Source organism: Zhongshania aquimaris, from assembly GCF_019312595.1.
Lineage (GTDB): Bacteria > Pseudomonadota > Gammaproteobacteria > Pseudomonadales > Spongiibacteraceae > Spongiibacter > Spongiibacter aquimaris.
The window spans coordinates 230,560-288,230 of record NZ_JAHWDQ010000004.1 but is presented as its reverse complement, the minus strand read 5'-3'; the positions used below and the strand labels follow the sequence as shown (position 1 = coordinate 288,230).

General features: G+C 47.5%; 47 protein-coding genes (2 of these 47 only partly in view). 27 read left to right on the top strand and 20 right to left on the bottom strand.

The window, feature by feature from the left end:
* The 5 genes in view from edd to glk are tightly spaced (at most 52 nt apart) and all read left to right on the top strand, a layout consistent with a single transcriptional unit that may run on beyond the window.
* A protein-coding gene (edd, locus tag KXJ70_RS15690; protein ID WP_219044476.1) for a phosphogluconate dehydratase crosses the window boundary here: on the top strand, nucleotides 1-774 show its final stretch. 1,053 nt of this gene lie to the left of the window's left edge; the window shows 774 of its 1,827 coding nt (coding positions 1,054-1,827); its start codon lies off the left edge, out of view; its stop codon occupies nucleotides 772-774.
* 3 nt (nucleotides 775-777) lie between these two features.
* Complete coding sequence (locus KXJ70_RS15685; protein ID WP_219044475.1) at nucleotides 778-1,440, top strand: bifunctional 4-hydroxy-2-oxoglutarate aldolase/2-dehydro-3-deoxy-phosphogluconate aldolase; 663 nt, start codon at nucleotides 778-780, stop codon at nucleotides 1,438-1,440.
* On the top strand, nucleotides 1,437-2,894 hold the full coding sequence (gene zwf / locus KXJ70_RS15680; protein ID WP_219044474.1) for a glucose-6-phosphate dehydrogenase: 1,458 nt from the start codon (nucleotides 1,437-1,439) through the stop codon (nucleotides 2,892-2,894). Before KXJ70_RS15685 ends, zwf begins: the two co-directional genes overlap by 4 nt.
* Nucleotides 2,887-3,585 (top strand): 6-phosphogluconolactonase, encoded by a 699-nt coding sequence (gene pgl / locus KXJ70_RS15675; RefSeq protein ID WP_219044473.1) that lies wholly within the window; start codon nucleotides 2,887-2,889, stop codon nucleotides 3,583-3,585. The genes zwf and pgl overlap by 8 nt, the downstream gene beginning before the upstream one ends.
* Before the next feature lie 52 nt (nucleotides 3,586-3,637).
* On the top strand, nucleotides 3,638-4,603 hold the full coding sequence (gene glk, locus KXJ70_RS15670; protein ID WP_219044472.1) for a glucokinase: 966 nt from the start codon (nucleotides 3,638-3,640) through the stop codon (nucleotides 4,601-4,603).
* An 888-nt stretch (nucleotides 4,604-5,491) separates the two neighbouring features.
* On the opposite strand, the gene KXJ70_RS15665 is transcribed toward glk, so the two are convergent.
* On the bottom strand, nucleotides 5,492-6,109 hold the full coding sequence (locus KXJ70_RS15665; protein ID WP_219044471.1) for a TetR/AcrR family transcriptional regulator: 618 nt from the start codon (nucleotides 6,107-6,109) through the stop codon (nucleotides 5,492-5,494).
* A 118-nt stretch (nucleotides 6,110-6,227) separates the two neighbouring features.
* Between KXJ70_RS15665 and KXJ70_RS15660 the strand changes: the two genes are divergently transcribed.
* The 5 genes from KXJ70_RS15660 to KXJ70_RS15640 all read left to right on the top strand — a co-directional run bounded on the left by KXJ70_RS15660 (nucleotide 6,228) and on the right by KXJ70_RS15640 (nucleotide 14,460).
* On the top strand, nucleotides 6,228-8,558 hold the full coding sequence (locus KXJ70_RS15660) for a TonB-dependent receptor (protein ID WP_219044470.1): 2,331 nt from the start codon (nucleotides 6,228-6,230) through the stop codon (nucleotides 8,556-8,558).
* A gap of 10 nt (nucleotides 8,559-8,568) precedes the next feature.
* Nucleotides 8,569-10,446, top strand: a complete 1,878-nt coding sequence (locus tag KXJ70_RS15655; RefSeq protein ID WP_219044469.1) for an alpha/beta hydrolase — start codon at nucleotides 8,569-8,571, stop codon at nucleotides 10,444-10,446.
* Between the two features lie 148 nt (nucleotides 10,447-10,594).
* Nucleotides 10,595-11,761: an alpha-hydroxy acid oxidase gene (locus KXJ70_RS15650; protein WP_219044468.1), complete on the top strand. Its 1,167-nt coding sequence runs from the start codon at nucleotides 10,595-10,597 to the stop codon at nucleotides 11,759-11,761.
* A 270-nt stretch (nucleotides 11,762-12,031) separates the two neighbouring features.
* Nucleotides 12,032-14,173, top strand: coding sequence for a TonB-dependent receptor (locus KXJ70_RS15645; RefSeq protein WP_219044467.1), 2,142 nt, complete (start codon nucleotides 12,032-12,034; stop codon nucleotides 14,171-14,173).
* A 26-nt stretch (nucleotides 14,174-14,199) separates the two neighbouring features.
* Entirely contained in the window at nucleotides 14,200-14,460 is a 261-nt protein-coding gene (locus KXJ70_RS15640; protein ID WP_219044466.1) for a hypothetical protein, read from the top strand.
* A gap of 114 nt (nucleotides 14,461-14,574) precedes the next feature.
* Here KXJ70_RS15640 and KXJ70_RS15635 read toward each other — a convergent pair whose 3' ends face one another.
* Nucleotides 14,575-15,063, bottom strand: coding sequence for an Lrp/AsnC family transcriptional regulator (locus KXJ70_RS15635; RefSeq protein ID WP_219044465.1), 489 nt, complete (start codon nucleotides 15,061-15,063; stop codon nucleotides 14,575-14,577).
* A gap of 194 nt (nucleotides 15,064-15,257) precedes the next feature.
* Between KXJ70_RS15635 and KXJ70_RS15630 the strand changes: the two genes are divergently transcribed.
* The 6 genes from KXJ70_RS15630 (at nucleotide 15,258) to KXJ70_RS15605 (ending at nucleotide 21,491) form a co-directional block, all read left to right on the top strand.
* Nucleotides 15,258-16,490: a thiamine pyrophosphate-dependent enzyme gene (locus KXJ70_RS15630; protein ID WP_369409801.1), complete on the top strand. Its 1,233-nt coding sequence runs from the start codon at nucleotides 15,258-15,260 to the stop codon at nucleotides 16,488-16,490.
* A 1-nt stretch (nucleotide 16,491) separates the two neighbouring features.
* Complete coding sequence (locus KXJ70_RS15625; protein ID WP_219044463.1) at nucleotides 16,492-17,508, top strand: alpha-ketoacid dehydrogenase subunit beta; 1,017 nt, start codon at nucleotides 16,492-16,494, stop codon at nucleotides 17,506-17,508.
* Nucleotides 17,508-18,785 carry a dihydrolipoamide acetyltransferase family protein gene (locus tag KXJ70_RS15620; protein ID WP_219044462.1) on the top strand — a complete coding sequence of 426 codons (1,278 nt, stop codon included), beginning with the start codon at nucleotides 17,508-17,510 and terminating at the stop codon, nucleotides 18,783-18,785. Before KXJ70_RS15625 ends, KXJ70_RS15620 begins: the two co-directional genes overlap by 1 nt.
* Nucleotides 18,782-20,191, top strand: coding sequence for a dihydrolipoyl dehydrogenase (lpdA, locus tag KXJ70_RS15615; RefSeq protein WP_219044461.1), 1,410 nt, complete (start codon nucleotides 18,782-18,784; stop codon nucleotides 20,189-20,191). Before KXJ70_RS15620 ends, lpdA begins: the two co-directional genes overlap by 4 nt.
* The gene (locus KXJ70_RS15610) at nucleotides 20,148-20,990 is read left to right on the top strand and encodes a lipoate--protein ligase family protein (RefSeq protein WP_219044530.1); all 843 of its coding nucleotides are present in this window, start codon (nucleotides 20,148-20,150) and stop codon (nucleotides 20,988-20,990) included. The genes lpdA and KXJ70_RS15610 overlap by 44 nt, the downstream gene beginning before the upstream one ends.
* Nucleotides 20,991-21,056: 66 nt before the next feature.
* Nucleotides 21,057-21,491, top strand: coding sequence for a hypothetical protein (locus tag KXJ70_RS15605; RefSeq protein WP_219044460.1), 435 nt, complete (start codon nucleotides 21,057-21,059; stop codon nucleotides 21,489-21,491).
* Nucleotides 21,492-21,561: 70 nt separating this feature from the next.
* On the opposite strand, the gene KXJ70_RS15600 is transcribed toward KXJ70_RS15605, so the two are convergent.
* Entirely contained in the window at nucleotides 21,562-22,494 is a 933-nt protein-coding gene (locus tag KXJ70_RS15600; RefSeq protein WP_219044459.1) for an SDR family oxidoreductase, read from the bottom strand.
* A gap of 123 nt (nucleotides 22,495-22,617) precedes the next feature.
* Nucleotides 22,618-23,319: a FadR/GntR family transcriptional regulator gene (locus KXJ70_RS15595; RefSeq protein ID WP_219044458.1), complete on the bottom strand. Its 702-nt coding sequence runs from the start codon at nucleotides 23,317-23,319 to the stop codon at nucleotides 22,618-22,620.
* 316 nt (nucleotides 23,320-23,635) lie between these two features.
* On the opposite strand from KXJ70_RS15595, the gene bla reads away from it, so the two are divergent.
* From bla to KXJ70_RS15580, 3 genes are read left to right on the top strand one after another with little or no spacing between them, the layout of a single operon-like run.
* A complete protein-coding gene (bla, locus tag KXJ70_RS15590) occupies nucleotides 23,636-24,586 on the top strand; it encodes a subclass B3 metallo-beta-lactamase (RefSeq protein WP_219044457.1) in 951 nt (316 codons plus the stop codon).
* A 10-nt stretch (nucleotides 24,587-24,596) separates the two neighbouring features.
* On the top strand, nucleotides 24,597-25,994 hold the full coding sequence (locus tag KXJ70_RS15585; protein WP_219044456.1) for an FAD-binding oxidoreductase: 1,398 nt from the start codon (nucleotides 24,597-24,599) through the stop codon (nucleotides 25,992-25,994).
* A 33-nt stretch (nucleotides 25,995-26,027) separates the two neighbouring features.
* Complete coding sequence (locus KXJ70_RS15580; RefSeq protein ID WP_219044455.1) at nucleotides 26,028-26,939, top strand: bile acid:sodium symporter family protein; 912 nt, start codon at nucleotides 26,028-26,030, stop codon at nucleotides 26,937-26,939.
* Between the two features lie 138 nt (nucleotides 26,940-27,077).
* Here the strand turns inward: KXJ70_RS15580 and KXJ70_RS15575 are convergent, their stop codons facing one another.
* The 11 genes from KXJ70_RS15575 to KXJ70_RS15525 form a co-directional block, all read right to left on the bottom strand.
* The gene (locus KXJ70_RS15575) at nucleotides 27,078-28,451 is read right to left on the bottom strand and encodes an NAD(P)(+) transhydrogenase (Re/Si-specific) subunit beta (protein ID WP_219044454.1); all 1,374 of its coding nucleotides are present in this window, start codon (nucleotides 28,449-28,451) and stop codon (nucleotides 27,078-27,080) included.
* Nucleotides 28,451-28,738 (bottom strand): NAD(P) transhydrogenase subunit alpha part 2, encoded by a 288-nt coding sequence (locus tag KXJ70_RS15570; protein ID WP_219044453.1) that lies wholly within the window; start codon nucleotides 28,736-28,738, stop codon nucleotides 28,451-28,453. Before KXJ70_RS15570 ends, KXJ70_RS15575 begins: the two co-directional genes overlap by 1 nt.
* Nucleotides 28,739-28,747: 9 nt before the next feature.
* Nucleotides 28,748-29,881 (bottom strand): NAD(P) transhydrogenase subunit alpha, encoded by a 1,134-nt coding sequence (locus KXJ70_RS15565; protein WP_219044452.1) that lies wholly within the window; start codon nucleotides 29,879-29,881, stop codon nucleotides 28,748-28,750.
* A 271-nt stretch (nucleotides 29,882-30,152) separates the two neighbouring features.
* A complete protein-coding gene (locus KXJ70_RS15560; RefSeq protein ID WP_219044451.1) occupies nucleotides 30,153-31,409 on the bottom strand; it encodes an MFS transporter in 1,257 nt (418 codons plus the stop codon).
* 258 nt (nucleotides 31,410-31,667) lie between these two features.
* Nucleotides 31,668-32,639 (bottom strand): alpha/beta hydrolase, encoded by a 972-nt coding sequence (locus tag KXJ70_RS15555; protein ID WP_219044450.1) that lies wholly within the window; start codon nucleotides 32,637-32,639, stop codon nucleotides 31,668-31,670.
* Nucleotides 32,640-32,674: 35 nt separating this feature from the next.
* Nucleotides 32,675-33,664 carry an SDR family oxidoreductase gene (locus tag KXJ70_RS15550; RefSeq protein ID WP_219044449.1) on the bottom strand — a complete coding sequence of 330 codons (990 nt, stop codon included), beginning with the start codon at nucleotides 33,662-33,664 and terminating at the stop codon, nucleotides 32,675-32,677.
* Nucleotides 33,665-33,684: 20 nt separating this feature from the next.
* On the bottom strand, nucleotides 33,685-34,131 hold the full coding sequence (locus KXJ70_RS15545) for a nuclear transport factor 2 family protein (protein WP_219044448.1): 447 nt from the start codon (nucleotides 34,129-34,131) through the stop codon (nucleotides 33,685-33,687).
* A gap of 48 nt (nucleotides 34,132-34,179) precedes the next feature.
* A complete protein-coding gene (locus tag KXJ70_RS15540; protein WP_219044447.1) occupies nucleotides 34,180-36,309 on the bottom strand; it encodes an NAD(P)/FAD-dependent oxidoreductase in 2,130 nt (709 codons plus the stop codon).
* A 16-nt stretch (nucleotides 36,310-36,325) separates the two neighbouring features.
* Nucleotides 36,326-37,084, bottom strand: coding sequence for an SDR family NAD(P)-dependent oxidoreductase (locus tag KXJ70_RS15535; RefSeq protein WP_219044446.1), 759 nt, complete (start codon nucleotides 37,082-37,084; stop codon nucleotides 36,326-36,328).
* 14 nt (nucleotides 37,085-37,098) lie between these two features.
* Nucleotides 37,099-37,842: an SDR family NAD(P)-dependent oxidoreductase gene (locus KXJ70_RS15530; protein WP_219044445.1), complete on the bottom strand. Its 744-nt coding sequence runs from the start codon at nucleotides 37,840-37,842 to the stop codon at nucleotides 37,099-37,101.
* Nucleotides 37,843-37,888: 46 nt separating this feature from the next.
* Nucleotides 37,889-39,427 carry an AMP-binding protein gene (locus KXJ70_RS15525; RefSeq protein ID WP_219044444.1) on the bottom strand — a complete coding sequence of 513 codons (1,539 nt, stop codon included), beginning with the start codon at nucleotides 39,425-39,427 and terminating at the stop codon, nucleotides 37,889-37,891.
* A gap of 381 nt (nucleotides 39,428-39,808) precedes the next feature.
* Between KXJ70_RS15525 and KXJ70_RS15520 the strand changes: the two genes are divergently transcribed.
* From KXJ70_RS15520 to KXJ70_RS15500, 5 genes are all read left to right on the top strand, one after another.
* Nucleotides 39,809-40,600 carry an SDR family oxidoreductase gene (locus KXJ70_RS15520; protein WP_219044443.1) on the top strand — a complete coding sequence of 264 codons (792 nt, stop codon included), beginning with the start codon at nucleotides 39,809-39,811 and terminating at the stop codon, nucleotides 40,598-40,600.
* 79 nt (nucleotides 40,601-40,679) lie between these two features.
* Nucleotides 40,680-42,401, top strand: a complete 1,722-nt coding sequence (locus tag KXJ70_RS15515; RefSeq protein WP_219044442.1) for a thiamine pyrophosphate-binding protein — start codon at nucleotides 40,680-40,682, stop codon at nucleotides 42,399-42,401.
* A gap of 69 nt (nucleotides 42,402-42,470) precedes the next feature.
* Entirely contained in the window at nucleotides 42,471-43,496 is a 1,026-nt protein-coding gene (locus KXJ70_RS15510) for a zinc-dependent alcohol dehydrogenase (RefSeq protein ID WP_219044441.1), read from the top strand.
* A gap of 37 nt (nucleotides 43,497-43,533) precedes the next feature.
* Complete coding sequence (locus KXJ70_RS15505; protein ID WP_219044440.1) at nucleotides 43,534-44,631, top strand: hypothetical protein; 1,098 nt, start codon at nucleotides 43,534-43,536, stop codon at nucleotides 44,629-44,631.
* 11 nt (nucleotides 44,632-44,642) lie between these two features.
* Entirely contained in the window at nucleotides 44,643-46,343 is a 1,701-nt protein-coding gene (locus KXJ70_RS15500) for an FAD-binding protein (protein WP_219044439.1), read from the top strand.
* 169 nt (nucleotides 46,344-46,512) lie between these two features.
* Here the strand turns inward: KXJ70_RS15500 and KXJ70_RS15495 are convergent, their stop codons facing one another.
* Nucleotides 46,513-47,700: a sulfotransferase family protein gene (locus tag KXJ70_RS15495; protein ID WP_219044438.1), complete on the bottom strand. Its 1,188-nt coding sequence runs from the start codon at nucleotides 47,698-47,700 to the stop codon at nucleotides 46,513-46,515.
* Between the two features lie 247 nt (nucleotides 47,701-47,947).
* Between KXJ70_RS15495 and KXJ70_RS15490 the strand changes: the two genes are divergently transcribed.
* The 3 genes from KXJ70_RS15490 (at nucleotide 47,948) to KXJ70_RS15480 (ending at nucleotide 53,281) form a co-directional block, all read left to right on the top strand.
* Nucleotides 47,948-50,239, top strand: coding sequence for a TonB-dependent receptor (locus tag KXJ70_RS15490; RefSeq protein WP_219044437.1), 2,292 nt, complete (start codon nucleotides 47,948-47,950; stop codon nucleotides 50,237-50,239).
* 119 nt (nucleotides 50,240-50,358) lie between these two features.
* Nucleotides 50,359-51,765, top strand: coding sequence for an aldehyde dehydrogenase family protein (locus KXJ70_RS15485; protein WP_219044436.1), 1,407 nt, complete (start codon nucleotides 50,359-50,361; stop codon nucleotides 51,763-51,765).
* Between the two features lie 49 nt (nucleotides 51,766-51,814).
* Nucleotides 51,815-53,281 (top strand): flavin-containing monooxygenase, encoded by a 1,467-nt coding sequence (locus KXJ70_RS15480; RefSeq protein WP_219044435.1) that lies wholly within the window; start codon nucleotides 51,815-51,817, stop codon nucleotides 53,279-53,281.
* Nucleotides 53,282-53,484: 203 nt separating this feature from the next.
* On the opposite strand, the gene KXJ70_RS19605 is transcribed toward KXJ70_RS15480, so the two are convergent.
* The 4 genes in view from KXJ70_RS19605 to KXJ70_RS15460 are tightly spaced (at most 51 nt apart) and all read right to left on the bottom strand, a layout consistent with a single transcriptional unit that may run on beyond the window.
* The gene (locus KXJ70_RS19605; RefSeq protein ID WP_219044434.1) at nucleotides 53,485-54,402 is read right to left on the bottom strand and encodes an Lrp/AsnC family transcriptional regulator; all 918 of its coding nucleotides are present in this window, start codon (nucleotides 54,400-54,402) and stop codon (nucleotides 53,485-53,487) included.
* Nucleotides 54,403-54,440: 38 nt separating this feature from the next.
* Nucleotides 54,441-56,657, bottom strand: coding sequence for a TonB-dependent receptor (locus tag KXJ70_RS15470; RefSeq protein WP_219044433.1), 2,217 nt, complete (start codon nucleotides 56,655-56,657; stop codon nucleotides 54,441-54,443).
* Between the two features lie 51 nt (nucleotides 56,658-56,708).
* Nucleotides 56,709-57,209 (bottom strand): nuclear transport factor 2 family protein, encoded by a 501-nt coding sequence (locus KXJ70_RS15465; RefSeq protein WP_219044432.1) that lies wholly within the window; start codon nucleotides 57,207-57,209, stop codon nucleotides 56,709-56,711.
* 25 nt (nucleotides 57,210-57,234) lie between these two features.
* On the bottom strand, nucleotides 57,235-57,671 hold the 3' portion of the coding sequence (locus tag KXJ70_RS15460; protein ID WP_219044431.1) for an SDR family NAD(P)-dependent oxidoreductase. Its footprint extends 331 nt past the window's final position; 437 of the gene's 768 nt are visible here — the last part of the coding sequence; its start codon lies beyond the right edge, outside the window — the gene reads right to left on this strand; the stop codon is at nucleotides 57,235-57,237.

The window sequence follows — 57,671 nt, the reverse complement described above, 5'->3', positions numbered from 1 at the left end:
GCGGCGGGTGGCACGGGTTATTTGTTTTCTACACTGCTAAAAGCCGGATTGATGCATGGTGATGCTGAAGTTATGTGGGGCAAATCGTTTGCTGATTTTACCCTTGAGCCAAAGCTAATCGACGATCAACTCGAGTGGCAGCCTTGCGTTGAGGAAAGCCTGGATACGCAAGTATTGGCGAGTATTCAAACTCCCTTCGACAATGAAGGTGGCTTGCGTTTGCTTAAAGGCAATCTCGGCCGCGGCGTGATTAAAGTATCTGCCGTCGATGCCGCTCATCGCATCGTTGAAGCGCCTGCGGTGGTTGTTGCGAGCCAGCACACTCTTCAGGCTCGCTTCGACGCGGGCGATCTCAATCGGGATTGCGTGGTAGTGGTTCGCTTCCAGGGGCCGGCGGCCAACGGCATGCCGGAACTGCACAAGCTGACTCCCATTCTTGGGGCGTTGCAGGATAAAGGGTATCGCGTTGCCCTGGTTACTGATGGGCGTATGTCGGGCGCGTCTGGCAAAGTGCCGGCGGCGATTCATATCTCACCGGAAGCGTCTACGGGCGGCATGCTGGCCTATGTGCAAGACGGAGACATTATTCGTCTTGACGCGACAACGGGCACACTGGAATGCCTGGTTGATCCCGACGTGCTGAGTAAAAGAACACCAGCGCGTGCGGAGGAAGTCTCAGGCAGGGGCATCGGCCGAGAATTATTCCAGAACTTCAGAACAACGGTATCGACGCCGGAACAAGGCGCGTCAATCTTTTCACTCACAGGGGCTTAATCCATGCCAGATCACACTAGTGTGATAAAACACCTTTTACGTCAGGCGCCGGTCGTTCCCGTCATTGCTATCCATAATCTTGATTCGGCCATCCCTTTAGCGATGGCTTTGCGCGATGGTGGTCTACCGGTGCTGGAAATCACCCTGCGCACGCCTCATGGCCTACCGGCAATCCGTCGGATTAAGGATGAGCTTGAGGGTGTGATTGTTGGCGCTGGCACTGTAACCAATCTGCGTGGTCTTGATGAGGCGATAAAGGCGGGCAGTGAGTTCATCATTACGCCAGGTACAACGCCCCGCTTACTCAGTGAAGGCTGCCAGTCCCCGGTGCCTTTCCTGCCGGGAATTTCAAGCGCGTCGGAACTGATGGTCTGCGCTGAAGCGGGGCTCAAGGTTCTTAAATTTTTTCCGGCGGAATCGTCGGGCGGTGCAAAGTCATTAAAGGCCTTCGGTGGTCCGTTCCCGGATATATCTTTTTGCCCGACAGGCGGTATCGGCTTACACAATATTGCAGACTATCTTGCAGTGCCCTCGGTATTGAGTGTTGGCGGTTCCTGGCTAACCCCCGATGACATGGTCAGAGAGGGAAATTGGACAGCCATCACGGCGCTGGCGCGGGAAGCTTGCCTGCGAGTTGCGGCGATTAGGGAAGGACATAATAAATGAGTATAGAAGCCGGTTCCGACCTGATTATTTTTGGTGCCATGGGCGACTTGTCTGCACGCAAACTTTTTCCCGCGCTATACCATTTGCACCACTGCGACCTTCTGCCGGAAGGTACGCGCATCCTTGGGGTGGCGCGACCGGAGCAGGGTCTCGATGACTTTTTACTTCATCTTAAAGCGCGAGTGCAGCCCGCGATAGGTGCTGACCGCTGGTCGGAAGACACCTGGATGTCGTTCTCAGCGCGCTGTGATTATTTAGTTTTGGATTTTGCAGAGCGCAGGTATTACCAAGCCTTGGCGGATTGGGTTAGCAAAGATCGCACGGCCATTTACTATCTCGCGACACCGCCGGGATTGTTTGATCAGATCTGTACCCACCTTGATAGCAGCCAGTGTCTTTTCCCCAGCAGCCGTATTGTTCTGGAAAAACCGATTGGTCACGACCTTGCAAGCTGTAAGCAGGTTAATGAAATCGTGGCTCAGTACTTCACTGAAGAAAACACCTACCGAATCGATCACTACCTCGGCAAGGAGACGGTGCAAAACCTGCTGGTGCTGCGCTTTGCCAATCGCTTCATCAATACCCAGTGGGATCAAGGCTGTATTGATCACGTTCAGATTACCGTCGCGGAAACCGTGGGGATTGAAGGGCGCTGGTCCTACTATGACCGCTACGGCCAACTGCGCGATATGGTGCAGAACCACCTGATGCAGCTCTTGTGTCTGGTGGCCATGGAGCCGCCGAATGCGATGACCGCAGAGGCGATTCGAGAAGAGAAGGTTAAAATCCTGCGCGCACTGCGCCGGATCGACGATAGCAATGTTGCCCAAAGTGTTGTGCGGGGACAGTACTCGGCAGGTTGGCATCAGGGTAATGCGGTGCCGGGTTACCTGCAGGAAGAAGGTTGCGAGTTAAAGGAAAGTGATACCGAAACCTTTGTGGCCATCAAAGCCCATATCGACAATTGGCGCTGGGCGGGGGTGCCCTTTTACCTGCGTACTGGTAAGCGGATGCCTGAGAAGCTGACGGAAATTGTGATCACTTATAAAAGTCTGCCCCATAATATTTTCTCAGGCAGCGAAGACACACAGAACCGTTTGGTGATTCGCCTTCAGCCCAACGAGGGCATCGAAATGCAAATGGTGTCCAAACAAAATACCTTGAAGAGCAAAATGGCCCTGGTTCGCCAAACCTTAAATTTAGACTTTTTGGGGTCGTCTGATTTAGATCGCATTCCCGACGCATATGAGCGACTGTTCATCGACGTCATTCAGGGTGACCAGTCACTTTTTGTGGGGCGTGAGGAAATCGAAGAATCCTGGGTCTGGTGTGATGTCATCACCCAAGCTTGTGGCAGGCAAAATGTAAAAATAAAACCCTATCACGCAGGCTCCTGGGGCCCGGCCAAAGCAGAATTAATTATAGAGAAAGACGGCAGGGCCTGGAATGTCTAAATTAAGTAAGCAGGAATTTCAGACCCGTGAACAGCTTGATCAGGCTTTAGCTCAACATGTTTCAGAACTATTAATAGAAGCTATTGCGATTCGGGGTAACGCGACACTGGTTGTTTCGGGAGGGACTACGCCCTTAGGTTTTTTTGGATTGCTCTCTAAGCAGCATTTGGATTGGAAACGAGTTCTAGTAACTTTAGCTGATGATCGTTGGCTTAGTGAGCATCATCAAGATAGCAACGCAAGACTTGTTAAAGAACACCTTTTGGTCAATCAGGCAGCTCACGCCAGTTTTCTGTCATTGAAAACAGAGGATCTAGATCCAGACGATGCCATCGAAGGCCTGCAAAATAGCTTTGCTGAAATCGGTGAGATTGATGTTCTGATTTTGGGTATGGGAGCTGACGGTCATACGGCTTCATTATTCCCAAATACTCCGTCGTTACAAGAGGGATTAAATATAAAATCTAGGCAGTCTTTTATTGGGGTGATGCCTTTAGTTGCACCACACCAAAGAATTAGCATGACTCTCGCTAGGTTGTTAAATAGTCGTAAAGTCATTGTTCACATTACTGGTGTGGAAAAACGAGCTGTCTTTGAAACGGCTTGCGATGGATTCTCCCCGCGAAAAATGCCCATTAGTGCACTAATTTACGAAGCGATAAATCCAATAGCTTTGTACTGGGCTGAATAATTACGAGCATCGAGTGTGATAAATAATTTATTTTTAAACATGGCGTATCACAATGGAAACTAAACCTTGGATGCTGGTTGCTGACATCGGCGGCACAAATGCCCGATTTGGCGTTTACGATCAAGCTGAGGAAGAGCTTGCCTTTGTAAAATCATATAGAGTAGTCGAACATCAGAGGTTCGAAGAGGCCTTATCACATTTTGTTGATGATGTGATTGGTCTTGGGTTATGGCACCCTTATCCAATGCATGTCTGTCTCGCAGTGGCGTGTCCTATAGATGGCGATCTATTGAGTTTTACTAACAGTCCCTGGCAGGTTGATCGTTTGTTGGTGTCAAAATTTCTTGGCAATGCGCCAACTAAATTAATCAATGATTTCACAGCGGTAGGCTATGCGGTTTCCAATCTCAAGCTTGAAGATTGGCTTGAAATACACCCTGGAGAAGCATTTAGAGATAAACCGATAGCCATACTTGGTCCCGGTACTGGGCTTGGTGTGAGCACCTTAATTCCTCTTGGTGAGGACTATAAGGTGATTGAAGGTGAAGGTGGTCACGTCGATTTTGCGCCGGTAGATCCGCATGAAATTGCGATTCTTGAAAAGCTTACCGCACAATTTGGGCGCGTATCGGTGGAACGCTTATTGTCGGGTAGCGGCATCGTTAATATCTATCGCTGTCTTGCCGAACTGGCTCATCGCGAAGGACATTGGAAAACACCCGAAGAGATTACACAGGCTGCGCGAGTGGGCACCGATACCTTGGCGGTGCGAACTATGCAGGTGTTCTTCCGGCTTCTGGGTTCGGTAGCGGGAGACCTAGCTCTGACCTTGGGTGCGAAAGGCGGAATCTACATTGCTGGCGGTATCGTTCCGCGTTTTGCTGATCTGCTGGTGGCAAGTGAATTCAACTACCGCTTTGAAGCCAAAGGCCGCTTTAGGGAATATCTAAATACCATTCCTGTGCGCTTGGTAGTGAAAGAAAACCTAGGGCTATATGGTGCAGCTGCGAGTTTGTAGCTGGCCAGTCATTCTCAAAATAGAAGCTTTTCGAGAATAGTTCGAAGTGCTGGCAGAAGTTTAGCTTCGGAGAATGTAGGCTTAAAAGAGCGCTGTTTATCTCGCTACTTATCTTTTGATTATAGGTTTAATTATTTATTGAAGCGAATGTTGAGATTTCGACATTTACGAGAAAAGCTTTGTGTAATTCATCACGGATTCCTTAACTCTGGTAATGCTCAGCTCAGCATATTTATACGACGGACCACGAGGCTTCGCGCCTTAAGGCCGACCATAGTGATCCACTCTAATAATTAAAAAATTGGAACGGTGTCTATGCGAAAATTCTGATAGTTATGTTACTGCTAGTTTTGATATTTACTTTTTGGTGGCATGGAGCATTTAGCTACTTCGCTGACATCAGCCAGCTGCGCGCAGATATTGAGGAGCTCGGGGCGTTCGGTCCGCTTCTTTATTTTATTGCCTTTTTCACTGCTTATTTAATTGGATTTCATCCAGGCCTGGTATGGATTAGCGGCTTTATTTGGCCCTTACCTTTGGCCATTCTCTATGCCAATCTAGCCGGTCTGTTGTCAGGGATGATTGTATTTTGGATCACTCGACGTTTCAGTCAGCGGTGAGCAACTAATCGTTTGCCTGAACGGATAAGGCGTTATGAAGCGAAGCTAGAGAAAAATCCTACTAAGACGCTTTCTGTTTTGCGACTTCTCTTGTGGATTAATATATTGACGGATGTTTTGATCGGCGTATCGAAAATCAGCTCTCGGCAGTATTTCGTAGCATCCTTAATCATTATTTCACCGATTACAACCATCCATATTTTAATAGCGAAATATGGATACTCGGCTTTTAATGGATAATTATTTAATCCTGGCATTTGGTGATGAGTTAATTAAGCGCCATAGCCTTGTAAAGGGTGTGGAGGTAGTCCGCGTCCTGAAAGTGCCGTCGAGTTTGGAATTCAACCGTCGAAGAACCATTAATCATCGCAATCAGGTTTAGCGCGATAATCTCGGGGTCGGAGCGCAGGGTTTGGCCGGGCTCGAGAGCCGAATAAGAAATCATTGTCTTTATGCCCTGCAGGTGAATCTCTGCCAAGTCTCGCAGCTTTTCCTGAATATCGGGGCGCGAAATACCTATCGACTGGACGACATAGAAAATCGACGCACCGTGAGAGTCCTTATTTGCCTGGTCTTGCAATAGGTTCTCTGCGAGCTGGCGCAGGTTTTCGTTTAGTGTCGCTCCTTCTTTACAGCCCTTCAGCAGGATGCCCATTAGTTCAAGAGAGATCTTTTTCCATACATGGAAAAACAGGTTCTGCTTGTCTCCAAACAGCGAATAAATGGGCATTCGGGAATAGCCGGCGTATTCCGCGACTTCGTCGATGGTCAGTGATTCATAGCCCTTCTCGCAAAAAAGTGTCCACGCAGCATTGGTAAGCTCTTCAAATCTTAAGGCTTTTTGCTGTTCTCGGGATATTCGCGGGCGGCGTTCCGGCTTGTTCATTGATCTGCTATCCAAAATGGGCTTGACCACCATGGTAATACGAGATATATAATAATACAAAATGTATTTCTAAACAAAAATAATAGTATTGCCGAAGTATCCCAAAGAAGGTGAATTCATGAGTAATTTTTCTAGGCTGGCGGCCTGCTTTAACCCCCGTAGTCGGTCCCTGGTGTTGCTTGCCTTAGTGGCATTGACCGCATCGATGGCAGAAGCTGACAAAAAGAAGTCTGGCAGTAAGATGGAGGAGATTCTCGTTACGGCTTCCTTTCGAGAGCAAGATGTTCAGGATGTGGTGGGCGGTATTCAGGTGTTCGGCGGCGAACAGCTTGATAAGAATGGCGTGTCCAGCATGGAAGATTATCTCCGTGATGTACCGAGTGTGTCGCTGCAAAAGTCCGGGGTTGGCAAGGCCAATATCGCCATTCGCGGAATATCGAACATGAATACCCTGGATATTGGCTATGCCGATGGTTCTCCTATTGCCGGCGTGTATTTCAATGATGTCGCGATTCAAGGTTCTGGCGTGTTTCCTGATCTGAATATTTTTGATCTGCAGCGCGTAGAAGTTTTAAAAGGCCCGCAGGGTACGCTGTATGGCGAGGGTTCGATGGGGGGCGCGATCAAGATGATCATGATGCCGCCCAATATGCAGGAGCTGGAGTTTAAGGTGGCGACGACGGTGTCAGAAACTGCCGAAGCTAGCGACCTGAACTGGGATGTGCGTGGTGCGATCAATATTCCAATTATCCAGGATAAGCTCGCCGCAAGAATTGTCGCCAGTAGCGGTTTCGATTCGGGTTTTGTGACCTACAGCGAGTTAGGCCTAGAAGATCCTGACGACGAAAATCGGCACTCCTTGCGGGCTATTGTTTTGTTCAAGCCACTGGATTGGCTGGAATTGGAATACATGTATTTGCTCGATTACAGCAATCGTGACCAGCTTCCAGTTGTCGATGAAGGTAGTGAAGATGACCTGGTTAATTCCCGCATTGAGAATCAGTTTGCCGAGACAGAATTTGATGTCCATTCTTTGACGGCGCGAATGGATCTGGGCTTCGCGGGTCTTACTTCGGTGAGCTCCTGGTTTAATACAAATCGGGATTCACAGCGTCGCATTCCCATTTTGCAGGGTATCGTGGATGTCACGGTGTCCGATAATAGTGGCGGTGCGGTTGCGACCGGCCCAAGTGTATTTCCCAATGGTTATACCCATGTATTAACTGAGCTTGAGTCATTCTCACAAGAGTTCCGTCTGGTGTCGAAAGGCGATGAGCGTATTGATTGGGTGGTGGGCGCATTTTATCGCGATCGCGTTCAAAAATTCGATCAGGAGAAGTATGAAGAATTTGCGCCGGATGACCCACTGGGACTTCTCGAATTACTTTTGGGTCCTGATTTCCTCGCACTGTCAGGTTTGCAAGAAGATGGTTACGGTGAAGAACCCTTCAAACAAACCGCGGTATATGGTGAAGTTTCCTGGGAGATCATTGAGGCGAAATTAGAACTGACGGCGGGCTTGCGTTGGTTTGAAGACAGCGTCGCGTTTTTTCAGGACACCTATGTCTATGGTGTAGAGGCGATACTCTTTGCTACCGATCCGGAGAATGTTGATCCTGAAACCGGTGAAGTAAATATCTTTTTCGCTGGCGAGTTAACAACCCGAGACTGGCTGCCAAAACTTTCTCTGGCGTGGTACGTCAATGATGATGCCATGGTGTACGCGACCGTCAGCAAAGGCTTCCGCTCTGGAACCCCAAACTTGTTCGCGGTTTTAGATGCGGGTCCACCGAATGTTCGCCCTGACTTCGTCCTTAATCAGGAGATTGGTGCAAAAACGGCCTGGCTTGATAATCGCTTAATTGCAAACTTCGGGATTTATCAAATCGACTGGGATGATTTCCAAGGCTTGGTCATTGGCGAAGCTCGTTTGGGTGCGGTAGGCGGTGTGCCTTTTGGCTACCTTGGTACCGGCGGCGATGCAGTGGTTAGAGGGGCTGAGTTATCAGTGATGTACAAGCCCGTTGATAGCCTCACGCTGACCTTAGGGGTGGGATACAACTCCGGTGAGGTGGTAAAACCTGAGCCGGCAAACAACGCCAAGAAGGGGTCCGAGCTGCCTAATAAGCCAGAACTTACTTGGAACCTTGGTATTAACTACACCCGCCCATTGTGGAGCGACCTATTGGCTGAAGTCAGTCTCGGTTACACCTTCGTAGATTCGCAGCTCACAGTGTTCCAGACCGAAGACGTGCCGACAGGCATTCCCCTTGATAGCTATGAAATCACCAAGGCAGCTATTGGTATCGAAGGCATGAACTGGCGCGCGCAATTATTTGCTCAGAATCTTTTCGATGACAGAATTGTCGTTGCACGTTCACTACCATTTCCTCAATCCGCGATGATGCGTCCCCGTACTTTGGGAATGCGCTTCAGCTACGACTACTGAGGTATCTTTGATGCGGCAGTTTGAAAATACTTACCAGATTGCAAAGTCATTACCGGGAGTAGTCAGTCGGGATTTGCGGTGCAAGGACACGGGCCGTGACTACACAGTCAGTGTAGCTGTGCCGTCCTGTTACGGAAAAAAGAAACGCAAAAAATACCCGGTGTTATTGGTGTTGGACGCCAGTGCCATTCTCGGAACCGCAATTGAAAGTATCCGCTGCATGGCCGGGACCGGCGAGCTAGCGCCGTGCATTGTGGTTGGCTTGGGTATGCCTGATGGTGTTGACGAGTTGGTGCTTGGCTGGCGTCGACTGTGGGAGTTTTCGCCGCCGGTTACAGACTGGGAACGCGATGATCCCTTCGGTGAGATATTTACAAACATTGCCGACCGCGCCGGAGTGGCCTTGCCAGATGTGCCGGGAAAAATGGGTATGGCAGACAGCCTGCTTCGCTTTGTCAGTGCACAGCTCCTGCCACTGATTCACGAGGGCTACCGTACCAAAGAGAACGACGTTGCATTATTTGGCCACTCCGCAGGCGGAACATTCGCCTTGTACGCGCTTTTGAATAATCTGCCGGGCATACAGCATTTTATCTGCGGTAGTCCGGGGCTGGCGCTTTCGGGTGGCGCTTTAAGTAAGCAACTCGCGGGCATGAGTCGAAGCGATCTAATGCTGCTGACCGGGAAATCCCTATTCCTTTCCCTCGGTGAAGACGAATACGACAATGCATTTAATCGTCTTTGCGGAATTACCGATACCGAGCAATTGTATATGGCGCTTCGTGCCGTCGCGCCGGAAGAGTTCGACATCCAGTATCGTCGGATAAGCGGTGCAGGTCATGCAACGGCAATGTCTGTGGCCTTGATGAACGGCGTACGTGCAGTTTGGGATACTGGTAAAGCCTATGGCGATGAAATGCCGACCTTCGCAAGGCCGGTGGTTTCCAATTGCATATCGATGCTGCGGCCATTCTTTAAACTATTTCATCTGCGTCGCAGCGATGAATCCGACAGCTCCATCTTGGCGTCGACGATTATGGAGCGCGATTTTTCGGTTCAGGTTTCGCTACCGGCGTCATATCAACACGAACCTAGTAAAGCATATCCGGTGCTAATAGCGCTTGATGCTAGCTTGAGTTTTGCGACGGTTGCGGAAGCCGTGTCCATCTTGACGACTACCGGAGAGTTGGAGGAGGCAATTGTTGTCGGCCTGGGTGTGCCGAGGCGCGAGGGTGACTTTGCCTTCGGCCTGCGCCGACTTGAAGAGTTTTCACCACCGAATGAGGTGCTCGCAGGTGACGACGATTTGGGCCGAATATTTAAATCGCTATTCGCCCTCGGTGGGAAATCGGCACACCTTTCCCTGGGGAAAGCAGATCAGTTTCATCGCATGATTTGTGACGAATTGCTGCCCTCATTGAAAGCAGAATTTCGTGTCGACGAGGGGCGTCTCGCTATTCATGGACATTCTGCCGGGGGTACCTATGTCGCCTATGAAGCGGGCACCGAAGACTCACCATTTCAGTCGTATATTTGTAGTAGCCCCGGCTTGGCAATCAGTGATTCCTGTTTGTTGAGTGATAAGAATATCGAGGCGGTTCGCCGGAAAAAAGGGGTGAAAATGCTGCTTGTTACTGGCGAATTTGAGCACAATAACTATTTTAATTGTGTTGCCGGCATTCAGCACACGCCGGACTACGCAAAGTCTTTACAGCGCAATGGTGAAATAGAAATCAGGTATATCGATTTTGAAAACGAGACGCATACCAGTGTGTTACCGCGAATGACTGGGAATACTGTCGCCCAGCTTTGGCCAACCGGCAGGCCCTATGGCGTTGAGTATGGCTACACTGAAGGTGCGCGTGAGCTTGAGCGAACTGACGTTTGAGGTAATGTCTGCGTCTAATGGCGAATATAGGTGTAAGCGACAATATTGAGCGTGGAAAGCAATATTATTGAGCTGCTGGGATATCGTCCCACTTTCGCTAAATGCGATTGTTGCAAAGGAAGGCGAAATTATGAGGAAACATCTGTAAATGCTCCCTTTGAAGAATTGCAATAATATTGGCGATCTTCGCCTTCGTGCCCGCAGCAAACTGCCGTCCCCAATGTTCCATTACATAGATGGTGGTGCTGATGACGAGTGGACGCTGCGTCGCAATACTGAGGCCTTTGACGACTACCAGTTGATGCCTAACTATCTCAACGATATTAGTCATGTTGATCTGTCGACGAATATTCTGGGTTGTGGGCTGACGCTTCCATTTCTGCTGTCGCCGACGGGCATGTCTCGGCTGTTCCACCATCACAAGGAGCTAGGGGTTTCAAAAGCGGCGGCGGAGGCGGGCACACTCTATACCTTGTCAACGATGGCGACGACCAGTCTTGAGGACGTCGCTGCGGCGTCCGACGGTCCAAAAATGTTTCAGATATACATTTTGAAAGATCGTGAGCTCACAAAAGAATTTGTGCAGCGTTGCAAGGCATCTGGCTACAAGGCCTTGTGTTTAACGGTTGATACTGCGCTGGCAGGGAATCGCGAAAGAGATGCCGTTTACGGCATGACCATGCCGCCTAAAATTAATCGAAATAATTTTTTCAGCTACGCCAAAAGTTGGGAGTGGCTGCTTAATATGGCGCTTAACCCGGATTTTAAACTGGCCAACGTGGTTCATCGTGTTGATGCACTCGGTCAGGGGGCTATGGGCCTGATTGAGTATGTGAACAGTCAGTTTGATCGGAGTGTGACCTGGGATGATGTCGCGTGGCTAGCTGAACAGTGGGATGGTCCGTTTGTTATCAAGGGCATGACTACCGTGTCTGATGCAAGGCGAGCGGTGGAGGTCGGCGCTACAGCGGCGATGCTGTCTAATCATGGTGGGCGCCAGCTGGACGGTGTGCCGGCACCTATCGATACCCTGATGCCAATTCGGGACGCGGTCGGTGACAAGCTGGAGCTGATTCTGGACGGTGGCATTCGTCGAGGGACTCATATTGTTAAAGCGCTGGCCATGGGAGCGAATGCATGCTCAATAGGGCGCCCCTATCTCTACGGTCTTGCGGCCGGTGGTCAAGCCGGTGTGGCACGCGCGATTGAGATTCTCAAATCAGAAGTCGAGCGGGACCTCGCATTACTGGGTTGTTCCTCGATTGCAGAGTTACGCTCTGACCATATAAGCCAATTAAATATGAAAATGCGTTGATTTCAGAGCGAGTCATCACGTCTGGGCCTATAAAGGTATTGCCGAATTTAGCCCCCACATTCGCTTTATTGACCTAAGTGCGGGCGAACGCCGCATCAGTCAACTTCATACTTCGTAGTCCCGCGTGCCATTGCTGTATTACAGGTGTCTCTGCAATTGTACCTATTATGTTGACTTTCCGTTACTTTACACATAACCTGTTTTACAGGTTTTAATAGGTTGATCTTAAAATTTACGCTATCAAAAAATGATAAGTAAGGAGCTAAATAGATGAATTACTACCCTTCGAACAAATTATTTCGGGCTGGAGTCGCGGCCGGATGCCTTTGCGCGAGCTTTGCCGCACCCGTCAGTCATGCGCAGAACACGACTCAAGTTGTGCTCGAAGAAGTAATTGTGACGGCTCGAAAAACTGAAGAATCACTTAAAGACGTTCCTTCCGCTGTAAGTGCGATTAATGCCGATTCGATGAAAGGAATGGGGCTGAATACGGTAGCTGACATTGGCAATGTTGTTCCCGGTCTTAGGATTAACTCAGATGGCGATAGTCGTGCGTTTGTGCAAATTCGCGGTATTGGTATTACCTTGCAGACCCCAATTCAGCCCGGCGTTGGCTTCTTTATGGATGGTATTTACGTGCCATACACCTCGGCAGTGAATAACAATTTATTAGACACGGCCCAGGTAGAAGTTATTCGTGGCCCGCAGGGCACGCTATTTGGTAAGAACACATTAGGCGGTGCGATTAACGTTATTAGCAAAGAGCCCACCGAGGAACTGAGTGGTGAAGTAAGCACTCGATGGGCAGAGGCAGATGACTCTGTTGGTCTAAGCGCTCGGGTATCTGGCACCATTATTGATGACAAGTTGCTTGGTTCTGTTGCGGTGGCTCGTGATGAATCTGATGGCTTTTTCAAGCATCTAACCGTTGGTGGTGGCTGGGATGCCCGCGAATCCAGCGCGATAAAAAGCGCCTTTAAATGGTTTGTTGGTGACGACGGCGTACTCCGCTTTAATGCGAGCTATGGTGAATATGAAGGCCCGGGTGTGGCATACACCCCAGTTCCCAATAACGACACCGACGCCTCTAACTTTGACGGGGATTCCAGAAACTCGTTTCAAACTGAATCCCTTGCAAAAATTACACGGATCAACGGCACATACAATGCGCCAATGACAGAGCGTACCGACTTAGCTTTAACGCTTGGCTACGACAAGCGCGATCTGACTGAATCACAAGATAGAGACTTTGTGAACCCGGATATTCTCCGCGGTAACGGTAATATCGATGAGGATTTCCTGCAAAGTGAAATCCGCTTTGAAACTCAGTTTACTGACGATTTCCGCCTTATGTATGCGGCTTTCTATAGTGAGCAGAGCAATGCTGACACTGCCAGAACTGATGTGATACCTGCAGCTATGAGCACTTTCGCAACCCGTGATGTTGACGATAAGACCTACTCTGTCTATGCAAATGCTTTCTGGAGTTTTGCTGAATCCTGGGAGCTATCGGGTGGCTTGCGCTATGACAAAATTGAGCAAGAAGGCACTCTGAGTAGCTCGGCAGGTACACTGGATCGCAGCAATGCAATCACTTACAAGCTGGACGAGAGCCCTGTTTCGCCAATGGTATCCCTGAAAAAATATTGGTCTGACGATCTAATGACTTACGCTACTGTGGCCAAAGGGGTTCGCGCGGGCGGCTTTAATGGTGGTGCAGTGCCGTCAGGATTCGAAACCTTTGATGGCGACGAAGTGAAGAGTTTTGAATTGGGTTTTAAATCTACTCTTGCGGAAGGGCGCGCTACTCTGAATATGGCGGTCTTTTTTGTAGAGCATGAAGATATTATTCTCAACGACTTGGTCCCAGATGAAAATAACCAGCTGGTCGTAGTAAACCGTAACCAGGGCTCTTTGGAAAACTGGGGTGTCGAGGGTGAGTTCAATATTCTGCTAAGTTCATCCTGGCAGCTGGGCGCGGGCCTGAGTTATATCAGCACCGATATTACCGATGATCCTACGGGGACTTTTGCAGCGTTTAACAATGAAGCGCTTCTCTTCCAACCAGAGTGGACGGCAAATTTAACCGCAGCATATAGCAAGGATATTGGGGTTGGACGTTTGGAATCTATGCTCGGTGTATTTTACACCGGCAAACAATACGCTTCTGGAACCGAGGCGCCAAGCTTCACTCGCGCACCTGAACTCGACGCTTCGGTGGTGGGTAATTTGTCGGCGGATTATATAATTGGCAATGTAAGTGTGGGTATTTTTGCCAACAATATTACCGACGAAGATTATTGGAGTTCTTATATAGGTGAGAGCGTGCTTTCAGCAATAGGGTTTGAACAAGCGATTGGTGTTAAGGCTGCGCCGAGAAATATTGGTTTGAGAGCTAGCTATTCGTTCTAATTATATTGCTAGTAGTTAATTACTAAGTGACGACCCTGCTGTTAACAGGCAACTGTTTAACGGCAGCGGTCGCCATATTTAAGTTTGAAGAAAGTAGAGTGCGTTTAAGCTCGCTTATGAATTGCTATGTTCAAAACTCAAGCTGCAGTTTTGAATCCTTTTTAGCAGATTTAAAAATTAAACCCGATCAGTATTTCTATTTCCCATTTTCTTCCTTCCGAAAAAATAATTATCACCTTGCTGGTAAAGAAGCGCTTGCTCACAATGAAGCGGGTACCTGGCAATAGATAGTATATTTTCAGTCTTTTGGATATGCGTTTGCAGCTTGCTCTAAAGACTAATAAATTGCTGCTGAACTACACTTAAGACTGACTCAGAATTTAACTTCAGTTTTAAAAAAATTATGATTCACTTTTCAAGTGGTCTAAGGGAAGTGCGGTACGATATTGGACTGCTTTTAAGGAAAAGCTGCTTTTAATATTGTCGATTCCTTTTACTCTGGTGAGCTTGTCTTCAAGAAATCGTTGATAACTGTTTAGGTCGGAAACAACGACTCTGAGCAGGTAATCAAAATCACCTGTGATGAGGTAGCACTCCATCACTTCGGGCCATTCCGAAATTTGGCCTTCAAACCCCTCTAGTTCATTTTTCACCTGGTGGCTTAGGTTGACCTGGATAAAAACGCTCACCGGCAAATTAATTTTCTCCGGATTTAAGAGGCTGACCCGTCCACGGAAGTAGCCGCCTTCTTCCAATATTCTTACTCGGCGTGCACAGGGTGTCGGCGAAAGGCAGACGCGCTCGGCGAGCTCAATATTGGATAGGGTGGCGTCTTCTTGGAGCGCCTCCAGGATTCTGAGGTCGATGTTGTCCAGGTTCTGGCTGTTCATTGGCGGAAATTACCTCTTGGCTCCAAAAACTACGATTTATATTCGTCTTGGTTATTTGTGTAATTTTATTACGTTTATTGTAGTGAATAAAACTAAATATGGAGCTTTTAGGAGATTTATTTGGTGAGACTCGCTAGCGGGGCTGATGCTAGATTATGTATCTAATTCTAGTGGTCTAAATGTAAGGAATGAATGTGGAAATCAATTATAAAAGCGGTTTTCAGGTACCCGAGCCGAGCAGTCGCCCGGGTGATACGCCCAACTTCAGTTACCTCAGTCTTCCGTCGCCATTAGACAGTGTTCGGCCGGACACTTCGTGTAAGGCGTCCGAAATGCGTGACTTGGCTTACGGCCTGGTTCGTGTGCTTGATGACAGCGGAATGGCGGTCGGCCCGTGGAATCCAAATGTCGATGCGGAATTTCTAGTGCGCGGTCTTCGTGCGATGGAGAAAACGCGACTATTTGATGAGCGCATGATGAGGGCGCAGCGCCAGGGTAAAACCTCCATCTACGTTCAGTGCCGCGGTGAAGAGGCGGTATCTTGTGCGCATCAAATGGCCTTGGAAAAAGGGGATATGTGTTTTCCGACTTATCGCCAGCAGGGCTTGTTGATTGCTCAGGATTTCCCCATCGTCGACATGATGTGCCAAATATTCAGTAACGCCAAAGATAAGCTGGGCGGTCGGTCTTTGCCCTTTTTCTACTCGGAGCGAGACTACGGCTTTTTCTCTATCTCAGGGAATTTAGGTACTCAGTTCATTCAGTCCGTGGGTTGGGCGATGGCATCCGCTATCAAGGGTGACGATCGAATTGCGTCGGGATGGATTGGCGATGGCGCATCGGCAGAAAGTGACTTTCATGCGGCGATGGTATTCGCGTCGGTCTATCAGCCGCCCGCTGTACTCAACGTGGTTAATAATCAATGGGCTATATCTTCTTTCCACGGCATATCCGGCGGCGCTGAGGCTAACTTCGCCTGCCGAGGTCACGGTTTTAATATCGCCTCGCTGCGAGTTGACGGCAATGATTTTCTTGCGGTTTACGCAGCGTCTAGCTGGGCGATCGAGCGCGCCAGAAAAAATTTGGGACCGACACTTATTGAGTGGGTTACCTATCGCGCTGCTGCTCATTCGTCATCTGACGATCCATCGAAATACAGACCCGATAACTCCTTTGATTTATGGCCATTGGGGGATCCGATACTGCGTCTGAAAAATCACATGATTCAGCTTGGTATCTGGAGCGAAGAAAAACATCAGGCGTTAATTGACGAGCTAACGCTGGAAATAAAAGAGGCTGGAAAACAAGCGGAATCGTTTGGGACATTGGGTAAAGGAAGCAAGCCAAGCGTTTCTGAAATGTTTAATCATGTTTACAAAGATATGCCGGCGCATCTTAGACGCCAGCGTCAGAAACTGGGAGTTTAAGATGGCCACGATGAATATGTTGCAGGCGATTCGTGACGCCTTGGATCTGAAAATGGCCGACGACGACAACGTGGTTATCTTCGGCGAAGACGTGGGTTATTTCGGTGGCGTATTTCGCGCAACCGATGGGCTCCAAAAAAAGTACGGCAAAAATCGTGTATTCGACGCGCCAATCAGTGAGCTGGGTATTATCGGCGCTGCAGTGGGAATGGGAGCCTATGGTCTTAGGCCGGTTCCTGAGATTCAGTTTGCCGACTATATTCTTCCTGCGTATGACCAAATTGCCTCTGAGGCAGCTCGGCTCAGGTATCGGTCGTCAGGTGAATTTTTTGCCCCGATTACTATTCGCACGCCCTGCGGCGGCGGTATCTACGGAGGGCAAACCCACAGCCAAAGTCCGGAAGCCTTGTTTACCCACGTGGCGGGCTTGAAGGTCGTAATGCCGTCAAACCCTTATGACGCAAAAGGGTTGTTAATTTCATCAATTGAGGATGACGACCCGGTAATTTTCTTTGAGCCTAAGCGGATCTACAACGGGCCCTTTGATGGTCATCACGATAGACCTGTTGTGCCGTGGTCGAAGCATCCGGCGAGCGAAGTTCCGGAGGGTTTGTATCGAGTACCTATTGGTAAAGCTGCGGTCGCCTTAGAAGGTAGCGAGCTCACTATTTTAGCCTACGGAACAATGGTGCACGTGGCTATTGCGGCGGCGCAAGAGAGTGGAATCAATGCCGAGGTGATCGACCTTCGAACACTGTTGCCGCTAGATGAAGAGACCATTGTGGCGTCGGTGAAGAAGACTGGGCGATGCATTGTGCTACACGAGGCCACGCAAACCAGCGGCTTTGGTGCTGAGCTTGCGACAATTGTTCAAGAGCATTGTTTTTATCATCTTGAGGCGCCAATTCTGCGCGTGGCAGGTTACGACACGCCGTACCCTCACGCTCAAGAGTGGGATTATTTTCCTGGGCCAGCCAGGGTTATCGATGCCATGCGCGAAATTTTGGAGACCGCATAGTGACTACAATCAAGTTTAATTTACCCGATGTGGGCGAAGGTATTGCCGAGGTTGAGATTTCGGAGTGGATGGTTTCGCCCGGCGATACGGTTAGTGAAGATGACATTATATGCTCCGTTTTGACGGACAAGGCGGCGGTCGAAATTCCCTCGCCGTTTGATGGCACGATTGTCGCGATCGGTCCCGAAGCTGGCAGCATCATGGCAGTTGGTTCACTCCTGGTTACCTTCGATGTCGAGGGTGCTGAGGACGAGAGCGACGCCAGTACAGCCTCTGGTGAGCAGCCACCATTAGAAACGACACCCTCTCAGCCGATAGCGGACTCCCCGCCTATAGAAGAATCCGAAGCTCCGTTTGCGCGTGTTGATGTGGTGGAATCTAGCGGCGTACAACGACGCATATTAGCTGCGCCCTCGGTTCGGCAGCGCGCCCGAGATATGAATATCGATATTCAACTGGTGCGTGGAACTGGGCCTGAGGGAAGAGTTGTTCACGCCGACTTAGACAACTTTGGTAGCCCAGGAGCGGCGCATTCACGGGGGCAAGTTAAGCAGCCTGATACAACGGTAACGACGCAAAAAATAACTGGAATACGCCGTAAAATTGGCTCAATTCTGCAGGATACGATGCAGCGTATTCCACACTACAGTTACGTTGAAGAAATTGATGTGACCGAGCTGGAGAAGCTTCGGGCAAAACTAAACCAAAGTCGTAAGCCGGATCAGCCCAAGTTAACTATGCTGCCATTCATTATGAAGGGGCTTGTCCAGGCGCTTAAGGAATTTCCTCAAATGGCATCGCGTTACAACGATGTCGAGCAAGTGCTGGAGCAGCATGCGGGTGCCCATATCGGTATGGCCGCGCAAACCGATGCCGGCTTGCTGGTGCCGGTCATTCGTCATGCGGAGATGCTCGATCTGTGGGGTTTGGCGGGGCAGATCTTGAGTATCTCGGAAAAGGCGAGGAGCGGAAAGGCAACCAGGGATGAGCTAAGTGGCTCGACCATTACGATCTCAAGCCTCGGTCCCTTGGGCGGTATTGTCACCACGCCGGTTATTAATTCTCCTGAAGTCGCGATTATTGGCGTTAATAAAATGGCTACCCGCCCAGTATGGGAAAATGGCGCATTTGTTCCGCGGCAGATAATGAATTTGTCGTCTTCTTTTGATCATCGAATTATTGACGGCTGGGAAGCGACTCAATTTATTCAGTGCATAAAAAATAAACTTGAGTGTCCTGCGATGTTATTTATCGATGGATTGGGAGAAGGCCAGTGAAAACCCTAGTGTGTGATGTTCTTGTTGTCGGTGGTGGCCCGGGTGGATATGTTGCGGCAATTCGCGCCGGTCAGCTTGGTCTGAAAACGATTTTGGTTGAAGGTCAGGATCTTGGTGGTACGTGTCTTAACCGCGGCTGTATTCCGTCAAAGGCGTTGATCTATGCGGCGTCCCAGTACGCATCAATGATGCCGAACAGCGATTTGGATTCCATGGGTATTAAGATCGACAGTACGCCGACCCTAGATTTTCCGCAGATGGTAAAGTGGAAAAATGGCGTGGTTAGCCAGCTTAATAGTGGTGTGAAAGGGCTACTAAAGCGCGCAAAGGTGAATGTGATTACCGGCTGGGCGTCATTTAATGACGCGAAAAATTGCGTCGTAAAGACAGCGGATGAGTCGATAGCGATATCTTCTGAGCACGTCATTCTAGCGACCGGTAGTGTTGCCACAGAATTAGCGGCGCTACCATTTAGTCCTAGCATTATCTCGTCCGCCGAAGCGCTTAACATGGATGCGGTTCCCGACAGTATCGCTATTGTCGGTGGTGGTTATATCGGACTTGAAATGGGTACCGCCTTAACTAAGCTTGGCTGCAAAGTGACCATCGTCGAGGGCCAGGAAAAGTTGTTGGCGCTTTATGATGAGGAGCTTACCAAGCCAGTTTATAACTGGTTAGTGGATCACGGTGTGGGCGTGAAGCTAAACTCAAAAGTAGTTGGCGCTGAAACTAGTCAAACTGGTACTGAGTTACGTTACGTTAACGGCTCAGGAGAACAGCAAAGTTTACTCGTCGATAAAGTGCTAGTGACAGTGGGGCGTCGCCCAAATACCAGCGGTTGGGGTATCGAGAATATGTGTCTTGATATGAACGGTCCCAATGTCAACGTGGATAAAATGTGCCGAACTGCCGTTAAGAATGTATGGGCAATTGGCGATCTTATTGGTGAACCGATGTTGGCTCACAAAGCGTCCGCGCAGGGTGAAATGGTCGCTGAAATTATTGCGGGTAAGCGGCGCAGTTTTGATCCTGTGGCAATTCCTGCGGTGTGTTTCACGGAGCCGGAAATTGTTGCCTGCGGCTTAAGTCCGAGTGAGGCGGAGGCGTTGGGTTACGACGTCATTGTCAGTCGATGTTCTATGCAGTCCATTGGTAAGGCCCATGCTATGGGGGCGGCGAAGACCGGTGGCTTTGTGAGGATTACAGCGCGAAAAGATACTCACGAAATTCTCGGTATTCACGCGGTTGGCAAGTATATTTCGGAATTGAGTGGCGAGTTTGTCCTGGCGCTGGAAATGGGTGCTCGCTTGGAAGATCTGGCGCACACAATCCACATGCATCCGACGCTTGGCGAGGCCACTTTTGAGGCAGCCATCGCGGCGCTTGGGGCCGGTATTCACTGCTAAATGGCAGGCGGTATTTTTCAATGTAAGCGCGCTTAAATCGGGCATATCGTGGCGGTGGGGTATTGGCAGTATGAACGACTTAAGTTGGGATATCGATTACGCGATATTGCCGGTACCGGCAGAGCTCGGCCTAGCTCGTGATGAAGAATATTTTGCGGCCTGCGCGAAAAACGCCACAGCCGTAATGCGGGTGTGGCGTTGTGAGCAAGCGCTCATTGCAAGCTCCAAAGAGCAGCGTGCTACTAATTTTAGCGCGGCCTGCGCTCAGTTGGCGGCGAGAGATTGGCCAGTGCATGTTCGTAGAACGGGTGGCAGTTGCGTGCCGCAAGGGCCTGGTGTCCTCAACTTTTCGATGATCTACCCCGCACCTGTCACTGAGGGTATAGACGGAAGTTACGATCTGCTTTGTAAATTTTTAATCGGACTTTTTAGCCAGCTGGGTATTAACGCCGAAGTGGGTGATGTTCCGGGGTCATTTTGTGATGGTCGATTTAATTTACAAGTAGACGGCCAGAAGATTGTTGGAACCGCGCAGCGGCGTAAACCTATCAAGCAGACGGAAAATGTAGCGGTACTAGCACACGCCTGCATACTCCTTGATCTTGATTTGGATATGGCCACTGGTGGCATTAATCAACTTTATGAACTGATTGGTGATCAAACTCGATTTGAGCTTGGTGCTTGTACGACAGTTAGGCAGTTGATGGGCGAGCGCTATCAGGGTGTTGAGGAGATAGGTGAGCTACTGCGGAGTTATTTTATCAAGAGTTTCAACACGCCATTAGGAGAACAGCCATAGTTTAATTAGCGACGAAGGTGAGAAGAATAGGTTTAGAAAGTGACTTGCTAAAAATTACGTTTACGAATGAGCATTAATAATATGAATAACTCGGTTTATAAAAAACATGTATTACCTACCGCAATACTATTTCTGATTTTGGGCTTGGCGGCTTTGTTCACCACGCCGATACCGGATCCTGGTTTTTTTAACTATTTTCCACTGCCAGTGGAAACCTCAATTATGAATAAGAAAATAGTGATCATTCTTGTGGCGTTAATGATGATTGGTATTTCTGTGGGATTAATTACTAAGAAGTTCTGGTCGTGGATAGCACTTTTCTTTTTTGTGGGTGCATTCCATTTGTACACGGCTTTCTGTGCATTTTATGGTTTTATGGCGATCGAATACATCCCTCTTGGTCTCTCGCCAAATAATTTTGCATCAATTCAAGTCGCCGGAGGCTTTATTGCCTGTCTTTCATTTTATTTCCTTCAAAAACCGGTTTTTGTGAAGGTCTAAAATTTAGCGAGATATTTTCAGAACTTGGCTGCAGGCGTGAATCCATGCCTGCGCACCGATCAGTTGCAGATTAGGACTGCTGGGCGCCAATATACGGTGCGAGATAGTCGACTGAGTAGCGCCACAGTTGCTCCGCCAGTATTTCATCACAGCCAAGTTTGCTTGGCTTGGCCTCGGCATTATCGGAAAAATAGCGGCCGCCAATGCCGTCAAGTGACGGGTGGGTGGCAACAAAGCAACTCGTTGAGGCGCCTTGTGGTATGGACTTGCCAATGGAGATATCGAGCAGTTTCTTAACTGGCGCAGTTTTCATTGCCATGCCTATGAAGCCACCAACGTCGCGGGCGAGATTGGTGTTAATCACGCCAGGGTGAACTGCGTTGGCTGTGACCCCAGCGTCGACAAGACGTCTATTAAAGGCAGTCGCCGTTAGTAGATTGGCGAGCTTCGCCTGCCCATAAAATTGCCATGCATTATAGCGCTTGCTACCGTCGAGATTGTCAAAGTCGATGCCGTGTTTACTCGCGGCCATATGTCCGGCGCTCGATAGCATAACGACCCGAGCTTTGTCGGCCGCTTTTAGCTGTTCTTGCAGTAAATAGACGAGCAGGAAGTGGCCCATGTGATTGGTTAAAAACTGCAATTCCAGGCCATCTTTTACCTGCAGCTTGGGTAGCGCCATAATGCCTGCATTGCAGATAATGATATCGATGGGCGTGTTTAGCGCTTGAATAGTCTCTGCGCAATGTTTCACCGATGCCATGTCGCTCAGCTCACACACCGCCGGCGTAGTCTTGCCCGCGATGCTGTCGCAGGCTTGTTGGGCTTTTTCAATACTGCGAGCACAGGCAATGATATGGGCACCACACAGTGCCAGCACCCGCATCGTTTCATAGCCAATCCCTGAGTTAATACCGGTAATGACAATAGTCTTTCCGCTTAGATCCATGCCGTCGGTGACGGCTTCGGCGGTCGCTTTTTTTGAAAACGTAATTGCGGTCATAATGGTGCTCTTTATTATTACGGAGGGTTGGGGCGCTAAGTGGGAGTGTAAGGGTTTCCAGGTAAAGCTAAACGAATAATTGGTCTGGAAGCTTAAAGAGCGCGACTTTAATTGACCCGCGGATTATGTCGGCGAACCGATGCTGGCCGATAATTCGAAATGACTATACATAGCATTGCCCGCTGCAACTGCATCGCCATCACAAATGTGGTTCACAATATTTTCATGGGCATCAATGATGCGGGAAATATCGCTTAGGGTGCGCTGACTGCCAAGGTCTACTAGTAAGGATTCCATCAAGGGGTTTTGCAGCGCATCTAACAATAGTCGATTTACGGGGTTGTGGGACGCTTCGGCCAGCTCCTGGTGCAAGGCAAGATCTGCAGAGACCCGGCGCTGATGATCGTCCATAGCGTCGCGCATTGCCGCTATGTGTGACTTTAGTGATAGCTTTTGTTCGTCGGTAGCCCGGATTGCCGCTAGTTGTGCGGTTTGAACTTCAATACTGCGCCGAGTTTCCATTACCTGACGGTAGCTAATTTGCGTAGTTTGCAAGGCATAGCCGAATACTTGCGCCAGCACGCTTGAGTTCATCGACATCAATCTTGGCCGCCGACCATTACCTATCTCAAGTATGCCTACTGCGGCTAGTGAGCGATAAGCCTCGCGTACCGTGGTTCGGCTAATGCCTAAATCCCGACCGATTTGCATTTCGCTGAGTACGTCATCCCCTGGGCGCAGTTTTTCTCGTGAAATGTACTCCCAGAGATATTGGCTTACTTGTGAGGATAGCGATGTGGCTTGGTTTAAATCTGAGTCTGGCATTTGCGGGTCATCATAATTCTTTGTTTTAAGAAGATAGCATCTTAGGCTGCCAAGCGCTAGGTAGCCTCGCGTGTCAGGAAGTCAACCTGTGTACAGGTTATGCTTTAAAAGGGTATATTAATTTGACTATTCTTGATATAACTGTAATCCTGTATTACAGCTGTGCGGTTTATGTCATTGCCAATGTTTAGAGATGCTAAATAATAAATGCTGTGAAGCTGGATGTAAGCCATGAGTTTATCTTTAGTTTAGTTAGATACGTTTTCGGGTGGCTTTGAGGTCATTGCCGCTGGAATATAAAAAGGAGCAGTTGCTAGTGAAAACAGTCAAACAAATATTCGTCGCGGCGATAGTGCTCGCTCTCGCAATACCGTGTTTTGCTGAATTGCCTTCGGATGTGTTGCTCGCTAAGTATAAAGAAAAGATTAAGAACACACCTAAGGAGCGATTCGAACACGCATTGAGTGAGCCAATGGATCCAGTGCATATTATCGGTGGTATTTATTATATAGGTTCTACCACTGTTTCTTCTTTCGTTATTAATACTGGAGAAGGGCTGGTGTTGGTGGATGCCGGCACGCCGATGATGTTTGACGCCATCAAGCATAATATCGAATCTTTGGGTTTCCAGCTCAGCGATATTAAATACATTATTTCTAGTCATGCCCATTGGGACCACGTTGGCGGCTTGGCTAATATGCAAAAGCAAACTGCTGCCAAAGTAGTTGCCCTCGGACTTGATGCTGAATCAATTGCCAGCGGCAAAGATACGTCGGCGGTGTCTTTTTTGGGCTTGAATTGGGATCCAGTGCCAATTGACCGCGTGATTAAAGATCGTGACAGTTTTACCCTGGGTGACGTGACTATTCATGCCTACGATACGCCAGGGCACACCAAAGGCTGTACGACTTGGACGACCACGATTCGAGAAGGAGAAAAAGACTATAAGGTGGCCTTTCTCGGCGGTACATCAGTGAATGCCGGTGTGAAGTTGCTTAATAACCCGCTTTACCCAAATATTGCAGAAGACTATAAAAAGACCTTTGCTGTATTGGCCTCCTTGTCTCCGGACGTCTATCTTGCGCAACACCCATTCTTCTTTAATTTGTCTGGCAAGCTGGAGCAGCGTAAGGCTAACCCTGCGGTAAACCCCTTTGTCGATCCTGACGAATGGACAATGTTTATTCAGAACGATGAGCTTAAATTTCTTCGACAATTAGATGATGAATGGCGAGCCCTGTCAGCGTCTAAAGCAGTATCAAAATAAGGTGAGTACGATGACTGATATAAAGCAGCCAGAAAATTTATTGAGCCAGTTAGAGCTGTTGTTGGGTAAAGACTGTGTGTTGAGCGGTGACGCCCTGCGGGAGAGGGCGAGTAGTTACTGGGACAGTTCGCCAATGCAAGGCATAGCCCTATTAAAACCACATAATACTGAACAGCTCAGCGCAGCGATGAAATTATGTCATCAGTTTGGTCAAACTGTTGTCACCCATGGTGGGCTCACCGGCTGTGTAGAAGGAACTACGGTAAATAATCAAGATGTCATTATCTCGCTGGAAAAGATGAACTCAATTGAAGAGATTGATGCGGTTGGTTCTACAGTAATAGTTGAGGCGGGCGTGACTTTGCAGTATCTGCAAGAGGCTGTGAGTGAGCAGGGTCTGTATTTTCCATTAGATTTGGGTGCAAGGGGTAGTTGCACGATCGGTGGAAACGTTGCTACCAATGCGGGCGGCATCAATGTTATTAGATACGGCATGATGCGTGATCAGGTGCTTGGCTTGGAAGTAGTGCTTGCCGACGGGACAATCATGTCATCGATGAACCGCATGCTAAAAAACAATGCGGGATATGACTTAAAACAATTATTTATCGGCACTGAAGGTACGCTTGGTATTGTTACTCGCGTGTCGTTGAAACTGCAGCAGCAGACGCGCAGCCGCAATACGTGCTTGGTGGCAGTTGATGATTTCGCCTCAGTGACTAAATTGCTGAGCCGCTTGCAGGGTGATCTAGGTGCGGCGCTGAATGCATACGAAGTGATGTGGGGAGATTACTTTCACGCAGTGACTGAGCCAGGTTGGCATCGGGCTCCAATGGGGCGAGATTACGCCTTCTACGTGTTGTTAGAAGCTGCTGGTGCAGACGCTGAAGGTGACGGTCCACGCTTTATTGCGGCGATGGAGTCTGCCATGGAAGCTGGCCTGGTTGTTGATGCCATTATTCCTAAATCCGAGTCAGAGCGCCGAGCGTTGTGGGATATTCGCGAAGATTTCGACGCGATCGTTAAGCCGCAGCCAACTTTTCTTTACGATGTAAGTTTACCGATTAAGTATATGGAGGACTATGTGGCGGCGGTTAAACAGGGCCTGGATAAGCTGTGGCCGCAAAGTAAGTGTTATATCATGGGCCATATGGGCGACGGGAATCTCCATTTATTTATAACACCCAATTCGGCAGGCGAAGATTTACACGGGCAGTCTGACGAGCAAGTTTACAAACCGCTGGAGAAATATGCGGGTTCTATTTCTGCAGAACATGGCATCGGGACGGAGAAAAAAAGTTGGTTGCTTAAGAATCGCAGTATCGAAGAGCTGGATTTGATGAAAGTGCTTAAGCGTGCGCTTGATCCTCTGAACATCCTCAATAGAGGAAAAATATTTGATGTATAGAATGCTATTTGCTGGCGCGGTTTGGGGATATTTATGCTGTTAATATTATTCCCTATTCTCGCGCCAATAGCTGCGCTTATAGGTTATTTAAACCCCGAATTAATTGCTCCTTTAAAAGACGCAATTGTGCCGCTGTTAGTTGTGGTTATGAGCTGCATGGGAATTACGTTAAAACCCGAGGATTTTATTAAAATTCGGGCTTATCGAGGCGCGATGGTTTTAGGCATTGTTTTGCAGTTTACGGTCATGCCCATTGTGGCGCTATTGGTAGCTGCACTACTGAAGTTAGACCAGGAATATACTACTGGCCTGGTGCTAGTGGGGTCTGTTGCTGGAGGAACCTCTTCCAATGTAATGGCGTATCTGGCGAAGGGCAATGTGGCATTATCAGTATCAATGACGGCAATCTCGACCGTAATGAGCGTGTTGATGACGCCGTTTATCATGTCTGTTGCTTTAGGTGAGACTGTGCCTGTTCCCGCCAAAGATATGATTATGAGCTTGGTTCAGATTATCTTGCTCCCAGTAAGCTTTGGCGTTTTATTAAATCATTATGCTGGTCATTATTTGCGCCCGCTTCAAGCTTACTTGGCACCAATAGCGACAGCTATTATTCTTGTGATTATCGCTATTGTCGTGTCTTTAAATGCTGACAGTCTTGGTATTGCTATTTTGACGGTGGGCGCGGCGACCTTGTTACATAATGTTAGCGGACTGGCGTTAGGTTATTTGGGGCCTAGATTGCTTGGTTTTGATCGTGTTGTTAGTCGCACGATTGCAATCGAAGTAGGGATGCAAAATTCCGGTTTGGCGACTGCCCTGGCATTGAAGCTATTCACCCCCGCAGTGGCTTTGCCTGGTGCCATATTCAGCGTTTGGTTGAACATAACCGGGTCACTGTTTGCTTCTTTTTCTATTTGGTTGGAGTCTGGAAAAAAGCCTTAGATATAAAGTTCAGATTCGGGATTTACTGAGCCGACTGTTGCCTTTACTCAGCGCTGGCGTTAATGACGATTAGCAAATCTTAGCTATAAAAAACGGGCTCCTAGGAGCCCGTTTCTCGTTTAGCCTTAAGCGAAGTGCTTAGCTAAACGCTTTAATAATATTACCCAGCATTTCTTTCGCATCACCGAACAGCATCCGCGTGTTCTCTTTAAAGAACAGCGGGTTGTCGATACCGGCAAAGCCTGATGCCATTGAGCGCTTCATCACAAACACATTGCGCGCCATGTCGACGTTAATGACCGGCATACCGTAAATCGGGCTGCCCTCCATCTCGCGAGCGGCAGGGTTAACCACGTCGTTGGCGCCGATAACAATCGCCACGTCGAAGGTGTCCATGCGCGGGTTGATTGCATCCATTTCCAGTAGCAGGTCATAAGACACGTCAGCTTCTGCAAGCAGAACGTTCATGTGACCTGGCATACGGCCAGCAACAGGGTGAATAGCGTAAACTACTTCGGCGCCATTCTTTTCCAGTAACTCTTGTAGCTCTTTGACCACGTGCTGAGCTTGGGCAACCGCCATACCGTAACCGGGCACGATAACAACGCTGGCAGCCGCTTCGAGCACGTAGTAGGCGTCTTCAGCTGTCATGGCCTTGGCTTCACCTTCGATCTTCGCTGCCGCGCCACCTGCAGACACGGCGCTGAAGCCGCTGAACAAGACATTGCTCAGCGAGCGGTTCATTGCCTTACACATGATTTGCGTCAGGATAATACCGCTGGCACCAACCAGTGCACCGGCTACGATCAGGATGATGTTGTTGATCGCGATACCCGCCGCACAGGCCGCTAAGCCTGAGTAGCTGTTTAGCAGAGAGATAACCACTGGCATATCGGCACCGCCGATAGGGATAACCAGCATGATACCCAGTAGCAACGACAGGCCAATCACCACATACAGATATATGGAGGTGGCGGGGCCCGTGCTAATGGTAAACATCACAGACGCGGCGATGATGGCGATAATCAGCAAAATGTTAAAAATACGCTGACCACTAAAGACCATTGCTTTACCAGAGATACGCTCGCTGAGCTTGCCCCAGGCAACCATACTGCCCGAGAACGTCACGCCGCCGATCAGAATCGACAGAACGATGGTGATCAGTTCAAAGGTCGTTGCTTCAAAGCCGTAAAGTGCCGCCCAGCCCACGAACAAGCTGGCAACACCACCAAAGCCATTGAACAGCGCCACCATTTCCGGCATGCCGGTCATTTCGACGCGGCGCGCAACGAGGGCGCCAATGAGACCGCCGACTACAACACCGGCGATAATCCATTTGTAGTCAATAATGCTTTGATCAAGCAGAGTGATAACAACCGCGATAAACATACCCAGCGCAGAGACCAGGTTGCCTTTGCGCGCAGTCGCTGGTGACCCCAGCATTTTAAGACCAAAAATAAACAGCACGGCCGCTGCCACATAGGACAGGTTAACCAGTAATTCGATACCCATTACTTAGCGCTCCCTTTTTTCTTGAACATAGCCAGCATGCGGTCAGTTACCATATAGCCGCCGATCACGTTAATGGTGGCCATTGTCACCGCAATGGTGCCAAGAATAGTGGACAGTACCGCGTGTTCAGCGCCGGCCGAGGTCAGTGCGCCGACGAGGGTAATACCCGAGATCGCGTTTGAACCTGACATCAGTGGTGTGTGCAGGGTGGCAGGGACTTTATTGATCAGCTCAAAGCCTAAAAATATAGACAGCATTAAGATGAAAGCGAGAAATACAATTTCCATCATCTTCTCCTAGTTAATCAGGTTTTTAATGGTTTCGTTAACGATCTCGCCGCCGTGGGTAATCACACAGCCCTGCAGAATATCGTTTTCCATGTCGATAACCATTTTCTTGTCATCGCCGTTCCAGCCTTCATCAACGAGGTTGAAGAGGTTGGACGAATACATTTGGCTGGCATCGCGGCTAACAAAGTTAGACCAGTTGCCGTCGCCGATAATTGTCACACCGTCAACCACCACGGTCTGGCCTGCTACCGAGCCTTCAACGTTGCCGCCGCTTTCCGCTGCCATATCGACAATCACAGAACCGGGCTTCATACCCTTGATCATGTCGCTGGTGATAAGCACAGGGGGTTTGCGACCAAACAGTTGGGCGGTGGTGATGACAATGTCAGATTCCGCAATTTGCTTCTTTTGGCCTTCAAGCTGCAGCTTCATTTGCTCTTCGGTGAGGGCAACCGCGTAGCCGTCTTTGGTCTGGCCGGTTTCGCCTAGATCGATATCGAGGAATTTGCCGCCCAGTGAGCGGACCTGCTCGGCAACAACCGAGCGGGTGTCAAACGCAACCACTTTGGCGCCGAGGCGTTTTGCGGTTGCAATGGCTTGCAGACCGGCGACGCCAGCACCGATGATGAAGACGGTAGAGGGCTTTAAGGTACCCGCGGGTGTCATCATCATAGGCAGAATGCGGGGCAATCTTGTGGTGGCAAGCAATACCATCACGTAACCCGCCAAACTTGCTTGCGAACTCAGTGCGTCCATCTTTTGTGAGCGCGTAGAGCGTGGAATCATTTCCATGCTGATGGCGCTAACGCCGCGATCACGAAACGCTTTAATTAAGCTGTGTTCGTTAAATGGATCCAGATAGCTGACGTGGATGCAGCCGGATTTCATTTGTCCGATTTCATCGAGCGTTGGCTTGCTGATACGTAAAATAATATCGGAGCTGGACAGCACGGTATTGCGGTCAGCGGTAACAGTGGCGCCAGCGTCGGTGTATTCCTCGTCGCTAAAACCGCTGCCTAAGCCCAAGCCCGCTTCGATTTGAATCGTTGCACCGGCCCTGATTAGCTTTTTGGCATCTGTCGGAATGATCGCAACGCGGTTTTCGCCGCTCGCGAGTTCTTTTGGGATTCCTATGCGCATTTATAAAATTCCTTAAATAACAAATTCATATCTAGTGCTGAAGGCGATGTTCATTAAATGTGGTGAAATTCGTTCGTTTAGTATCGGTGTTATGCGATCCCCCTATGTGGGGAAGTGAGATAAACCGCAGCTTCTCCAAGGCCCAACTGAATGCCTTTTGTTGCAAACCGAGCTGTTGATAGATGGTGAACTTCATTTGGACCGTCGGCAAAACCCAAGGTGTACCGCCAGCTAGATAAGAGCAGCTTGGCGAAGAGTAAGATACGAGGTGTCATTTTAAAGTGACTGCCTCGTGTGGTTTTGCATTGCTGGATGCCAGATATAAGAAGGAAATGACGAAAAATAGAATATGTATTTTGAATGAGATGTCATAGCTTCCTGTTTGGTCAAAAAGGAAGCCAGATAGTATGGGGGATCCAAAATTAAGAGGCAGTACAAGGATTGACGCTAATCCAATAGCTGTCCCGAAAGAGGGTGTGCCAAATTTACTCGCAATTAATGAGTAAAAGGCGGGTAGAGCACCTCCACCTGAGAGTCCAATTCCCAGTACGATTAGCGATAACAGTTCAAATGGAGGCCGTAGCGTTAGTGAAGCCCAGAGAATTACCTGAATAAATGCCGCTAGCGCAAGTGAGTAATTCGGCTTAAATTTATCGGCAAGCCAACCGAAAAGGATCGCACCGACCATGCCGGAGATGCCGTTAATAGAAAGCAATAATGACGCCTGGGATTCAGAGATACCGTAGTCTGTGCTGAATGGAATGATGTGAGTTATAAACACAATTCCGCCTGAGGTTATCAGTCCAAAGGCAATAATATGCAGCCAATACGAGGGAATTCTTATCAGATCTTTTTTTGTTAAATAAGTGGAGATAGTTGATGTTGCCGCGGTGTCGTGGTTTTCTGGCGATGCACCGTAAGGTAGTTGGTTGACATCACTTGGGCGACTGACAATGCGTGTGAGAAGCGGTATAAGTAAAAGGAATAGCATTCCAATACATATAAAAGTAACTCTCCATCCGTATTGAATTATGAGCATCGCCACGAGAATTGGCATACAAACATTGAATAGGGGAACATTAACTAGTCCAATAACAAGGCCACGCTTATGATCGAACCAGTTGCTGGTTAGTGTCGCCACAGAAAGTGGGCCCGCCATGGTTAAGCCCGGCGCTATCAAAAGGGCGTATACAGCTAAAAATACGTAAACGGATTGGGATTGGGACGCAGTTATAAATCCGACTCCAAGCAATGTAGCGCCAATCAGCATTATCTTTCGTATTGAAAATCGATCAAGAAGCCCGCCTACGAGTGGCGACATTAGCCCCATGATTAATGTCAGTATGGCGATACCGGATGATATGACGGATCGTGACGCTGAAAACTCATTCATTAATGGGATAAAAAAGAGGCTGTATACTCCGAAAGTCGCACTAATACTGAGGTTTTGGCTGAAAAAGCCAATGCCTGCCATTCTCCAACCTAGAAATGATCCTTTGGAGTCATTCACCGGTGTTGCTGACTTCATTTTATTACCTAATTTTGAGAGGTGGCTTCACCTGGATTTATTATCATCCCGTGTCCGGGGAAGTGCTGGGCGCCGTATTTTCTAGTGGACTGCTAAGCTAAGTAACGTAGCGTTTATAATGAAGGCTAGCGCTGTCAATTACATCATACTAACGAATGAATCGAATCAAATTTAAGGTCAAATGCTCTGGCTCATCTCTTGTCTTTTGTTTAATAAGTATTCGGGCTGACGATGGCATTTCACTTTTTGATTTTTATACTAATCCGGATTCGCTAGTACGCGGTTGAATGCATTTGCTTGAAGTTGAAGTGCGTGCTCAGATATCTCTCCGCAGCCCATAAGATCAAAGCCATGAACCGTTTCGGGAATGACATGAAGCTCTGTTGATATATTGTTTGCGAGTAAACGCATTGCGTAAAGTATGCCTTCGTCTCTAAGCGGATCGTGTTCGGCAACCATAATATAAGTAGTAGGCAGATTACGTAGATCTTGCGCATGAGATGGCGAGGCATACGGCGAGATATTGGCGCCTTTGTCTTCATGTGACAGGTAGAAATCCCATGCGTGCTTTGTTTTCTCACTATCCCATATGGGCAGCTCGCTACCATTGATCATTGATTGGGTTTGCATTTGATAATCAAGGACGGGATACAGTAGCATTTGGAACGAAATTTTCGGGCCATCGCGATCTCTAGCCATAAGGGATACGCCGGCGGCAAGGTTGCCACCTGCGCTTCCGCCTGTAACCGCAATGCGTTCAGGGTCAATGCTAAGCTCAGATGAATTGTTAGCGGTCCAAACTAGCGCGGAGTAACAGTCCTCAATTCCAATAGGAAACGGATATTCGGGTGCGAGGCGGTAGTCAACGTTCACGACCACTGCAGATGAATCAAGCGCGAGTTTCATGCAGCGCACATGCTCACTATTAAGATCGCCAAATACCCACGCTCCCCCGTGAAAAAGCACGCAGCCCGGGGCGGGGGATTTACTCTCTTTCGGCTTGTAGAGTCTAATTTTAATCTGATAGTCATCAATAAGGCTTGGGCAGGCCAGTTCGTAGACATCCAGGCGTGGATCGATTTCAGTTCGATTAGGAATAGAGGTAAGTATTCCGTTTGCTATCATTAACTCTGTGCCCGCCAACATATTCTCTCGGGCAGTAGCTATATCCTGCATTGAAAAATCTGGCATTGAGTTAAGAATGTTGGTGATTCCGCTGTCAATTTTCAATGTGGTAACCTCGTTAAAAATGATTTTCTTACTGACTACTTGGCCAGGAGTCCGAAAAGTTTCGTTACTTCTATGGCAGACATTTGCTTGTTTTCGCTGAGAGAGCGACCGACAGTCTCCAGTATGTCTGCGGTGGTAGCTGATGCGTGTTTTTCATCTGAATCGTCATCATTTTTGATAAACTGATTGTCAGATGGCAATCCGACGATTAGACGCATTAAATGAGCCCTGAGCTCAAATGGAAACGCGCCCCTTAATTTCTCAAAAATAATGGCGTCTTCACCTATTTGACTGCGAAATGGATGGTCATGGTCTTCTACCGCATTGAGAATCGGTGCAGTGGCATGATGGGAATCGCGTCCCCACGAGTCGAGATTTGAAATGCCGGGTAGCGCGGATTCTATCCACTGTTTGTATTCACTATCATCGGGAAATAGCGAAACAACATTTTCAGCAAAGGGTGTTCTATGTGCGCCGGGTTGAACGACTACAACACTTAATCCAAAGGGGGAAACCTCCATTTGTAATGCCTCAGCCCACCCTTCAAGTGCCCATTTAGATGCTGCATACATCGAAAGCAAGGGGTGAGGTGTATTCAGCGCATTACTTGATACGATGACAATTCTGCCGCGTTTCATCTTCCGCATTCCAGGAAGCACCGCTTTAGTTACGTTTAGCGTTCCAAAGAAGTTTGTTTCCATTTGCTTGCGGATATGAGCATCGCTAAGATCTTCAAACGCTCCCATGACGGAATAGCCGGCATTATTGACGACTGCGTCGATTTGGTCGTTGGTAATAGCAGCTATTTCATTTATCGCATTGTCAACGGAAGAGACATCGGTGACGTCCATTGTTATTACATTTATTCTCTCACTAACACCTCGTTCTTTCGCTATTTTAAGTAATGTGTCAGCACTTGCTAAGTTTCGAACGGATGAAAATACATTCCACCCATTTTCGGCTAAAGCGATTGATGTATTTAGACCAAATCCACTAGATGAACCAGTTACAATAATATTCTTCATGGAAAAACTCAAACCTATAGCTAAACGTTATATTCGTACTTGCCATGACTGCTAAGATCGCCGAAAAGATCGTTGATAATGTAGCGCTCTGCAAATCGCCATGAGTTTCCCGCTTTCTCAAATTTATCGTGGTATTCACCGGTGATTATTGGCTGCAAGGGAAAGTCATCGGTTTGCTGAAACACGGTAACGTAAGACTTTGCTGTCCAGTAATTTTTCTCTATTGGCTCTATAATCAAGTTCGAAATGACGTGTTTTGTTCGCGGTGTTCCATTTGGGTATATCTTTAGGAATGCCCTAAATAGTTCTTCTATTTCGGTCGGAGATGAATCAATGATCTTCCCGTCTTCGAAATGTACAGTCGCGCGGGAGAATAGTTGTGACATGCCTTCGATATCGCCGTGATCGATATAGTAGGCATAGCGCATAATTAAATTTCTTACTTGATTGTAGTCACTGTAGTCCATCGAATAATTCCTTTTTCACTATGGTAGTTGATTCAGCTTAAGACAAAATTACAATGCAATCGCAGTTGTGAAGCCACTGTGAATCGCACCTTCTATGTAATCTACGCTTTTGCAGTCGCCGACAAGTCGCACATCAAAGCCGATACTTTCTAGTGAATCAGCTAGAGACAAATTAGGAACAACCCCCGAGGTCAATATAATGCTGTCGGCTGAAATTTCGCGGTCTTGCCCGCCTTCATTGGTATACACAAGACTGGAGTTTGCGATGGACTTCAGAGTGCTATTCGGAATTAGAGTAACGCCTAGCTGCTTTATATCGGCGAGATTTCTCCATCGGCGAACTAAGGGTGTTTCGGAGGCAAAGACATTGCCTTCATGGAGTATTGTCACCTCCCTTTTGCGTTCCGCAAAGAACTCGGCGAGTTCAACCGCAACTAAGCCCCCGCCAACCATGACTATCTTCCGGCCTATGGGCATCCAAATTTTGCTCATTGTGCGCATAAGCTCGGTGTTGCCAGTAATGCCGGTGCTAGATCCAAGTGTCAGCATCATATTTGTCGTTGCGGATATCTTTCCGGATAGTTCGTCGGCGTTTTCACCCGTTATCATGTTCCTTATATCATCACCACCAAATACGTGAGGAAGATCGATTCCCGGAACATTGGGTGTCTCTCTCGCGGCACCTACAGCGACGATGACGACATCAGGCTTTAAGTGCTTAACGAGTTCTGGCGTAGCAATGGTATTTAACCTGACGTCTACCTTTAATTTACTTAACTGGTGTGAAAGATACTTAACCAGCTTTCCATTAGGAGGGTAAGAAACGCCGGAAAAGAAAACCGATCCGCCTAATCGACATGATTTCTCAACTAAAGTGACTTTGTGTCCTCTCTCGGAGGCCACTCTGGCTGCTTCCATTCCTCCTGGCCCGCCGCCTATAACCAGCACGTTCTTATGACTTACTGAGGCAATTATGTTTCGTTCGCCTTCGTATCCAGTTCTTGCGTTGACTGCGCAGCGAATATGCTGAGACTTAAAAATACTGCTTATACAGGTGTAGCAGTAAATACAGGGACGAATCTCCTTCATCCTGTTTTCCACAATCTTAATCGGTAGTTCCGGGTCAGCCAGTAACTTTCTACCCATTGTGACGAAGTCTATTTTGCCGTCCTTGATTAACGCATCACCAACTTCGGGCTCAATTCGTCCGGGACAAATGACGGGAACCTTAACCGCCTTTTTGACATTGTGTGCAAACGGGACAAAGCCAGCTGGAGTATGGGTAGAATGACCTTCTGAGTAACAGGTCCCTTTGTTGTGGTCTCCGTCAGCGCTGCAGTGAACCGCATCGGCGCCTGCCGAGGAGGCGAGTATGGCGGTACTAACGGCATCTTCGTTTGTAATGCCATCCTTGGTGAAATGGACTGAATCGAAGCGGAACCATACGGGAAAGTCGTCACCATTAATTTCCTTGATTGCGCGAATGACTTCAATGAGTAGCCTGGAGCGATTTTCAATAGACCCGCCGTATTCATCAGTTCTTCTATTTACCGCAGGATTTAAAAATGAAGAAATGATGTAGCCATGGCCGGCGTGAATCTCAACCCCATCAAAGCCACAGGTTTTAGCGCGCTGAGCAGCTTCGGCATACTTATTGATAAGCCAGTTTATGTCGCTCTTGCTTGCTTCCTGGTAGTGAACTGCAAATGATGGCTCGCGCGCCGGCGCCGAAATTGAATCTAACTCCTCTGGTGTCATATACGGTGTCAGCTCATCTGCGCTGCTACCTACGGGGGCAGAAGGGCATAGAATGGCATCACCTCTCGCCGAGTCATTGATTGCCATGAACCCGCCATGATGTAGCTGCGCTGCGATTAAACAGCCATTCTGATGAACTGTTTTAACTGTGTTCGATAGCCCAGGTATATATTTATCATCAGAAATTGCTATGTGCCTCCAGTTCGCTGAACCCTGGGGCCAGGCAATACTAACTGACCCCATGATAATCATCGCGCAACCACCTTTGGCACGGGCTTCGTAATAATTTTTAGTTTTATCTCCACAAAAGCCATCGTCATCCGCCGTATTTGAACCCATTGGCGTCATAATAATACGGTTCTTCAAAACCAGTTTGCCGATTTGGCCCTGGGATGTTATGTGTCTCAGTGGAGATGACATGACTAAATTCCTAAAATTAAAGTGTTGACTGGCCGCCATCGATAACGACATTTTCACCATTCATAAATCGTGCTTCATCTGATGCGACATAGGCTACTAGCGCCGCAATTTCTTCCGGTTGGGCTAATGGTACATTCGGAAGTGGCAGCATGCGTTTTACAAGCTCATCGTTTACGTTTTCAGGGAAAGTGAAATTATCGAAGATTGATGTCATTACGCCACCAGGTGAAACCGTGTTTACGCGAACACCGTCGGAGCCGAATTCAGCAGCAATTGATCTAGAGAAGCCATTCACTGCAGCCTTAACTGCACAGTATGCGGAGTTATAGGGGAGCCCGTGTAATGATGCGACTGACGACATGTTGACAATGTTTCCCTTCGTTTTAATAAGGAATGGGATTGCCTCTTGGCAAATGACAAAAATGCTATCCATATTAATGGCGAACATCTTCCGCCATTTGTCTTCTGTTGTTTCTGTCAACTTCCAGGCGCCAGCGATTCCCGCAATGTTACAAACGACATCGATTCGTCCAAATGAACTCACGGTTTTATGGACTATTTCACGACACGATTTGCTATCGGTAGCGTCAAAAATTGCTGTATCAACGGTGTTGTCGTGTAGCTGATCTCTTAGCTGATACAACTTCTCTTCATCAATATCAGCAAGCATGAGCGTTGCGCCTTCACTTGCAAGTCGCAAGGCGGTAGCTTTTCCGATGCCAGAAGCGGCCCCTGTTACTAAAGCAACTTTTCCAGTAAATCTTTTAATACTCATAGTAAAAACCTTCTCTAATCTATTATTGAATAACCACCGTCGACGACGAGGGTTTGACCGGTAATAAAGCTCGCTGAAGAACTTGATAGGAATAGAACCGCTGATGAAATGTCATCGGGTGAACCCCAGCGGTACAAGGGTGTTTTATTGACGACGAGGTCATATACAGCTTGATCATTCACATAGCTTTCTGTCATGCGGGTTGCTATGGAGCCTGCAGCGACGGAATTTACCCGAACATTATTCCTGCCCCACATTGCGCCATAGGTTTTTGTCATCTGCACAATGCCGGCTTTTGCGGCGCCATAACCAGGGAAGTACGGGCTACCAAAGTACGACATCATTGATGCAAGATTGATGATGCTTCCGCCGCCTTCAAGCTGACTTTTGGATATTGCGTTAAAGCACGCAGTCGTCAGTTTCTGCACGGCAGTCAAATTGATCAAAAGTTCTTTTTCAAATTCATCAAGCCCGCACGTTCTGCCAGCGTTGTTCACAAGTATGTCGAGCTTTGTAAGAGATTCCCCGTATGCGGTGACATCATCCAGATTTTCTAAAACTAATTGACGGTAATGCATACCATCTAACGATTCGGTGTAGTCCAGTTTGGATTCCCGCGTTCCTGTTACCGTGACATTGGCGCCGGCGGCCTGGAATCTCCTGGCAATTGATAGACCGATACCGCTGGTGCCGCCAGTGACAAGAATATCTGCACCAGTAAAGTTGAAATCTAGGCTGTTATGTATTGAAGATGTCATCGTCATAAACCGTATAGTTATTTATTTAAATAGGATGAAGTTACTTTTAGTCTGTGATTTCGAACATATCCCTAAGCTCGCGCTTTAAAATTTTACCGGCTGGATTTGTAGGTAGCTGATCAAGATATTTATAGGACTTGGGAATCTTATGAGGGGCGAGCGTTACTTTAAGAAAGTTGTTCAAGCTTAATTCATCAATATGTTTTGCGTCTTTTGTAACGATAACGGCACATATTTTCTCTATCCACTTAGTGTCAGATAAGCCAATAACCGCTACCTGGTGAACATTCTCGTGATGATAGATTGCTTCCTCGACTTCCCTGCTGGATACCACAACACCACCGGTGTTGATGACATCTTTTTTCCTGTCAACAATGTAAAGATATCCTTCACTATCAAATCGACCGATGTCGCCTGAATGAAACCAGTCGCCTTCAAATGCTTTAGATGTTTCAAGATCATTATTCCAATAGCCTTCGAGTAACTGTGGCGAGCGGTGCACAATTTCACCCTCACAGCCTACCTCGACGTCCTTTAGGTCGTCCGTCATTAGCTTGGTTTCAACATTAAAAACAGGTTTTCCAACTGAGCTTGGTCTTAACTCGTGCTCCTCTGGTCTCAGAACGGTAGCTAAGGGGGCGATTTCTGTTTGGCCATAGCAATTGTAGAAGCCGACTTTTGGCAGTAGCTGAGTTATTTTGCTCAGCACCTCTTGGGGCATAATTGATGCGCCATAGTAGGCCTTGACGAGTGTGGTAAGCCTACTAAACTGTTGGTCGTATTCCTTTAGGAAAGTAGTCCACACTGAGGGCGGAAAGAAAAGCGACGTGATTCCGTGTTGCTCAACAGTGTCAAAACATAGGCTAACAACTGGTGTGCGCAGAATGTAATTTGTGCCTCCCATGAGTAGGCACGGCATACTAAAATTATGAAGTTGCGCGCAGTGATACAGCGGCAGAGCGGCAAGCATTTTGTCGTTTGGCTTAATATCTAATTCAATGATAGTGCTAATATACTGCGACATGAGGGATCGATGTGTGTGCATTACCCCTTTTGGATCTGCCGTTGTACCCGATGTGTATATAATTTGCGCTAGGGTATTTTCATTTGACTCGACTTCGTCGAAGTACTCGTTGCTATACGCCTTAGCAACGTTGATCAAGCTTTGGCTGTCCTGAGACCGTGAGTTTAATAGCCCATAGTATTTAAGAGCTACTTTCCCGGCTATGGAAGATATTTTTTCTAGGTATTCTTCATCGCAGAAGATTCCGCACGCGCCGGAATTATCTATAATGAAGCGCAACTCTTTTTCGGTTAGTGAGTAATTGACCGGTATGTGAATGCAGCCCATTTTTACGCATGCTAACCAAAACATGATGTAAGTATCTGAATTCTTTCCGAATGAAATTATTCGGTCACCTTTATTGAAACCCTTGTCTGACAGGTAGTTGCAGATTCGTCCAATTCCTAATTCCAGAGATTGGAATGTCCAGTCTCGCCCTTCGAAACTAATGGCAAGCTTCGACTTATTCTTCGACACTGCGCGTCGAAATGAAGAATAAATAGAGTTTGATTGAGTAATCATTGTGTGAAGTAGCCTTCTTATATACTTTTCATCGATTCTAGCTCGATGCTTTTTAAGAAGATTCATTCATTAAGGTGAGGTTTTCGCCGCTATTCGCTGTGATGACGCGATGGTAAGCGCTACAGGGGCATTGTACACAATAACTTCGCGCATTTTTACATCGGTTTGTACCTTTGATCGCGCCGCACATAAACAGCTGGTCTGCTCCTCGATGTACTTTTCGCCTCGTCAAGAGGGCTTTTGGTAGATCATTTTCTCAATTCTTCATCTCATCGAATGAGTTATTAACATCTTCGGCTTGATATGGTTGTGAGCATACTTTTTGGGCGCCTCGGTAAGAGGGCGTGCTATCGATAATAATTATGTGGGGATTATGCCGCTATGCTTCTCAAGAATAAAACAGTTGTGATATCCGGGGTTGGTCCTGGCTTAGGCTGTAAGTTGGTTACCTTGAGTTTAGTTGAAGGCGCAAATGTTGTTCTCGCATCAAGAACACAAGAAAAGCTCGATGTGTTGAAATCGGACTTGGTTGCTCAGGGTGTAGATGGTGAGAGAATACTTTGCGTGGCCACCGATATAGCGGATAGAGAGTCATGCAGGTCATTGGCTGACCGCGCCTATCAAAAATTCGGACGTATCGATGTACTTATCAATAGTGCATATGACCCCGGTACATTTTCAACAATCGATAGCGCAAATTTAAACGATTGGCGAAAGCCGATGGACGTCAATTTCTTCGGTACATTGAATTTAACCCAAGAGGTGGTTCCTCATATGAGGCGCGGAGGCGGTGGCAGTATTGTTATGGTGAATACCATGGCGGCGCGCACGCCGATGTTTTCGAATGGTGGATACGCTTCGACAAAGGCTGCCCTGTCATGCGCTTCATCGCATCTGGCAATGGAGCTGGGTGCAGACAATATTCGCGTAAATTCTGTTTATATGGGCTGGATGTGGGGTCCAAGTGTTGAGAATTACATGATCGCCTCGGCCAAGGAGCGAAGTTTGGCGCTCGAAGAAGTGATCGGTGAGGTTACCAGGAATATACCGCTTGGGCGTATCCCGAGTGATGAGGAGTGCGGGAAGTCTGTCCTGTTCTTTGCGTCTGACTATGCCAGCGCGGTTACCGGTGCAACGCTTGACGTTAATGGTGGCGGGTTTATTCCTCACTAGTAAATTGCACGGCTGATCGCGTGCGTGGTAAGAATTTTAAATAGCACATTACATACAATAAATACTGGGAACTCTAATTATGAAAGTGTCGCAAACTATTGGTAGTCGAATAGCTGATTTACTAATCCACGAGGGTGTAGATAAACTTTTTACACTTCCAGAGGTTACATTTGGCGATATCCACAATCGTTTTGTAGAGCGTGAAGGTCGTATTATTGCGGGCCACCATGAAACAGCCTGTGCTTATATGGCTGAGTCATATGCGCAAAGTACTGGAAATATTGCGGTTACCGGTGGTAACTGCGGACCGGGCGCCAGCAACCTTTTGCCTGCGGTTGTTCACTCCGATGCGGAGGGCCTGCCGGTATTGTATTTGGGCTCGGAGCGGGGCCTCATGGCTAGAAGCTCTGTCAGGTCGCCTAAGTTTCAGTGCCCTAACTTGGTAGATATGGTAAAGCCGGTAACGAAATTCGCCGCTATTCTTGAGCATCCTGAGCAAGTGGATGAGCTATTTTATGAGGCGTTCAGGCAAATGCGTTACGGTCGTCCAGGCCCAGTATATCTTGGCTTGCCGTTCGATATGTTGCGTGAAGAATATGAGTTTGAGGCGTTACCGGCAAAAAATCTTTATCGGCCAGCTAGAATAATGCCGCCATCTGAGGACATAAAGCGGGTCGCTGACATTTTAGAAAGTGCAGAGCTACCGGTACTGATGCCTGGTGCCGGTGTTCGTATTTCAAAAACCCATGAGTTACTTCAGCAGTTAGCAGAGATTCTCAAATGCCCGGTTGTTAGAACCTATGGTGGTAGAGGAACCTTTCCCGATACCCATTCTCAAGTTCTGGATTTTGGGTTTGGGCCTGGCTTGGAGGCCACGCAGCAAGCCGATGTCATATTGGTTGTCGGCTCATCAATAGGCGAAAAATTGATGTTTGGAGATAATCTGTATTTCTCTGAGCAAGAAGGATTTGGCGATTTCTTCGGCAGTGATCAAACGTGGATTCAGGTTGAAAAGGATCCGCAGGTAGCCGGTAGAAATCGACTCATTGATATTGCCTTGGTCGGAAACATAGAAGACATCATTCCAGAGTTAATATCAGAGCTTAAACTTAGGCAAGTAAGAGGATGCAGTGAGAAATTGGCTGTATGGCAAGAGCAGAGAAGAGATATTTTCCAAGGTTACATTGAGGCCGCTAAAGATATAACGCCGGTTCATCCGGGCCGCCTAATACTGGAGGCGCAAAAATCGATTCCAGACGACGCCATTATCGTTAGTGATGGCGGATCCATTTTTCTGTGGCAACAACGCTATTTAAATAACAAGCATAGTAATTTTCTCGCTACGTTGAAGATGGGCATGCTTGGTGTTGGACTTCCTTACGCTATTGGGGCTCAGCTTGCAGAGCCTGGTAAGCGGGTTTGCCTGGTAACGGGAGACGGCGCTATAGGTTTCTACATGATGGAGTTTGAAACGGCAGTTCGTTATCAGCTGCCGGTAGTGATTGTTGTTGCTTATGATCAAGGTTGGGCACTAGAGGTTCCTTACTACGAATATCGCTTTGGTAAGACCTTTGAAGTAGATAATGAATTCGTGAGAATGGACCGCCTGGCTATGGAAATGGGAGGGCATGGAGAGTTTTGTCAGACAACAGATGAAATTCAGCCTGCAATGGATCGGGCGTTCGCTTCCGGTAAGCCGGCAATTGTACAGATCGTAATGGATAGACGAATTTCGGCCTATGAGGCGCCAGAGGCTGATCTTATATACAAATGGCATGCAGACAAAGTTGCTTATATTTAATTACTCCGCCTTGGTATGTGTCGCGTTTCGAGCAACTAGTGAATTAATAATTTAATAAGAGGTAACCATATGAAGGCCGGTGTATTCAAAGATCCTTATGACCTTGTCGCGGAAGATGGAATTGAAGTTCCTGAGATTGAGGCGAATGAAGTTTTAATAGAGGTTAGAGCCTGTGGTATTTGCGGTTCTGATTTGCATATGTATCGCCACAATAGTCACCGGGGCGTGCTTAATAGGGTTTCGAAATCAGGAAAGGAAATACCGGGTCACGAGTTCAGCGGGGTTATTCGCAAGGTCGGGGCAGACGTTGAAGGCTTTGCTGAGGGCGAGCGAGTCGTGGGAGTAGGTATGGGGGGCTTTGCGGAATTCGTACCTGTTCCGTGCAACCCGTTCCAGCTAGTGAAGATACCAGACGGCGTTAGCTTTCAGGAGGCGGCAACAACGGAGCCTATGGCAGATGCATTGCAAATGGTTCGTAAAGCGCAATTGAAAGACAATGAAAATGTCGTTGTATACGGTGTAGGTATTATTGGCCTAAGTGTCATTCAAGCGCTTCTTTCACAAGATAAGGCGATTGGAAAAATTGTCGCTATAGATATTTCAGCGGTACGGCTGAAGAAGGCAAAAGAGCTGGGTGTTTATTGTGTTAACCCCTTAGACGGCGACGTTGTTGAGCAAGTTAGAGAAATTTGTGGAACGACGCCGGTATCGTTCCCGCCTTCCAATCCACCGTCAGTAGATGTGGTGATCGATTGTGCTGGTTATATAAAAAGTATGAAGTCGGAATCGCCACTACAAACAGCGCTTTATATGGTAAAGGGTGACGCGATAGGTCGCATAGTTTGCTTTGGCGCGTATGAAAGTGATCTTGCGATTAACTTTATGCCGGTCATTGATAAGCAAATTAGCATTATTGGTTCTCAGGGCTATGCGAGTGAAGACCTTGTGATCGCGCTTGAGATGATGAGGTCTGGAAAAGTAAATCGCAATGATTTGATAACGCATCAGTATCCTCTTGCAGACATAGACAAGGCGTTTTCTGCGCAGATGAGTCCTGAAGCTATCAAGGTCATGGTGTTGCCTACTGAGGCGTAGAAGTGGCTGTGCTATTGGAAATTTTCGGGAGCGATTAATGCAAGATACAACAATAAATCCCCACGCAAATGATAGAAGTTTGTGGGTATCATTTTGCGAGCGCTTGAAGGATGCACAAGCAACCCTGGATTGCAGTAGCTCACCTAAAACAGCGTTTGATCAGGCAGAGGGTACTCGCTATTTAAGTCGACTTGTCAGGCTGGGCCTGGAGATATATTTAGAGGGTGGTGATCCGGATTTCCCTTGTTTTGTGTTGCCTAGTCACGCCACAGCAAAATTAGGTGGCGATAATCCTGATAATTTATATCTGTCTGCAACAATAGCGGGAGATAGAGAATATCGGATTCATGGCAATGTCGGGACTGTTACCTATTTAAGTGTTGGCTCAAAGGCAAATAACTATTCTATTGATGGGACGATGGCGTCTACTGGTGAACTGTCTGGTCACGAATTTCTTGCTGATGAAAGTGGAAATTTCGAGATAGTTGCAAGTCAACACAAGCCAGAAAATGGTAAGGCCTGGCTTCCGCTGGAGGACGGCTCCAGTGTCATTCAGCTTAGGCAGACATTTCTCGATAGAGATAACGAAACGCCAGCTAGTATCAGCATTGAGAGAATAAGCGCCGGGCCAAGTGTACCGCCTCCCCTTGATCCTGATGTTTTAGCTAAGAAGTTAATGTCTGCAGCCGAATTTGTTGTGGGAAGCTCTAATCTGTTCGCGTCTTGGGCTACAAAATTTATGTCTCGTCCTAATCAAATGTGTGATTGGGGGCAGGAGATGTTCATTCGAGCTGGGGGCGATCCCAATATATTTTACATCCATGGCTTCTGGCATCTTGGTGAGAAAGAGTTGCTAGAAATAACGGTACCGGTACCAGACTGCCAGCACTGGAATATTCAGATCAATAATTGGTGGATGGAATCCCTGGATTACCGATATCTTCCAGTTTGTATAAACAAGCATAACGCGGTGCTTAACGATAACGAAACGGTAACAATTACGGTTTCGCACGAAGAGCTAGGTTCTGATAATTACTTGTCGACAGCGGGTCATCATCAGGGATTTTTGCTACTTCGTTGGGTCGGCGCAGAAACGCACCCTATTCCACAATGCACAGTTAAAAAGATCAACTAAGGCGCAATACGATGAGTAATACAGTTCAGAAATGGGATCATGAAGTCGACGTGCTGGTTGTTGGTAGTGGTGCTGGTTCATTAGTTGCTGCCGTAACAGCGTCAGAAAAAAGTGCAAGTACCTTAATTGTGGAAAAGGGGAGTAAGTGGGGTGGAACATCTGCCACTTGCGGTGGCGGAATATGGATTCCTGCAAGCCATTCTGCAATAGCGCAGGGGCAAGAAGATTCCCCCGAAGAAGCATTTTTGTATATAAAGTCGCTCACCAGCGGGACTGTCTCTGATAGTAAAATTAAATCTTACACCGTCAATGCCCGAGTTATGGCGAAGTATATAGAGGGTGTTACTGCGCTGCGCTTTAATGCCATTCCATATACCGATTACCACGCAGAATTGCCGGGTGGAAAACACGGGTATAGAACTCATGAAACAAATACATTGCATGCGTCGCTTTTAGAAAAAGAAGAGTTTGATTCACTGCTGCCTGGTCATCCAAGTACTGCTTTGTTTGGGTATATACCCTGGACAACCATGGAGGCTGCGCCAATGGTTACCCGTGGGCCTGGTTGGGTGCAGACCATGATAAAGATCTTGTGGCGATACTACTCAGACTTGCCGCAGCGAGTTAAGTCGAAGAGAAGTCGGTTTATGGTTTTTGGCAATGCCATTGCCGGCCATCTAAAGATCGCTCTTAATCACTTTGGTGGAACGCTATGGCTTAATAGCGCATTAAAGGAGCTTATAAGAGACGACAGCGGCAGGGTCGTTGGCGCTTTGGTGCTTAAGGACGGGGTTCTAACGGCAATTAAGGCAAACAAAGGCGTTATTCTCGGCGCTGGCGGGTTTGAGCACAACCAGAAGATGAGAGACAAATATTTACCAGGCGATACTCGCTGTGAGTGGTCTGGTGGGCAGCTTAATAATACTGGCGATGCGATACAGGCAGGCGTCGCAATCGGTGCTGCGACTGACTTAATGGAGCACGCTTGGTGGGCGCCAACAGTGAAAGTACCGAGCGAAAGCCGCGGTCGTCCCTTGTTTTATGAAAGAGCCTTGCCTGGCTGCATAATTGTCAGCCAAGGTGGTGAGCGGTATATGAACGAAGCTCGAAGTTATGATGTTGCCTCCAAGGCAATGATTGACGCCGATAGGCCGGATTGCCGAACGACGCCGTCGTGGTTGATTTTTGATGCTACATTCCGGAAAAAATACCCAATGGGACCATTGATGCCAGTGATACCCGATTGGCTTCACAGCAAAGAAGTTAGGTCGATGATTAAGAAATCGTCTAGCATCAAGGGGCTGGCGAAGTTAACTAATATGTCCAGTGATGCCCTGGAAAAAACCATTGAAAAATTTAATGGATACGCACACGACGGGGTAGATAAGGATTTTGATCGCGGTGGAGCCGCTTATGATCGCTATTATGGTGACCAGAATGTCACTCCTAATCCAAACCTTGCCGCTATAGAGAGTGGTCCATTCTATGCAATGCCTGTTTATCCTGGTGATATTGGCACAAAAGGCGGGTTGGCGACTGATGACACAGGGCGAGTCCTTGATCAAAACGGCAGCCAGATTGAGGGTCTCTATGCTATCGGGAATAATGCGGCTTCGGTAATGGGGCCGTCGTATCCGGGGGCTGGCTCAACACTTGGTCCTGCGATGACTTTTGGGTATTTAGCCGCGCTGGATGCGGTGAGCGCAAAGTGAATTGCTGTTGGCGCTTCCCTATCTCTACGTAGGATTTGTAGAGGGGATGTTGCCAATATTTATATTTAAATTCTTTGCGTATATTGGCTGCTATCATTGACGACACTGAGAGGAAATACGGCAAATTGCTCCAGGCTTTGAACGTCATCAGCCTGGAGCAATTACGCGTTTAATTGGCGGGCCCTATGAAATTCTCATAGTATGAAAACTGCTCTCTTATGGTATCTAATGTCATATCATAATCAGAAATATCATAAACGTGTTTTGGTCGGTTATCTCGCGTGTTCTGAGATAGATGATCTTTAAAGGCTGACAAATCACCCTCTTCGATAGGCCACCCAATTTTATCAAATATCTTTAAGCATGAATCAACGGGGTTCTTTAAAAGATCCAGGTAGTGTAAGTCTAAGAATCGATCGTCAGCAGAATCTCTCATTTGTAAGAATGATTGTAAGTTTAGGTCCAGGCGTTGTGTCCAGTGTTTTGCCTGTGCCTGAGTGAGCTTATCCGCCGTTGTGTTAGCCATAGTCAGGGAGCCAACCATACTGTACCAGGAGGGCAGGACATCCGTGATATTTCTATGTGTCATAATTATTAAGGCGTTCGGGAATGCCTTTAGGACAGTGGGCAGAGCGGTAAGGTGATGAGGGCTTTTTAGAACCCATTTTTGCTTGCGTCTAGCCGGTTTTTGCCACTGCAAAATCTTTAAATATTCGATAAGCTCATTGTACGCGTGAGATTGGTCGGCCTCTAATAGCCACTTTCCGTATGTGGGTACATACATCATGGACTCCGGCATATTACTCATAAATGAGTGCTCTATTAAAGTTAGCTCCTCATCATAGGCCGTTGCATTTAATGGGTGGATAGAGTCAAAGTCTTTGGCATCTTCGAGAATAGTTTTTACGAGATCCTCGGCCATTTGAATACGCGTGCCGCTGTCAGTTGCCTTGTCATCGCTGACTGGCATAGGAAAAATCGTTTCCCACCATCGCGTTGCTGTCAAATTGGGTGATGATGCCAGGAGCCTCTGCAGCATGGTGCTTCCGGTTCGCGGCAACCCAACAATAACGGCGCCTACATCAATTTCTTCATCAAGTACTTCGGGGTAGCGCTTTAAGAACTCGACTTTGCGCAAGCGATTCATTAGCGAGTTTACTAATCTGGCGGATTGGCTGGCGATACCTGCAGGAGAAAGGCATGCTTCACTATTCATTGAATCCACAAGAACATTCAATGGTGCTAAAAAGCGTTCGTTTCCAAAGTCAGTTAGTCCACATTCTTTACATGCAGACTCAAGTAGTTTCTCGGTGCTAATATTTGAGTGCGACGAGATTTCGGTTCTAGTATCAGGCATTTAGAATCCTCTGGTGGTTATTTAATTCTAAATGAGTATTTAGAATGTCGGATTGATGATTACATTAATTATAGTAGTTATGGTCTGTACTTAGCTTATGAAATTAGTATCACGCGGAAAATATTTTAATTCTTCACCTAATAGAATGATGAATGGGGTTGATCCTTCATCTAACATCTGATCCGTAGATCAAAATAAGTATATTTTAATAATATAAACGTACAAGACACCGTGTAGGACTAACTATATGAAAAAAGAAATGAAAATGGGCGTTAAGTCAGCATTAACGTGCGCGTCTAGTTTTGCCGTAATGCTACAGTGCTCGCCAGTGCTTGCAGCCGATGGTGGAGTTAAACAGCTAGAGGAGGTCGTAGTTAGCGCGCGACGCGTTAGTGAGAGTCTGCAGGATGTGCCTACCGCGGTTTCCGCAATGCCTCGGGAAGAGTTGGAAGGCTTGCGAATTGATGGCTTTCAAACCGTTGCTCAGAGTGTCCCCAACGTATATATCCAAAAGCAAGGCGGCACCCCTTCAGCGCCGCAAATGCAAATACGTGGTATTTCTAATGGTTCGCTCAATATGCAAGTTGACTCTGGCATAGGACTTTATATTGATGGAGTTTATCTGGGAAGAGCCGGCGGGGCCGCATTTGACTTGGCGGACTTGGAGCGTGTTGAAGTTCTCCGTGGTCCTCAAGGTACTCTGTTTGGTCGTAACTCAACAGGCGGCGCGATTAACTTAATTACTGGGCAACCCTCCGGTGAGTTTAACGCGAAGATCGTGACTGGAGTTGGCAACTTTGGCCAGAAAACGCTTAAAGGTATGATTGAGCTGCCTGTGTGGAACGGCATTTCGACAAAACTTAATCTAGGGCACACTGAAAGAGAGGGTGATGTTAGAAATACAGCGCAAAAACGCACTTTTAATTTCCCAGCGCCTTTTGGAAGCATTACCACTAATGAGCGTGGCGGTGATGATGAGAGCGATAACATATTTTTCGCGGCAAGTTATGACGGTATCGACAATCTGTTCGTGACGTATAAATTCGATCGGACCGAGTGGGACGGCACACTAAATTACCGTCAGATTGGTAGCCTCGACCCATCTGCTGCCGGTACGCTCGGATTGCTCACGGAGGTTACGCCTTTTAATGAATCTTTTGCCTACTCGGATAGACTGGCGGTCCCTCTGGAGTCGCAGGCGTCACTGGAAGTAGAGGGTCACTCGATAACTGTTGAGTATGATTTGAGCGACGAAGTCCAGATTAAGTATATCGGTGCTAAACGTAAATTTGATCAGTTCTCAGGAGGCAACCAGGTTTGGGGTGCATCAGAATATATTGATACATCAGGCAATTTTGGACCAGCTGGTGGCGTATTCGCGCCATTGTTCACTATGCGAATAGATGAACAAAATCAAGTTTCACATGAGTTTCAATTAATCGGTGCAACTGAGGGTGTAAGCTGGATACTTGGTGCTTTCTACTTTAACGAAGAAGGGGCGGTTAACGCGCCAATTTTCCTCTTCCGAAGTATTGGCGATACAAGCGTCATTGCTGAGAATTCCATCGGTGCAGGTGAATACTTTGTCGGTCAAAACTACAGTGTAGATAATAAATCGATAGCCTACTACGCGCATGCAACCTATAGCTTTGAGCGATTTGATGTAAGTGGTGGCGCTCGATACAGTGAAGACGATCGACGTGAAAATGTCATTATGGCGGGTGTGATCGCAAATCAGAACTTCAAGACGACAGGCTATAACGGAGATTACGATATCTCGCTTACCTATAATATTGACGATGATATTAACTTCTATGGTAAATATGCGACAGGCTATGTGTCCGGCGGAACGCTCGGCGGTAGTGCTTTTGACAAAGAAACGGTTCAGAGCTTTGAGCTTGGTGTAAAATCTGATTTGATGGATAGACGTCTTCGCCTTAATGCGGCCGTTTTCACAATGAATCGAAAGGACACCCAGATCGAAGGGTTTACGGGAGTAGGCTACTTTATGGGTAAGGGGGATGAGATGGATTCATCCGGACTTGAGCTGGAGGTAAACTATCTTTACTCAAATAACTTTTCTGTAAATGCGTCTTATGGCTATACAGATGTTGACGGTCCCGGCGAGCTTCGGACATTCCAGCCTGAGCAAACTGCATATCTTGGCCTGAAGTACGAATTACCGATTTTTTACGGTATGAGCCAACGGGTGCGTGTCGATACCAGCTGGAGAAGCGATGTGCATCGTCTGGCTTGTAGGGCTGGGCAGGATCAAGTTGCTGCATCTGATACTTGTACCGGTACAGCGAACTATGAACTGGATGGTCAAGCTGAACTTGGTTCTACGACAATGGTGGGCGCTTCATACGTACTCGATGAAATTACAATCGGCGGCAGCGTTGCGCGAGTAACTCTTTGGGGCAAAAATTTACTTGACGAAGACGCTCCTGAGTATTCATTTACACTTGGCGGTTCGACTATTGCATCAACATTTGTTAGACCGCGTACGTTCGGTGTGGACTTCCAGGTAGAGTTTTAATCGACGTTTGTCATCCCTTTAGGCGGGCCTCGTGCCCGTCTCCTTTTTCTTCATTTTAGTGTTCTTCGCTGATCTAATTCGGTGATAGCAAAAGTAAAACTAATCCGAAGGTACAGTATATGAATTACAAGCTGCTCATTAACGGTGAATCAGTAGATTCAACTACTAAGTTAGAAGTCATCAATCCTGCCACCGGCGAGGTTTTTGATTCTTGTCCCTCGGCGGATGGTGCTCTACTTAATGAAGCCGTCGCGGCCGCCAAAGTTGCTCAGTTGACGTGGAAAAAATCATTACTATCGGAGCGGCAGCGTGTTCTAAAAGAAATCGCAACGTCTATTGCAAATAATAGAGAGGAGCTTGCGAGAATTATTACGTGTGAACAAGGGAAAACCCTGGATTTTTCTCTGTTTGAAGTTGACGCGGCGCAAAAATTTTGTGAGTGGTTTTCGAATCAGGAAATACCTGGCAAGAAAGTAATAGAGGAAAGCGAGTTGCTGCGAGTTGAGCAGACCCGGGTTCCTTTGGGCGTAGTCGGTTGTATTACTCCGTGGAATTTCCCACTTCTTCAAGCTGTTTACAAAATTGCACCGGCTTTATTGACTGGTAATGCCGTTGTTGTTAAACCAGCGCCAACGACCCCATTGTCTACTCTTTTTCTGGGTCAGATTATTAAAGGCATAGTTCCCGCCGGGTTGGTGAATATTGTTTCCGGGGGTAACGAGCTGGGCGCGCTACTGTCAGCGCATCCGGATGTGGCGAAAATTTCATTGACAGGATCTATAGAAACTGGAAAAAAGGTAGTTTCTTCTTCTGCTGGAAATCTTAAGAAAGTTACTTTGGAATTAGGTGGGAATGACGCCGCAATATTATTAAGTGATATTGATATCGCCAAAGTTATTCCCGCGGTGTTTGCAACGTCATTTATTAATAGTGGTCAAGTTTGTATCGCTATTAAGCGCTTGTATGTTCCAGATGAAATCTATGACGACGTTTGTGACGCCCTCAGCGAGCTGGTTAAGAGCGCAGTAGTTGGCGATGGCCTGAATCCGGAAAGTCAGTTTGGCCCATTACAGAATGCCGCCCAATTAAGTAAGTTCCATCATTATCTTGATTTAGCTAAACGAGATGGAAATATCATTGCCACCAGTGAGTGTCCCGATAGTCAAGGCTACTTTGCACCTCTGATATTAGTAAGAGATATTTTAGATGGCACGCCATTGGTCGATGAAGAGCCGTTTTGCCCGATTCTGCCTGTTATCAGATATTCGTCATTAGATGATGTGATTTACAAAGCAAACTCCATGAGTTTTGGGCTCGGTGGTTCAGTCTGGTCATCTGATTTAGATAAGGCTCAAGCTGTTGCCGAGCGATTGGAATGCGGAACGGCATGGGTTAACCAGCACTGTGCATTTGCCCCTAATATTCCTTTTGGCGGAATTAAGCAATCAGGTATTGGGATTGAGTTTGGTGATGAAGGCATACTTGAATTCACCGATATGAAAATCACGAGCATTTCCAAGGCGTAACTAAGTAATAGCATTTATAGATTACTTACCATTTAGGTTGATAATTAAGATGTCGGAACATTGCAGAAGCGATAACAAAAGATACGTAATCATTGGCGCTGGAATGTCCGGTATGCTTGCAGGTATAAAGCTATTATCGCAGGGTAATAGCAATTTCTCGATATATGAGAAAGCTGAGAAAATTGGTGGTACTTGGCGGGAGAATACATACCCGGGTTTAACCTGTGATGTGCCGGCTCACTCATATACATATTCATTTGCTCCCAACCCGGAATGGTCAAGAGTTCTGGCCGGTGGTGATGAGATTCAAGCGTACTTCGAATCTGTAGAGAAGATGTATAAGCTAACTCCATACATCCGTTTTAATGAAGAAATTGAGTCCTGCGTATATCAAGACGGTAAGTATGTGATTACCAGTAAAAATGGTACTACGGACGTAGCGGACTTTGTTATTGCGGCAACCGGCGTCCTGCATCACCCGAATATACCAAGAATTGCGGGAATGGATACTTTCCAGGGTGATATATTTCATTCGGCGAGATGGGATCACAGCGTAGCCCTGGATAATAAGCGTGTTGCCGTTATCGGTACCGGGTCTACGGGTGTGCAAATAGTGTCAGCGTTATCGAAGCGTTCTGCACGCGTCGCCCATTTCCAGCGTTCACCGCAGTGGATACGGATTGTAGAGAATAGGGCGTTCACAGAAGAAGAGAAGGCGGCGTTTCGAAATAATCCCAAACTATTGAAAGATATTCAGAACGACAAAGAGCTTCAAGAGAACATCGAGAAATTTTCGCAAGCGATAACGGATCCAGATTCACCCGCTATGCTGGAAATAGATCAAGAGGTTCACGAAAACCTGAGCCTGATCAAGGATGTTTCGCTGCGTGAGAAAGTCACGCCAAATTATCGGCCGGCTTGTAAGCGAATTATCTATTCGCCTGATTTTTACGACGTTATTCAGCGTGAAAATGTTGATGTATTTGTTGGTGGCGGATTTGAAGTAGTTCCAAATGGAATTAAGACGGAAGATGGAAGAGTTCATGAGTTTGATGTCATTGTCTTGGCAACTGGATTCCAGACTGACAAATTTGTAAGACCAATTAATGTTGTTGGCGAAAACGGTATTAGTCTTGACGAGGTTTGGAACGAGGGTCCTACCGCTTACTTGGCGGTTGCGGTGCCCGGATTCCCCAACTTTTTTATGTTAAATGGGCCGAGTGGACCGGTTGGAAACTTCTCATTGATTGAAATAGCGGAACACCAGTGGAGTTATATTGAAAAGCTCATAGAAAGATTGAACTCGGCTGGCAAGAGTAATATCTCTGTAAAAACGTCTGCCTACCAGGAGTTTGAGGCAAAGAGGGTAAAGGCTGCTAAAAACACCATATTTGCGACAGGTTGTCAGAGCTGGTACCTGGATAAAAATGGGGTGCCCGCAACGTGGCCATGGACCAGATCAAGATTTTTTGAAGAAATGTCCGCTCCGAATTTTGAAAATTTTACCATTGCGTAGTTATATTCATTCCCGTCTCTTTGGGACGTTTATTGGGAGGAGTTTCCTCCCTTTTTTTCAGCTTCCACTGATGTAATTACGCTTCATACTGTAAGAACGATAAGCCTTTCTATTGCGCGTGATTGTCCGCCTTATTGATTATTTCTTTAGGCGCCTTTAAAAGGCCTATTCAAGAGTGTTCTGTGGGGCTAGTTCTGTATCAGCTACGGTATTATCCCTAATAATGATTGATGTTTTACCTGTTTAATACAGTGTGACGGGTTGGTACTTTCGACCCCTGGAATGCTAATGACTTTCTCATGCAAAATATGAGCGAGCGCGTCTAGCTCGGTTACGTGTATACAACAAATTACATCGTTCCTGCCAAGTGCGGTGCAGACAAAGCTGATCTCATCCAACCTGGACAGTGCTCGGCAGACCGAGCGAGCCATTCCACCCTTAACGTTCAAGCCGATAAATGCGTCGTTCACGGATCCTTGCGGCAGTTGATAAGGTGTCGCTAAGCTGAGCTGGCGGTTACTTTGCATACGCTTTATACGGCTGCGCACTGAGCTTTCGGAAACCTCAAGTTCAACAGCGATCGCGCGATTACTCGTGCGAACATTTTGGTTTAAACATTGGACAATCTGTATGTCGAGCGCGTCAAGATGCTGCCGTTTTAATGGTAGGTCATTGGGTGACTCGCTCATGCGTCCGCGCTGGTACTTCCATACTTCGAGGGCCATGGCAGAATCAATATGGGCAACGCCGTCTATTGTCGCTAAAGTCTCCATTAGCAGCGCGCTCAGCGCCTCACGGGACTTTACCGCAGCAACAATTTCTATGTCGCTAACGCCCATGACTACATTTACTGTTAGGGCTTCTTCCAGTAAGGCAATATCTTCAGCCACTTTCAATGGTGAACGCCCGTCAACTTTAATGCCTATAATCAGTAAATATTCAAAGCCCGCTGCGTGTAAATCTAACATCGGGCCGAGATGCACAAGCTCATTACTACGAAGCCGGTCGATACGCCGCTTAACGGTTGGAGCGGAGATTCCAAGCTCGTCAGCTATTTCCCGGCTCGATCGGCGGATATTTCCGTCTAGCGCGCCAAGCAGCAATTTGTCAATTTCGTCCACTTAAAACTCTCGTAGTTTGTCCATCATACTGTTCGGATTTAAAAGCGATATTTTGCACTTAATAAATAAGTTGCCGGTCTGGTGTAGCTGCCTTCGACAAAGCCGAAGAATCCACTTCCGTCAAAGCCCGCATTTAATACTCTCTTATCGCTCAAATTAATACCTCGTAGTGACACTTCCCACTGCTGATTGAGTGGTTCGTACGTAATACTTGCGTTAAACGTAGTGTGCCCATCGACAACAAGCTGTTCGGTATTGACCGCATTGAGATAATAGCCAGAAGTGTACTTCATATCTGCACGGGCCAAAATGGTGCCATTGCTTCCGAGATCAATACGGTAATCGGTCGCAAAATTAACAGTCCAGTCAGGGGTTTGCTTCAACTCAGTGTCGGTAAAGTCGCCGGTTGAATCTATCCATCCCTCGGAATCATCTTTTAGATAGCCCAGGCCAGCTTGAAATTGCCACGCATCTGATGGCAACCAGGTGGCTTCTAACTCTACGCCAGAAATGGTGGCTTTAGACGCGTTCTCTGTAGCAACTGAGCCAGCTCGGGTAATCAGCAGCTGAATATCTTCGTAATCATTGCGGAATATCGCCGCGTTCAAACGCAAGCTACGATTTAACAACTCAGCTTTAAGTCCAGCCTCATAGCCGGTTAATGTTTCAGGTTCGTACTCTTGTAAGTCGGCCGCACTACCAAATGCGCGTCCGTTATAGCCGCCGCTGCGAAAGCCACGACTTACATGCGCATACGCCATCATGTCGTCGTTGAATTGGTAGCTAAGCCCCAGTTTTGGTGAGGTATTTGACCATTCCTGCGAGCAATCAAACGCGGTTTGAGTTATATCGTAGCTGCAGCTGTCTACCGGCATACCGGGAATCGGAAATGCATAAGGCGTTCCGAAGTCATATGAGCTAATTTGTTGCTGAAAATTCTTTTCTTCTACGGTATGTCGCAGGCCGCCGTAAATATTTAGGGAGTCGGTTAGCATGTAATTAATGTTTGCGTAGGCCGCGTAACTGGTCGATTCCTGCTTATTGTCATAACGTGTCGAGAATCCGGCACCCTCAATAATAATCAGATCCGTTAAGTCTAGGCTCTTCTCCTCAAAGTAATACACGCCGGCAACCCAGTCAAAGAGCGAGTTTTGCCCGGTGAGCTGTATTTCCTGGCTAAATTGTTCATGTTCCAGATCATGCAGGTCGCCCGTGTAGTTCTGCCGGCTATTGTCACCGTCACGACCAAAAAGCGCATCAGTTTCGCGGTAGCCCGTAATAGATTTCAGTTCTACTTCGCCCAATTGCCACGTATTTGTCCAGTTCAGCCCCAAACCGTTAACATCATCATTGGGCAGCGGTCCTTCTGCTTGTGATTTGTCGATATCACTGTTTGGTGTACAGCACGGAGAAGTTGGATTCAGGGCATTCCAGGTATCGCCATAGAATGACCCGTCTTGGAAGGAAAGCATGACGTTTGGGTATCCCGTCTGTTCTTGGTCACTCCAGTCGAGGGAGAATGTTGACTCGAAGTTGTCACTTGGCATCCAATTTATAATAAAGCGTGCGGTAGCCTGGTCTATGTTCCCGGCATCTGTACCTGGACGAGACTGCCAGCCGTCCGCCTTATTTTGTAAATAAGAAAAACTCGCCGACACGTCATCACTAAGCGGTGTTTGGCCATAAAATGATACGCCATGATGATTGCGCGACCCGACGGTAAACTCGAGTTCTGCTTCCGAACTGCCATCAGGCTTGCGTGATACCACATTGATTGCACCACCAATACTATTTTTGCCAAACAGTGTGCCCTGTGGGCCGCGCAATACCTCGACACGATCCACATCTTTTAATTCCATGTTTGCACCAAATGTACGGGCGATATACACGCCATCCATATACAGGCCCACAGTAGGATCGGTAGTGATAATAAAGTCGGTTTCACCCACTCCGCGAATAAATGCGTTTACCGTAGAGCCACCGCCTCCGGTGCCCACGGTGAATGTCAAATTGGGCGCCTGTCGATCTATGGCGGTTAGTTTACTAATGCCCGCTCTAGCTAATGCGTCGCCATTTAAAGCAGTAACCGCGATAGGTGTCTGTTGCAAATTTTCTTCACGCTTTCTTGCGGTTACCAACACCTCTTCAAGCGTCGCTGCTTCAGTGTGCGGTATACTGGCTGAGAAAGTAATGACAGGAAATACAGCTGCAACTAATGCGGGCCGGCAAATGATTGAAAAATATGACGTTCTCATAGGTCTACTCCTGAGGCATATTGCCTTATATATTTATATGCGTAATAAAATTTAGTCGGCTGCTAAATGTGGCATTTTATTTCCGGCGTATGTCACTACAGTTTGATTACTTGAAAAGTCTTGCATCTCAACCAGGGTGACAGTGAAACGAGATGCGCTGATCAGCCAGTGCCCGTCGACTCGTCGGTATTCATCGCTGTAGTAGCCGCCAATCTGTACTCGTGTTTTATCTTTGGTGTTGATGCTTAGGAAGCGCAAGGGAATTTTTGCGCTAGCGCGATCTGAATCTAATACCTTTACCGCAGGATTTTGAGCGTGATGCATATCGACAATGTGGTCGTGGTTCGCTAGTGCTTTATACACATCGACAAAATCTTCACGGCTGCTGAACTGACCAATATGACCAAAATCAATATTGATTTTACCGGGAAGAAAGCAGGCCAAAATTTGGTCAGGACATTTTTCATCACAGGCGTTTAAATATCGATATTTAAGCGATTTTATGGCACTTTCCGCTTCCAGGCGCTCTACTCGTAATGCTAAGTCACTCATCGTCATTCCCCGTCAAAAATTACAGTTACCAAGTTTTTCCGATCAGGGGCATACCACCATCAATTGGGTACGCTGCACCGGTTATAAAAGAGGAGGCCTCACTGGCGAGAAAGCAAACCAGCTGTGCAACCTCGTGAGCTTCACCAACCCGTCTTAGCATTGTGGTTTGGGCAAGCTCCGAAGAATTGACCTGCTCAAGTGAGCCAGACGACTGCATCATGTCGGTATAGATTGGGCCCGGGCACACGGCGTTCACACGAATTGATCTAGGTCCGAATTCTGCCGCCGCTGCCTTTACCAGCCCAACGACTCCATGCTTACTGGCAACATAAGATGGCATCCCCGAGTTTCCTTCGCGTCCAGCAAACGAAGCCGTCACAATGACTGAACCGCCGCTACTCGGCATCGTTGGAATCATGTATTTAAGGCCGAGGAATACTGAGCTGAGATTGACGCGCAGTA

What these genes read in the sequence shown, in the direction of transcription:
- KXJ70_RS15540 (WP_219044447.1), bottom strand. Translation starts at nt 36,309, where the DNA reads ATGTCATCTCCACTGAGACACATAACATCCCAGGGCCAAATCGGCAAA.
- KXJ70_RS15560 (WP_219044451.1), bottom strand. Translation starts at nt 31,409, where the DNA reads ATGAAGTCAGCAACACCGGTGAATGACTCCAAAGGATCATTTCTAGGT.
- KXJ70_RS15470 (WP_219044433.1), bottom strand. Translation starts at nt 56,657, where the DNA reads ATGAGAACGTCATATTTTTCAATCATTTGCCGGCCCGCATTAGTTGCA.
- KXJ70_RS15510 (WP_219044441.1), top strand. Translation starts at nt 42,471, where the DNA reads ATGAAGGCCGGTGTATTCAAAGATCCTTATGACCTTGTCGCGGAAGAT.
- KXJ70_RS15490 (WP_219044437.1), top strand. Translation starts at nt 47,948, where the DNA reads ATGAAAAAAGAAATGAAAATGGGCGTTAAGTCAGCATTAACGTGCGCG.
- KXJ70_RS15580 (WP_219044455.1), top strand. Translation starts at nt 26,028, where the DNA reads ATGCTGTTAATATTATTCCCTATTCTCGCGCCAATAGCTGCGCTTATA.
- pgl (WP_219044473.1), top strand. Translation starts at nt 2,887, where the DNA reads ATGTCTAAATTAAGTAAGCAGGAATTTCAGACCCGTGAACAGCTTGAT.
- zwf (WP_219044474.1), top strand. Translation starts at nt 1,437, where the DNA reads ATGAGTATAGAAGCCGGTTCCGACCTGATTATTTTTGGTGCCATGGGC.
- KXJ70_RS15515 (WP_219044442.1), top strand. Translation starts at nt 40,680, where the DNA reads ATGAAAGTGTCGCAAACTATTGGTAGTCGAATAGCTGATTTACTAATC.
- KXJ70_RS15585 (WP_219044456.1), top strand. Translation starts at nt 24,597, where the DNA reads ATGACTGATATAAAGCAGCCAGAAAATTTATTGAGCCAGTTAGAGCTG.
- KXJ70_RS15500 (WP_219044439.1), top strand. Translation starts at nt 44,643, where the DNA reads ATGAGTAATACAGTTCAGAAATGGGATCATGAAGTCGACGTGCTGGTT.
- KXJ70_RS15645 (WP_219044467.1), top strand. Translation starts at nt 12,032, where the DNA reads ATGAATTACTACCCTTCGAACAAATTATTTCGGGCTGGAGTCGCGGCC.
- KXJ70_RS15520 (WP_219044443.1), top strand. Translation starts at nt 39,809, where the DNA reads ATGCTTCTCAAGAATAAAACAGTTGTGATATCCGGGGTTGGTCCTGGC.
- KXJ70_RS15530 (WP_219044445.1), bottom strand. Translation starts at nt 37,842, where the DNA reads ATGACATCTTCAATACATAACAGCCTAGATTTCAACTTTACTGGTGCA.
- KXJ70_RS15565 (WP_219044452.1), bottom strand. Translation starts at nt 29,881, where the DNA reads ATGCGCATAGGAATCCCAAAAGAACTCGCGAGCGGCGAAAACCGCGTT.
- KXJ70_RS15595 (WP_219044458.1), bottom strand. Translation starts at nt 23,319, where the DNA reads ATGCCAGACTCAGATTTAAACCAAGCCACATCGCTATCCTCACAAGTA.
- KXJ70_RS15665 (WP_219044471.1), bottom strand. Translation starts at nt 6,109, where the DNA reads ATGAACAAGCCGGAACGCCGCCCGCGAATATCCCGAGAACAGCAAAAA.
- KXJ70_RS15650 (WP_219044468.1), top strand. Translation starts at nt 10,595, where the DNA reads ATGCTCCCTTTGAAGAATTGCAATAATATTGGCGATCTTCGCCTTCGT.
- KXJ70_RS15575 (WP_219044454.1), bottom strand. Translation starts at nt 28,451, where the DNA reads ATGGGTATCGAATTACTGGTTAACCTGTCCTATGTGGCAGCGGCCGTG.
- KXJ70_RS15655 (WP_219044469.1), top strand. Translation starts at nt 8,569, where the DNA reads ATGCGGCAGTTTGAAAATACTTACCAGATTGCAAAGTCATTACCGGGA.
- KXJ70_RS15570 (WP_219044453.1), bottom strand. Translation starts at nt 28,738, where the DNA reads ATGGAAATTGTATTTCTCGCTTTCATCTTAATGCTGTCTATATTTTTA.
- KXJ70_RS15535 (WP_219044446.1), bottom strand. Translation starts at nt 37,084, where the DNA reads ATGAGTATTAAAAGATTTACTGGAAAAGTTGCTTTAGTAACAGGGGCC.
- KXJ70_RS15525 (WP_219044444.1), bottom strand. Translation starts at nt 39,427, where the DNA reads ATGATTACTCAATCAAACTCTATTTATTCTTCATTTCGACGCGCAGTG.
- KXJ70_RS15600 (WP_219044459.1), bottom strand. Translation starts at nt 22,494, where the DNA reads ATGACCGCAATTACGTTTTCAAAAAAAGCGACCGCCGAAGCCGTCACC.
- glk (WP_219044472.1), top strand. Translation starts at nt 3,638, where the DNA reads ATGGAAACTAAACCTTGGATGCTGGTTGCTGACATCGGCGGCACAAAT.
- KXJ70_RS15505 (WP_219044440.1), top strand. Translation starts at nt 43,534, where the DNA reads ATGCAAGATACAACAATAAATCCCCACGCAAATGATAGAAGTTTGTGG.
- KXJ70_RS15605 (WP_219044460.1), top strand. Translation starts at nt 21,057, where the DNA reads ATGAGCATTAATAATATGAATAACTCGGTTTATAAAAAACATGTATTA.
- KXJ70_RS15685 (WP_219044475.1), top strand. Translation starts at nt 778, where the DNA reads ATGCCAGATCACACTAGTGTGATAAAACACCTTTTACGTCAGGCGCCG.
- KXJ70_RS15625 (WP_219044463.1), top strand. Translation starts at nt 16,492, where the DNA reads ATGGCCACGATGAATATGTTGCAGGCGATTCGTGACGCCTTGGATCTG.
- KXJ70_RS15465 (WP_219044432.1), bottom strand. Translation starts at nt 57,209, where the DNA reads ATGAGTGACTTAGCATTACGAGTAGAGCGCCTGGAAGCGGAAAGTGCC.
- KXJ70_RS15480 (WP_219044435.1), top strand. Translation starts at nt 51,815, where the DNA reads ATGTCGGAACATTGCAGAAGCGATAACAAAAGATACGTAATCATTGGC.
- KXJ70_RS15485 (WP_219044436.1), top strand. Translation starts at nt 50,359, where the DNA reads ATGAATTACAAGCTGCTCATTAACGGTGAATCAGTAGATTCAACTACT.
- KXJ70_RS15550 (WP_219044449.1), bottom strand. Translation starts at nt 33,664, where the DNA reads ATGAAGAATATTATTGTAACTGGTTCATCTAGTGGATTTGGTCTAAAT.
- KXJ70_RS15660 (WP_219044470.1), top strand. Translation starts at nt 6,228, where the DNA reads ATGAGTAATTTTTCTAGGCTGGCGGCCTGCTTTAACCCCCGTAGTCGG.
- KXJ70_RS15495 (WP_219044438.1), bottom strand. Translation starts at nt 47,700, where the DNA reads ATGCCTGATACTAGAACCGAAATCTCGTCGCACTCAAATATTAGCACC.
- KXJ70_RS15545 (WP_219044448.1), bottom strand. Translation starts at nt 34,131, where the DNA reads ATGGACTACAGTGACTACAATCAAGTAAGAAATTTAATTATGCGCTAT.
- KXJ70_RS15635 (WP_219044465.1), bottom strand. Translation starts at nt 15,063, where the DNA reads ATGAACAGCCAGAACCTGGACAACATCGACCTCAGAATCCTGGAGGCG.